This window comes from Atlantibacter hermannii, assembly GCF_009907385.1.
GTDB classification, from domain to species: Bacteria; Pseudomonadota; Gammaproteobacteria; order Enterobacterales; family Enterobacteriaceae; genus Atlantibacter; species Atlantibacter hermannii_A.
Genome location: NZ_JAAATR010000042.1, coordinates 287716 through 344369, shown reverse-complemented (window position 1 = coordinate 344369; position 56654 = coordinate 287716). Strand labels below are relative to the sequence as shown.

54 protein-coding genes, 5 tRNA genes and 2 pseudogenes (2 of these 61 only partly in view) are annotated in these 56654 nt (G+C 55.9%); 32 read left to right on the top strand and 29 right to left on the bottom strand.

The annotated features are described in order from the left end of the window. On the top strand, positions 1 to 495 hold the 3' portion of the coding sequence (gene maeB / locus GV764_RS13400) for an NADP-dependent oxaloacetate-decarboxylating malate dehydrogenase (RefSeq protein ID WP_161660575.1). The gene continues 1785 nt to the left of window position 1, outside the view; the window shows 495 of its 2280 coding nt (coding positions 1786–2280); its start codon lies beyond the left edge, outside the window; the stop codon is at positions 493 to 495. Positions 496 to 540: 45 nt separating this feature from the next. On the opposite strand, the gene hemF is transcribed toward maeB, so the two are convergent. Then, a complete protein-coding gene (gene hemF, locus GV764_RS13395; RefSeq protein ID WP_161660574.1) occupies positions 541 to 1446 on the bottom strand; it encodes an oxygen-dependent coproporphyrinogen oxidase in 906 nt (301 codons plus the stop codon). Between the two features lie 3 nt (positions 1447 to 1449). Continuing rightward, positions 1450 to 2319 (bottom strand): N-acetylmuramoyl-L-alanine amidase AmiA, encoded by an 870-nt coding sequence (amiA, locus tag GV764_RS13390; RefSeq protein WP_161660573.1) that lies wholly within the window; start codon positions 2317 to 2319, stop codon positions 1450 to 1452. 216 nt (positions 2320 to 2535) lie between these two features. Here amiA and GV764_RS13385 point away from each other — a divergent pair, with 216 nt between their 5' ends. Continuing rightward, the gene (locus GV764_RS13385) at positions 2536 to 2961 is read left to right on the top strand and encodes a GNAT family acetyltransferase (RefSeq protein WP_125295673.1); all 426 of its coding nucleotides are present in this window, start codon (positions 2536 to 2538) and stop codon (positions 2959 to 2961) included. Positions 2962 to 2988: 27 nt separating this feature from the next. Here GV764_RS13385 and GV764_RS13380 read toward each other — a convergent pair whose 3' ends face one another. Beyond that, positions 2989 to 3408, bottom strand: coding sequence for a YgiW/YdeI family stress tolerance OB fold protein (locus tag GV764_RS13380; RefSeq protein ID WP_161660572.1), 420 nt, complete (start codon positions 3406 to 3408; stop codon positions 2989 to 2991). Between the two features lie 98 nt (positions 3409 to 3506). On the opposite strand from GV764_RS13380, the gene GV764_RS13375 reads away from it, so the two are divergent. The 9 genes from GV764_RS13375 to pdxK all read left to right on the top strand — a co-directional run bounded on the left by GV764_RS13375 (position 3507) and on the right by pdxK (position 11398). After that, a complete protein-coding gene (locus GV764_RS13375; RefSeq protein WP_161660571.1) occupies positions 3507 to 3944 on the top strand; it encodes a DUF2919 domain-containing protein in 438 nt (145 codons plus the stop codon). Positions 3945 to 4006: 62 nt separating this feature from the next. Beyond that, positions 4007 to 4579, top strand: coding sequence for an RpoE-regulated lipoprotein (locus GV764_RS13370; RefSeq protein WP_161660570.1), 573 nt, complete (start codon positions 4007 to 4009; stop codon positions 4577 to 4579). Positions 4580 to 4679: 100 nt separating this feature from the next. Further along, positions 4680 to 5579: a Dyp-type peroxidase gene (locus tag GV764_RS13365; protein ID WP_161660569.1), complete on the top strand. Its 900-nt coding sequence runs from the start codon at positions 4680 to 4682 to the stop codon at positions 5577 to 5579. Between the two features lie 143 nt (positions 5580 to 5722). Beyond that, positions 5723 to 6736, top strand: coding sequence for a sulfate ABC transporter substrate-binding protein (locus tag GV764_RS13360; protein WP_161660568.1), 1014 nt, complete (start codon positions 5723 to 5725; stop codon positions 6734 to 6736). Beyond that, positions 6736 to 7569, top strand: coding sequence for a sulfate/thiosulfate ABC transporter permease CysT (gene cysT, locus GV764_RS13355; protein ID WP_125295661.1), 834 nt, complete (start codon positions 6736 to 6738; stop codon positions 7567 to 7569). Before GV764_RS13360 ends, cysT begins: the two co-directional genes overlap by 1 nt. Then, the gene (gene cysW / locus GV764_RS13350; RefSeq protein ID WP_161660567.1) at positions 7569 to 8444 is read left to right on the top strand and encodes a sulfate/thiosulfate ABC transporter permease CysW; all 876 of its coding nucleotides are present in this window, start codon (positions 7569 to 7571) and stop codon (positions 8442 to 8444) included. The genes cysT and cysW overlap by 1 nt, the downstream gene beginning before the upstream one ends. Next, entirely contained in the window at positions 8434 to 9519 is a 1086-nt protein-coding gene (cysA, locus tag GV764_RS13345; protein ID WP_161660566.1) for a sulfate/thiosulfate ABC transporter ATP-binding protein CysA, read from the top strand. The genes cysW and cysA overlap by 11 nt, the downstream gene beginning before the upstream one ends. Positions 9520 to 9588: 69 nt before the next feature. Beyond that, a complete protein-coding gene (cysM, locus tag GV764_RS13340; protein WP_161660565.1) occupies positions 9589 to 10500 on the top strand; it encodes a cysteine synthase CysM in 912 nt (303 codons plus the stop codon). 52 nt (positions 10501 to 10552) lie between these two features. Continuing rightward, entirely contained in the window at positions 10553 to 11398 is an 846-nt protein-coding gene (gene pdxK / locus GV764_RS13335; RefSeq protein WP_161660564.1) for a pyridoxine/pyridoxal/pyridoxamine kinase, read from the top strand. A gap of 53 nt (positions 11399 to 11451) precedes the next feature. Here pdxK and crr read toward each other — a convergent pair whose 3' ends face one another. The 5 genes from crr to cysZ form a co-directional block, all read right to left on the bottom strand. After that, a complete protein-coding gene (gene crr / locus GV764_RS13330) occupies positions 11452 to 11955 on the bottom strand; it encodes a PTS glucose transporter subunit IIA (RefSeq protein ID WP_002463576.1) in 504 nt (167 codons plus the stop codon). Between the two features lie 43 nt (positions 11956 to 11998). Beyond that, positions 11999 to 13726 (bottom strand): phosphoenolpyruvate-protein phosphotransferase PtsI, encoded by a 1728-nt coding sequence (gene ptsI, locus GV764_RS13325; protein WP_161660563.1) that lies wholly within the window; start codon positions 13724 to 13726, stop codon positions 11999 to 12001. A gap of 43 nt (positions 13727 to 13769) precedes the next feature. Continuing rightward, positions 13770 to 14027 carry a phosphocarrier protein Hpr gene (gene ptsH / locus GV764_RS13320; RefSeq protein WP_002463574.1) on the bottom strand — a complete coding sequence of 86 codons (258 nt, stop codon included), beginning with the start codon at positions 14025 to 14027 and terminating at the stop codon, positions 13770 to 13772. Positions 14028 to 14407: 380 nt separating this feature from the next. Continuing rightward, entirely contained in the window at positions 14408 to 15379 is a 972-nt protein-coding gene (cysK, locus tag GV764_RS13315) for a cysteine synthase A (protein WP_161660562.1), read from the bottom strand. Positions 15380 to 15541: 162 nt separating this feature from the next. Continuing rightward, positions 15542 to 16303, bottom strand: a complete 762-nt coding sequence (cysZ, locus tag GV764_RS13310; protein ID WP_161660561.1) for a sulfate transporter CysZ — start codon at positions 16301 to 16303, stop codon at positions 15542 to 15544. Between the two features lie 228 nt (positions 16304 to 16531). Here cysZ and zipA point away from each other — a divergent pair, with 228 nt between their 5' ends. The 3 genes from zipA to GV764_RS13295 all read left to right on the top strand — a co-directional run bounded on the left by zipA (position 16532) and on the right by GV764_RS13295 (position 19801). After that, positions 16532 to 17500, top strand: a complete 969-nt coding sequence (gene zipA, locus GV764_RS13305) for a cell division protein ZipA (protein ID WP_161660560.1) — start codon at positions 16532 to 16534, stop codon at positions 17498 to 17500. Between the two features lie 68 nt (positions 17501 to 17568). After that, positions 17569 to 19587: an NAD-dependent DNA ligase LigA gene (ligA, locus tag GV764_RS13300; protein WP_161660559.1), complete on the top strand. Its 2019-nt coding sequence runs from the start codon at positions 17569 to 17571 to the stop codon at positions 19585 to 19587. Position 19588: 1 nt separating this feature from the next. Then, on the top strand, positions 19589 to 19801 hold the full coding sequence (locus GV764_RS13295) for a DUF3820 family protein (RefSeq protein ID WP_161660603.1): 213 nt from the start codon (positions 19589 to 19591) through the stop codon (positions 19799 to 19801). Positions 19802 to 19803: 2 nt separating this feature from the next. On the opposite strand, the gene GV764_RS13290 is transcribed toward GV764_RS13295, so the two are convergent. Next, positions 19804 to 20802, bottom strand: a complete 999-nt coding sequence (locus GV764_RS13290) for a bile acid:sodium symporter family protein (protein ID WP_161660558.1) — start codon at positions 20800 to 20802, stop codon at positions 19804 to 19806. 86 nt (positions 20803 to 20888) lie between these two features. Here GV764_RS13290 and GV764_RS13285 point away from each other — a divergent pair, with 86 nt between their 5' ends. Further along, positions 20889 to 21830: a LysR family transcriptional regulator gene (locus tag GV764_RS13285; protein WP_161660557.1), complete on the top strand. Its 942-nt coding sequence runs from the start codon at positions 20889 to 20891 to the stop codon at positions 21828 to 21830. Here GV764_RS13285 and GV764_RS13280 read toward each other — a convergent pair. Further along, complete coding sequence (locus tag GV764_RS13280) at positions 21821 to 22153, bottom strand: FlxA-like family protein (protein WP_161660556.1); 333 nt, start codon at positions 22151 to 22153, stop codon at positions 21821 to 21823. The two genes, GV764_RS13285 and GV764_RS13280, sit on opposite strands and share 10 nt — an antisense overlap. 173 nt (positions 22154 to 22326) lie before the next feature. Between GV764_RS13280 and GV764_RS13275 the strand changes: the two are divergent. Beyond that, positions 22327 to 22722: pseudogene (locus GV764_RS13275) on the top strand (phosphorylase family protein); the annotation flags it as partial. On the opposite strand, the pseudogene GV764_RS13270 reads toward GV764_RS13275, so the two are convergent. Next, positions 22722 to 24935, bottom strand: a pseudogene (locus tag GV764_RS13270) (DUF6531 domain-containing protein); the annotation flags it as partial. The pseudogenes GV764_RS13275 and GV764_RS13270 overlap by 1 nt on opposite strands. A 566-nt stretch (positions 24936 to 25501) precedes the next feature. Here GV764_RS13270 and GV764_RS13265 point away from each other — a divergent pair. Continuing rightward, positions 25502 to 25963 (top strand): hypothetical protein, encoded by a 462-nt coding sequence (locus GV764_RS13265; protein WP_161660555.1) that lies wholly within the window; start codon positions 25502 to 25504, stop codon positions 25961 to 25963. Continuing rightward, the gene (locus GV764_RS13260; RefSeq protein ID WP_161660554.1) at positions 25960 to 26127 is read left to right on the top strand and encodes a helix-turn-helix domain-containing protein; all 168 of its coding nucleotides are present in this window, start codon (positions 25960 to 25962) and stop codon (positions 26125 to 26127) included. Before GV764_RS13265 ends, GV764_RS13260 begins: the two co-directional genes overlap by 4 nt. Before the next feature lie 198 nt (positions 26128 to 26325). Here the strand turns inward: GV764_RS13260 and GV764_RS13255 are convergent. The 3 genes from GV764_RS13255 to GV764_RS13245 form a co-directional block, all read right to left on the bottom strand. Next, positions 26326 to 26401, bottom strand: a tRNA-Lys gene (locus GV764_RS13255). 4 nt (positions 26402 to 26405) lie between these two features. Further along, a tRNA-Val gene (locus tag GV764_RS13250) sits at positions 26406 to 26480 on the bottom strand. A gap of 41 nt (positions 26481 to 26521) precedes the next feature. Further along, positions 26522 to 26597 (bottom strand) — tRNA-Val (locus tag GV764_RS13245). A gap of 259 nt (positions 26598 to 26856) precedes the next feature. Here GV764_RS13245 and gltX point away from each other — a divergent pair. Next, entirely contained in the window at positions 26857 to 28272 is a 1416-nt protein-coding gene (gene gltX / locus GV764_RS13240) for a glutamate--tRNA ligase (protein WP_161660553.1), read from the top strand. Positions 28273 to 28322: 50 nt separating this feature from the next. Here gltX and GV764_RS13235 read toward each other — a convergent pair whose 3' ends face one another. Beyond that, positions 28323 to 28709, bottom strand: coding sequence for a YfeC-like transcriptional regulator (locus tag GV764_RS13235; protein ID WP_236651874.1), 387 nt, complete (start codon positions 28707 to 28709; stop codon positions 28323 to 28325). Positions 28710 to 28712: 3 nt separating this feature from the next. Then, positions 28713 to 29075 carry a YfeC-like transcriptional regulator gene (locus GV764_RS13230; RefSeq protein WP_161660552.1) on the bottom strand — a complete coding sequence of 121 codons (363 nt, stop codon included), beginning with the start codon at positions 29073 to 29075 and terminating at the stop codon, positions 28713 to 28715. Positions 29076 to 29293: 218 nt separating this feature from the next. Between GV764_RS13230 and GV764_RS13225 the strand changes: the two genes are divergently transcribed. Both GV764_RS13225 and GV764_RS13220 read left to right on the top strand, forming a co-directional pair. Then, positions 29294 to 29369, top strand: a tRNA-Ala gene (locus GV764_RS13225). Between the two features lie 230 nt (positions 29370 to 29599). Further along, a complete protein-coding gene (locus GV764_RS13220) occupies positions 29600 to 31783 on the top strand; it encodes an EAL domain-containing protein (RefSeq protein WP_161660551.1) in 2184 nt (727 codons plus the stop codon). 49 nt (positions 31784 to 31832) lie between these two features. On the opposite strand, the gene GV764_RS13215 is transcribed toward GV764_RS13220, so the two are convergent. Then, the gene (locus GV764_RS13215; RefSeq protein WP_161660550.1) at positions 31833 to 33032 is read right to left on the bottom strand and encodes a NupC/NupG family nucleoside CNT transporter; all 1200 of its coding nucleotides are present in this window, start codon (positions 33030 to 33032) and stop codon (positions 31833 to 31835) included. A 350-nt stretch (positions 33033 to 33382) separates the two neighbouring features. On the opposite strand from GV764_RS13215, the gene GV764_RS13210 reads away from it, so the two are divergent. Beyond that, positions 33383 to 34621 carry an Nramp family divalent metal transporter gene (locus GV764_RS13210; RefSeq protein WP_161660549.1) on the top strand — a complete coding sequence of 413 codons (1239 nt, stop codon included), beginning with the start codon at positions 33383 to 33385 and terminating at the stop codon, positions 34619 to 34621. Between the two features lie 93 nt (positions 34622 to 34714). Next, a complete protein-coding gene (locus GV764_RS13205) occupies positions 34715 to 36262 on the top strand; it encodes a BglG family transcription antiterminator (protein WP_161660548.1) in 1548 nt (515 codons plus the stop codon). Here the strand turns inward: GV764_RS13205 and nagA are convergent. The 5 genes from nagA to mgrA form a co-directional block, all read right to left on the bottom strand. Beyond that, positions 36255 to 37466: an N-acetylglucosamine-6-phosphate deacetylase gene (nagA, locus tag GV764_RS13200; protein WP_161660547.1), complete on the bottom strand. Its 1212-nt coding sequence runs from the start codon at positions 37464 to 37466 to the stop codon at positions 36255 to 36257. The genes GV764_RS13205 and nagA overlap by 8 nt on opposite strands. Continuing rightward, positions 37456 to 38811 (bottom strand): class-II fumarase/aspartase family protein, encoded by a 1356-nt coding sequence (locus GV764_RS13195; RefSeq protein ID WP_161660546.1) that lies wholly within the window; start codon positions 38809 to 38811, stop codon positions 37456 to 37458. Before GV764_RS13195 ends, nagA begins: the two co-directional genes overlap by 11 nt. An 11-nt stretch (positions 38812 to 38822) precedes the next feature. After that, positions 38823 to 40382, bottom strand: coding sequence for a PTS transporter subunit EIIC (locus GV764_RS13190; RefSeq protein WP_161660545.1), 1560 nt, complete (start codon positions 40380 to 40382; stop codon positions 38823 to 38825). A 187-nt stretch (positions 40383 to 40569) separates the two neighbouring features. Then, positions 40570 to 40896: a DUF2502 domain-containing protein gene (locus tag GV764_RS13185; RefSeq protein WP_161660544.1), complete on the bottom strand. Its 327-nt coding sequence runs from the start codon at positions 40894 to 40896 to the stop codon at positions 40570 to 40572. A 144-nt stretch (positions 40897 to 41040) separates the two neighbouring features. After that, positions 41041 to 42030: an L-glyceraldehyde 3-phosphate reductase gene (mgrA, locus tag GV764_RS13180; RefSeq protein WP_161660543.1), complete on the bottom strand. Its 990-nt coding sequence runs from the start codon at positions 42028 to 42030 to the stop codon at positions 41041 to 41043. Positions 42031 to 42214: 184 nt separating this feature from the next. Here mgrA and GV764_RS13175 point away from each other — a divergent pair, with 184 nt between their 5' ends. After that, a complete protein-coding gene (locus GV764_RS13175) occupies positions 42215 to 43876 on the top strand; it encodes a thiamine pyrophosphate-binding protein (RefSeq protein ID WP_161660542.1) in 1662 nt (553 codons plus the stop codon). Here GV764_RS13175 and GV764_RS13170 read toward each other — a convergent pair. Next, complete coding sequence (locus GV764_RS13170; protein WP_161660541.1) at positions 43873 to 45105, bottom strand: ion channel protein; 1233 nt, start codon at positions 45103 to 45105, stop codon at positions 43873 to 43875. The genes GV764_RS13175 and GV764_RS13170 overlap by 4 nt on opposite strands. Positions 45106 to 45309: 204 nt before the next feature. Here GV764_RS13170 and glk point away from each other — a divergent pair, with 204 nt between their 5' ends. Continuing rightward, positions 45310 to 46275, top strand: coding sequence for a glucokinase (gene glk / locus GV764_RS13165; RefSeq protein ID WP_161660540.1), 966 nt, complete (start codon positions 45310 to 45312; stop codon positions 46273 to 46275). Between the two features lie 25 nt (positions 46276 to 46300). Here the strand turns inward: glk and GV764_RS13160 are convergent, their stop codons facing one another. The 3 genes from GV764_RS13160 to GV764_RS13150 all read right to left on the bottom strand — a co-directional run bounded on the left by GV764_RS13160 (position 46301) and on the right by GV764_RS13150 (position 50059). Beyond that, positions 46301 to 47032, bottom strand: a complete 732-nt coding sequence (locus GV764_RS13160; RefSeq protein ID WP_161660539.1) for a LytR/AlgR family response regulator transcription factor — start codon at positions 47030 to 47032, stop codon at positions 46301 to 46303. Between the two features lie 9 nt (positions 47033 to 47041). Further along, positions 47042 to 48739, bottom strand: a complete 1698-nt coding sequence (locus tag GV764_RS13155) for a LytS/YhcK type 5TM receptor domain-containing protein (protein ID WP_161660538.1) — start codon at positions 48737 to 48739, stop codon at positions 47042 to 47044. A gap of 81 nt (positions 48740 to 48820) precedes the next feature. After that, positions 48821 to 50059 carry a DUF1479 domain-containing protein gene (locus tag GV764_RS13150; protein WP_201743170.1) on the bottom strand — a complete coding sequence of 413 codons (1239 nt, stop codon included), beginning with the start codon at positions 50057 to 50059 and terminating at the stop codon, positions 48821 to 48823. A gap of 243 nt (positions 50060 to 50302) precedes the next feature. Between GV764_RS13150 and alaC the strand changes: the two genes are divergently transcribed. Then, on the top strand, positions 50303 to 51541 hold the full coding sequence (gene alaC, locus GV764_RS13145; RefSeq protein WP_161660537.1) for an alanine transaminase: 1239 nt from the start codon (positions 50303 to 50305) through the stop codon (positions 51539 to 51541). Positions 51542 to 51596: 55 nt separating this feature from the next. Here alaC and ypdK read toward each other — a convergent pair whose 3' ends face one another. From ypdK to GV764_RS13130, 3 genes are all read right to left on the bottom strand, one after another. Then, on the bottom strand, positions 51597 to 51686 hold the full coding sequence (gene ypdK / locus GV764_RS22410) for a membrane protein YpdK (protein WP_201743169.1): 90 nt from the start codon (positions 51684 to 51686) through the stop codon (positions 51597 to 51599). A gap of 299 nt (positions 51687 to 51985) precedes the next feature. Beyond that, positions 51986 to 52060: transfer RNA gene (locus tag GV764_RS13135), tRNA-Arg, on the bottom strand. A 73-nt stretch (positions 52061 to 52133) separates the two neighbouring features. Beyond that, a complete protein-coding gene (locus GV764_RS13130; RefSeq protein WP_161660536.1) occupies positions 52134 to 53093 on the bottom strand; it encodes a formate/nitrite transporter family protein in 960 nt (319 codons plus the stop codon). A gap of 199 nt (positions 53094 to 53292) precedes the next feature. Here GV764_RS13130 and ccmA point away from each other — a divergent pair, with 199 nt between their 5' ends. The 6 genes in view from ccmA to GV764_RS13100 are tightly spaced (at most 46 nt apart) and all read left to right on the top strand, a layout consistent with a single transcriptional unit that may run on beyond the window. Beyond that, positions 53293 to 53910 (top strand): cytochrome c biogenesis heme-transporting ATPase CcmA, encoded by a 618-nt coding sequence (gene ccmA / locus GV764_RS13125; protein ID WP_161660535.1) that lies wholly within the window; start codon positions 53293 to 53295, stop codon positions 53908 to 53910. Further along, positions 53907 to 54566: a heme exporter protein CcmB gene (ccmB, locus tag GV764_RS13120; protein ID WP_125291483.1), complete on the top strand. Its 660-nt coding sequence runs from the start codon at positions 53907 to 53909 to the stop codon at positions 54564 to 54566. Before ccmA ends, ccmB begins: the two co-directional genes overlap by 4 nt. Before the next feature lie 46 nt (positions 54567 to 54612). Continuing rightward, positions 54613 to 55353, top strand: coding sequence for a heme ABC transporter permease (locus GV764_RS13115; RefSeq protein ID WP_161660534.1), 741 nt, complete (start codon positions 54613 to 54615; stop codon positions 55351 to 55353). After that, entirely contained in the window at positions 55350 to 55568 is a 219-nt protein-coding gene (gene ccmD / locus GV764_RS13110) for a heme exporter protein CcmD (protein WP_125291485.1), read from the top strand. The genes GV764_RS13115 and ccmD overlap by 4 nt, the downstream gene beginning before the upstream one ends. After that, positions 55565 to 56044 carry a cytochrome c maturation protein CcmE gene (gene ccmE, locus GV764_RS13105; protein ID WP_161660533.1) on the top strand — a complete coding sequence of 160 codons (480 nt, stop codon included), beginning with the start codon at positions 55565 to 55567 and terminating at the stop codon, positions 56042 to 56044. The genes ccmD and ccmE overlap by 4 nt, the downstream gene beginning before the upstream one ends. Continuing rightward, positions 56041 to 56654 carry the 5' portion of a heme lyase CcmF/NrfE family subunit gene (locus tag GV764_RS13100; RefSeq protein WP_161660532.1) on the top strand. It continues 1336 nt past the right edge of the window, so 614 of the gene's 1950 nt are visible here — the first part of the coding sequence; its start codon is at positions 56041 to 56043; the stop codon falls past the right edge of the window. The genes ccmE and GV764_RS13100 overlap by 4 nt, the downstream gene beginning before the upstream one ends.

Sequence of the window (56654 nt, the reverse complement as noted above, 5' to 3'; positions counted from 1 at the left end):
ACCGATACCTACGTCAACGACGATCCGACGCCGGAACAGCTGGCGGAAATCGCCATCATGGCGGCGGAAACCGTGCGTCGTTTTGGTATTGAACCGAAAGTGGCGCTGCTGTCGCATTCTAACTTTGGTTCCTCCAACTCTCCGGCGGCCACCAAAATGCGCCAAACTCTGGATCTGGTACGCGAACGCGCCCCGGACCTGATGATTGACGGCGAAATGCACGGCGATGCGGCGCTGATTGAAAGCATCCGTAACGAACGTATGCCGGACAGCCCGCTGAAAGGCTCTGCCAACATTCTGGTGATGCCGAACGTGGAAGCGGCGCGGATCAGCTACAACCTGCTGCGCGTCTCCAGTTCAGAAGGCGTAACCGTCGGGCCGGTGCTGATGGGCGTGGCGAAACCGGTACACGTATTAACGCAGATCGCGTCGGTGCGTCGTATCGTCAATATGGTAGCGCTGGCGGTTGTTGAAGCGCAGACCAATCCGCTGTAATCCTGCGTTGCAATGAAAATCAGACGCCGCGGCGTCTGATTTTTTTTATGGCTTCAGCCACTCTTTGACCTGAATAAACTCGCTAAGCGCCGCCTCAGGGCTGCCCGTCTCGGGCTGGAAATTGTATTCCCAGCGCACCAGCGGCGGCATCGACATCAATATCGATTCGGTGCGCCCGCCGGTTTGCAGTCCAAACAGCGTGCCGCGATCCCACACCAGATTAAATTCCACATAGCGGCCCCGGCGATAGAGCTGGAAATCGCGCTCGCGCTCGCCCCAGGCCAGCGCTTTACGGCGCTCGACGATGGGCAGGTACGCATCCAGATAGCCCTGGCCTACCGCCTGAATAAAGGCGAAGCAGCGCGTAAAATCCGGGGTGTTGAGATCGTCGAAGAACAGACCGCCGATGCCGCGCGGCTCGTTGCGGTGCTTCAGGAAGAAATAGTCATCACACCATTTCTTGTAGCGCGGGTAAACGTCCTCGCCGAACGGCGCGCACAGATCCCGCGCGGTACGGTGCCAGTGCACCGCATCCTCTTCAAAGCCGTAACAGGGCGTTAAATCGAACCCGCCGCCAAACCACCACACCGGCTCGGCATCGGGCTTGGTGGCGATAAAAAACCGCACGTTGGCATGGCTGGTGGGGACATAAGGATTACGCGGATGCACCACCAGCGAAACGCCCATCGCTTCGAAGCTGCGCCCCGCCAGTTCCGGGCGGTGCGCGGTGGCGGAAGCGGGCAGGGCATCGCCGTAAACGTGGGAAAAGTTAACCCCCGCCTGCTCGAACACGCCGCCGTCGCGCAATACCCGGCTGCGCCCGCCGCCGCCCGCGTCGCGCTGCCAGTTATCTTCGATAAAGTCTGCGCCGTCGATGGCGCTGAGCTGCTGGCAAATCCGATCCTGCAAACCCAGCAAAAACTGTTTAACCGCTGAAATATCCGGCGTCATGGCTTAGCCTCGTCTGGAGTGGGCTTTGTGATTATCAAACCAGTTAAAATAGCTGATCACCCCGCTGGCGATGGCGTTGGCGATTTTCTGGCGAAACGCCTGGGTGCCCAGCAGCCGTTCCTCTTCAGGGTTGGTGATAAACGAGGTTTCCACCAGCACCGACGGCACCGACGGGGATTTCAGCACCACAAACGCCGCCTGCTCGGTGGAGCGGCTGTGCAAACGATGCACTGGCTTAATCTGGCGCAAAATATGCGATCCCAGCGTCAGGCTGTTTTTGATGGTGTCGGTTTGCACCAGATCGAACAGCACCTGCTGCAAATACTGGTCTTTTTGCTTCACCTTGCTGCCTGCGACATCATCCGCGGCGTTCTCGCGCTCGGAGAGGTATTTCGCCATGGCGCTACTGGCTCCGCGATTCGACAGGGCAAATACCGATGCCCCCGCTGCCGATGGATTAGTGAAGCCGTCGGCGTGGATCGACATAAACAGGTCTGCGCCGTGCTTATGGGCGATTTCCACCCGATCGTACAGGGGAATGAAGGTGTCGCCGCTGCGGGTCAGCCGGGCGTCGATCCCTTTGCTCTTGAGAATATTGCGCACGTTTTTGGCAATCGCCAACACGACATGCTTTTCTTTTGAGCCGTTAGCGCCAATCGCGCCGGTGTCGATCCCGCCGTGGCCCGGATCGAGCACCACGACGCGGCGCGCGCCGGATTTTTTCTTCTTCGCCGGGGTATGTCCGTTGGAGGTTTTCAGCGCTTTGCTCTCTTCCCGGGCAAAGGCTTTGTTCACACCTGAAAGGGTCAGGGCGGCGAGGCCAGTCAACAGCATCTGGCGTCGGGTGAGTTTGGTAAATTTTATCGTGCTCATGCGGCCTGAATGTCGGTTAGAACAAAAGAATAGAGTTATAGCTTACCGTGGTTATCCGCACGACCTTCTATGATAAGAAAAGTTTTACGGCTCGTTTCAGACAACGACGGGGGCGTTATTATGCCATTAACCGTGAAGTTTTGGTCCGGGATATTGGCTATTGATGCCGTTAACGCCATAATCACGTTTTTTATTCCATAAATAATGGGGAATACCATGGAGATACGCGTTTTTCGCCAGGACGATTTCGAGGAAGTGATCACCCTGTGGGAACGTTGCGACTTGCTTCGCCCCTGGAACGACCCGGAAATGGATATCGAGCGCAAAATCAATCACGACGTATCGCTGTTCCTGGTGGCAGAAGTGGCCGGGGAGATCGTCGGTACGGTAATGGGCGGCTATGATGGACATCGCGGCTCCGCGTATTATCTCGGCGTGCATCCTGAATTCCGCGGGCGCGGTATCGCCAATGCGCTGCTCAGCCGTCTGGAAAAGAAACTGATCGCGCGCGGTTGCCCGAAGCTTCAACTGCTCATCCGTGAAGAAAATGATGTGGTGCTCGGCATGTACGAACGTCTCGGCTACGAGCACCAGGATGTATTAAGCCTGGGTAAGCGGCTTATCGAAGACGAAGAGTATTAAAAACCCGCCGCGTGGCGGGTTTGTTGTTTAACCCTTAGTCACTTTTTTCACGTCGATTTCTACCGAGTTCCAGTCTTTATCCACTTCACCTTCGATACGCACTTTGTCGTTCGGGGTGATGGAGACGCCGCCCCAGTTATCGTCGTCGATATCGACATTCACGGTGCCAGTGCTGTCGCGGAATTCATACAGCTCTTTACCGACCTTACGAACGATATTGCCTTCCAGCACCACCCATGCGTCATCACGCAGGCCTTTGGCCTGTTCCACGGTGGTGGTGGCGGCGTCCGGGCCGACGAAACCGCCTTTTTGGGTGTTTTGCGTGGTCGGAGTGTTTTGGGTTTTGGTGGCGTCTGGCCCGCTAAATCCACCAGACTGCTGGGCGAACGCGGTCACGCTGAACAACAAACCTGCCGCGATGGAAGCGGCAACAAAGGTTTTTTTCATATCAATCTCCATTTGTGATGAGGCAGAGAATTTTGTCTTAAACGCAATGCCAGTGACATAATTCTCGCTCAGATGTCTCATCTGTCCAGGACCTATACATGTTTTTACCAAACGATTATGACCCGCACGGGCGATTGAAATTGCCGGTTTTTTTCTGGCTGGTGTTACTGTTACAGGCCAGAACCTGGGTGCTGTTTGTGGCGGCGGGCGCATCCCGCGAACAGGGCGAGGCGCTGATGAGGCTGTTTTATCCCGACAGCGAGACGTTCTGGCTGGGGCTGCTACCGGGCATTCCGGCGGTGCTGGCGTTTCTGCTGAGCGGCAGGCGAGAGCGCTGGCCGAAACTCTGGACGGCGTGGCGCTGGATATTGATTGCGGCCCAGTGTGGGCTGTTAATCTGGCAGATCGCCATGGCGGTGAGCGAAGCGGCGTTAAGCGGCGTCACCCTGGCGCTGATGGTGCTGGATGGCGTGGCATTGGTCTGGCTGCTGACCAATCCGCGCTTAAAAGCCTGTTTTTCACCTTCTGATGCGTAAACCGGGCACTTTTCGGCCCGGCGACACTCCAAGGTGGGTTGTTTTTTAAAAAGGAATCGCGAATGAAATTGCGTCTGCTGGTGTGTGCGGCACCGTTTCTGCTTGCCGGGTGTTCAACCCTGTCCGGAATGAACTGGGGAGCGATGAACCCCGTCAACTGGTTTAGCTCTTCTGTTGAGGTCTCTGAAAATGGCGTCGGGGACATTACCGCCAGCACGGCGATGGACGAGAAAGCCATTGCCGATGGGCTTAACGGCGACTACCGCCTACGCAGCGGGATGAAAACCGCTAACGGCAATATTGAGCGCTATTACGAAGCCCTGAAAGGCGACACGCTGGCCATGGTGATCAACGGTGAAAAGGGCACCGTGAGCCGTATTGACGTGCTGGATCCGGACGTGGAAACCGCCAGCGGGGTGAAAGTCGGCACGGAATTCAGTTCCCTGTACAGCAAAGCCTACGGCGCGTGCCAGAAGGGCAGCGGCGATGACGCCAGCGCCGTTGAGTGTCAGGCACCGGATAGCCAGCACATCACCTATCTGTTTACAGGCGAGTGGCGTGGGCCGGAAGGATTAATGCCGTCTGATGATGCGTTAAAAAGCTGGAAACTCAGCAAAATCGTCTGGCGTCGCTAAGCGCGGCGATCTTGCGCCCGGGCAAGGCGCGGCGCGAAAAATCAGGTAAAATGCCGGACATCTCTGGTCACGTTCTGTGGCCTCGTTTTCAGGAGGAGAGATGTCTCAGGTTCAAAGTGGCATTCTGCCCGAACATTGCCGCGCCGCAATTTGGATAGAAGCAAACGTATCCGAAAATTTCGATGCGGTGCGCGCAGGCTGTAAAACCTTTAACAGCAAACTGGCCGAGCTGCAGGCGGCCTTCCCGGATGCCCATTTAGGCGCGGTGATCGCTTTCGGGCACGACGTCTGGCGCGATATCAGCGGCGGCGTGGGCGGCGAAGAGTTGAAAAACTTCGCGCCGCTGGGCAAGGGCCTGGCCCCCGCCACGCAGCACGATTTGCTGATCCATATTTTGTCTCTGCGCCACGACGTGAATTTTTCCGTGGCACAGGCGGCCATCGCTGCCTTTGGCGACGCGATGACTGTGGTGGAAGAAACCCACGGTTTCCGTTGGGTGGAAGACCGCGATCTCAGCGGCTTTGTTGACGGCACCGAAAACCCGGCCGGGGATGACGTGCGCCGCAGCGTGGCGGTGATTAACGACGGCGTGGACGCGGGCGGCAGCTATGTGTTTGTACAGCGCTGGGAGCACAATCTCAAACAGCTGAACCGGATGAGCGTGCCGGATCAGGAGATGATGATTGGCCGCACCAAACAGGACAATGAAGAGATCGACGGCGATGAACGCCCCGTGACCTCGCATCTGACCCGCGTCGATCTTAAAGAGAACGGCAGGGGGCTGAAAATTGTCCGCCAGAGCCTGCCTTACGGCACCGCCAGCGGCACCCACGGCCTTTACTTCTGCGCCTACTGCGCCACGCTGCATAATATCGAACAGCAGTTGCTGAGCATGTTCGGCGACCTGGACGGCAAACGCGACGCCATGCTGCGCTTCACCAAACCGGTCACCGGCGGCTATTACTTCGCGCCCTCGCTGGACCGCCTCAACAGTTTGTAAAATCTGCACAGCGCGGTTTTCTGCCGCGCTTATTCTCTTTTCGACTTCCAAATCACCAAACGGTATATAAAAGCGTTACTGCTTTATCACTCGTTATAAATAAACTGAGGCCAGGATCGTCATCACATTTATAAGGGTGCGTAATGGCCGTTAAATCAGCGAAAAAAATTTGCAGTGCGCTTGCAGTCCTGGTGTTAGCTGGCCCTGCGCAGGCGACTGAATTACTGAACAGTTCTTACGATGTCTCTCGCGAGCTGTTTGCCGCGCTTAACACGCCGTTTGAGGCGCAGTGGGCGCAGGAAAACAACGGCGATAAGCTGACCATCAAACAATCTCACGCCGGTTCGTCAAAACAGGCGCTGGCGATTTTGCAGGGCTTAAAAGCAGACGTTGTAACTTATAACCAGGTCACCGACGTGCAGATCCTGCATGACAAAGGCAACCTGATCCCGGCGGACTGGCAGAGCCGTTTGCCGAACAACAGCTCGCCGTTCTACTCCACCATGGCGTTCCTGGTGCGTAAGGGCAACCCTAAAAACATTCACGACTGGAATGACCTGGTGCGTTCCGACGTGAAGCTGATTTTCCCGAATCCGAAAACCTCCGGCAACGCGCGTTACACTTATCTCGCGGCCTGGGGCGCTGCCGATAAAGCCGACGGCGGCGATAAAGCCAAAACCACTCAGTTTATGACCCAGTTCCTGAAAAACGTTGAAGTGTTCGATACCGGCGGTCGCGGCGCAACCACCACCTTCGTTGAGCGCGGCCTGGGCGATGTGCTGATTAGCTTTGAGTCGGAAGTGAACAACATCCGCAATCAGTACGCCAAAGAAGGCTTCGAAGTGGTCGTGCCGAAAGTCAACGTGCTGGCCGAATTCCCGGTGGCCTGGGTGGATAAAAACGTCAAAGCCAACGGCACTGAGAAAGCGGCGAAGGATTACCTGAACTACCTCTACAGCCCGCAAGCGCAGACCATCATCACCGACTATTACTACCGCGTGAATAACCCGGACGTGATGGCGAAGATGAAAGATAAATTCCCGCAGACCGAACTGTTCCGCGTGGAAGACCAGTTTGGTAGCTGGCCGGACGTGATGAAAACCCATTTCAACAGCGGCGGCGAGCTGGACAAGCTGTTAGCGGCGGGGCGTAAGTAATGTTCGCAGTCTCTACCCGCCGGGTGCTGCCGGGCTTCACGTTAAGCCTGGGCACCAGCCTGCTGTTTGTTTGCCTGATTTTGTTATTGCCGTTAAGCGCGTTAGTGATGCAGCTGTCCCAGATGAGCTGGGCGCAATACTGGGAGGTGGTGACCAACCCGCAGGTGGTCGCCGCCTATAAAGTTACTCTCCTGTCGGCGGGCGTGGCCTCCATCTTCAATGGCGTGTTCGGCCTGCTGATGGCGTGGATTTTGACCCGCTACCGTTTTCCCGGACGCACCATTCTGGATGCGCTGATGGATTTGCCGTTTGCGCTGCCCACCGCCGTGGCGGGTTTGACCCTGGCGTCGCTGTTTTCGGTCAACGGTTTTTACGGTGAGTGGCTGGCGATGCTGGATATCAAAGTCACCTATACCTGGCTGGGTATCGCGGTGGCGATGGCGTTTACCAGTATCCCGTTTGTAGTGCGCACCGTGCAGCCGGTGCTGGAAGAGTTGGGTCCCGAATACGAAGAAGCGGCGGAAACCCTCGGTGCCAGCCGCTGGCAGAGTTTTACCCGCGTGGTATTGCCGGAGCTCTCTCCGGCGCTGATGGCGGGCGTGGCGTTGTCGTTTACCCGTAGCCTGGGCGAGTTTGGCGCGGTGATTTTTATCGCCGGCAACATCGCCTGGAAAACGGAAGTCACGTCGCTGATGATTTTTGTGCGTTTGCAGGAGTTTGATTACCCGGCCGCCAGCGCTATCGCCTCGGTGATCCTGGCCGCTTCGTTGCTGCTGCTGTTTGCTATCAACACATTGCAAAGTCGCTTTGGCCGACGCGTGGTAGGTCACTAATGGCGCAGGTTACAGAATTGAAAAGCTACGGTAAGCCCGGCATTAACTGGGGGAAATGGTTCCTGATTGGCACCGGCGTGCTGATCAGCGCGCTGATCCTGGTGGTGCCGATGGTGTATATCTTCGTCCAGGCATTCAGCAAAGGGCTGATGCCGGTGCTGCAAAACCTGGCCGATCCGGACATGTTGCACGCTATCTGGCTGACGGTATTAATCGCGTTAATCACCGTGCCGGTTAACCTGGTGTTCGGCACGCTGCTGGCATGGCTGGTGACCCGCTTTAACTTTCCAGGCCGCCAGTTGCTGTTGACTCTGCTGGATATCCCGTTTGCGGTCTCTCCGGTGGTGGCCGGTCTGGTGTATTTGCTGTTTTACGGCTCGAACGGCCCGCTCGGCGGCTGGCTGGGTGATAACGACCTCCAGGTGATGTTCGCCTGGCCGGGCATGGTGCTGGTGACCATTTTCGTCACCTGTCCGTTTGTGGTGCGCGAGCTGGTGCCGGTGATGCTCAGCCAGGGCAGCAACGAAGACGAAGCCGCTATTTTGCTGGGCGCGTCGGGCTGGCAGATGTTCCGCCGGGTTACGCTGCCGAACATCCGCTGGGCGCTGCTTTACGGCGTGGTGCTGACCAACGCCCGCGCCATCGGCGAGTTTGGCGCGGTATCGGTGGTTTCCGGCTCCATTCGCGGTGAGACCCTGTCGCTGCCGCTACAAATCGAATTACTTGAGCAGGATTACAACACGGTCGGCGCCTATACTGCTGCCGCGCTGCTGACCTTGATGGCAATTTTGACCCTGTTTTTAAAGAGTGCGTTGCAATGGCGTTTGCATCATCAGGAAAAACGCCAGCAACAGGAGAGCAATCATGAGCATTGAGATTTCCAGAATTAAAAAATCGTTTGGCCGCACGCAGGTGCTTAATGATATTTCTCTGGATATCCCCTCCGGCCAGATGGTGGCGCTGCTGGGGCCGAGCGGCTCCGGCAAAACCACGCTGCTGCGGATTATCGCGGGCCTGGAGCACCAGTCCAGCGGGCATATTCGCTTCCACGGCACCGACGTCAGCCGGTTGCATGCCCGCGACCGTAAAGTGGGTTTTGTATTCCAGCACTACGCGCTGTTCCGCCATATGACGGTGTTCGACAACATCGCCTTTGGCCTGAGCGTGTTGCCGAAGCGCGAGCGTCCCAGCGCCAGCGCCATCAGGCAGAAGGTGACCCAACTGCTGGAGATGGTGCAGCTCGCCCATCTGGCGGACCGCTTTCCGGCCCAGCTTTCCGGCGGCCAGAAACAGCGTGTCGCTCTGGCGCGCGCGCTGGCCGTTGAACCGCAAATTCTGCTGCTCGATGAACCCTTCGGCGCGCTCGACGCCCAGGTGCGTAAAGAGCTGCGGCGCTGGCTGCGTCAGCTGCATGAAGAGCTGAAATTCACCAGCGTCTTCGTGACTCACGATCAGGAAGAGGCCATGGAAGTGGCAGACCGCGTGGTGGTGATGAGCCAGGGCCATATCGAACAGGCGGATGCGCCGGAGCGCGTCTGGCGCGAGCCGGAAACCCGCTTCGTACTGGAGTTTCTCGGCGAAGTGAACCGCCTGCACGGCACCATTCGCGGCAGCCAGTTCCACGTCGGCGCGCACCGCTGGCCGCTGGGCTACGCGCCTGCGCACCAGGGGCCGGTCGATCTGTTCCTGCGCCCGTGGGAAGTGGACGTCAGCCGCCGCACCAGCCTGGAATCGCCGTTGCCGGTACAGGTGCTGGAAGTGAGCCCGCGCGGCCACTATATGCAATTGGTGGTACAGCCGCTCGGCTGGTATGACGAAACCTTAACCGTTGTTTTACGGGAAGATTATGTCCCGCATCGCGGCGAGCGCCTGTTTGTTGGCCTGCAACATGCCCGTTTGTATAACGGCAATGAGAAAATTGAGAGTATTGCCCTGGCCGAATCCGCCTGATAGTTTGTTGCGATCGACGATGTGAAAGCGGCTTCGCAGCCGCTTTTTTTATGCTCTGGAAAGACTGACGTGAATACATTAGAACACACTATCGGCAATACGCCGCTGGTCAAATTGCAGCGTTTGGGGCCGGATAACGGCAGTGAAATTTGGCTAAAGCTGGAAGGCAATAACCCGGCGGGTTCGGTAAAAGATCGCGCGGCGCTGTCGATGGTCGTCGAAGCGGAAAAGCGCGGCGACATCAAACCCGGCGATACGTTAATCGAAGCCACCAGCGGCAACACCGGCATCGCGCTGGCGATGATTGCGGCGCTGAAAGGCTACCGTATGAAGTTGCTGATGCCGGACAACATGAGTATGGAGCGCCGCGCGGCGATGCGCGCCTATGGGGCGGATCTGGTGCTGGTCACCAAAGAGCAGGGTATGGAAGGGGCGCGCGATCTGGCCCAGGCGATGGCGGACCGTGGTGAAGGCTATATCCTCGACCAGTTTAACAATCCCGATAACCCCCTTGCGCATTACCGCACCACCGGCCCGGAAATCTGGCGTCAGACCAGTGCGCGCATCAGCCATTTCGTCTCCAGCATGGGGACTACCGGCACCATTACCGGCGTCAGTCGTTTTCTGCGCGAGCAGGCGAAACCCGTGACCATTGTTGGCCTGCAGCCGGAAGAGGGCAGCAGCATTCCGGGCATTCGACGTTGGCCGGAAGAATATATGCCGGGGATTTATCATGCCGACCTGGTCGATGTGGTGCTGGATATTCATCAACGAGAAGCAGAAAATACCATGCGCGAGTTAGCCAGCCGCGAAGGTATCTTCTGCGGCGTGAGTTCCGGCGGAGCCGTGGCTGGCGCTTTGCGGGTGGCGCGTGAAAATCCAGGCGCAATTGTTGTAGCGATTATCTGCGATCGCGGCGACCGTTATCTCTCGACCGGCGTATTTGGTGAAGAGAGCTACGCGCAGGGAGCGGGCATTTAAGCCGCTCTCCGTTCGCGGATAGCATGCCCTGATGACCAGGGAAGGATAAAAGATGACCGCAATCTTATTTGGCGACGGGCAGCGGGCGCTGCGCACGGATATTATCTCCGTCCAGTCGCAGGTGGTGTACGGCAGCGTGGGCAACAGTATCGCGATCCCTACGCTGCAACAGGCAGGCTTTCGGGCCATGGCCGTGCCGACAGTATTGCTCAGCAATACGCCCCATTACCCCAGCCTTTACGGCGGAGCCATTCCCGACGACTGGTTTAAAGGCTATCTCACCGGGCTGCTGGAACGTGACGCGGTGCGGCATGTGAAGGGAATTATCACCGGCTACCTCGGCAGCGTAGGGCAGGCAAATATCCTCGCAGACTGGCTGGCGCGGGTACGTGAGCGCTATCCGCATCTGTGGGTGATTATCGATCCGGTGATGGGCGATACCGACAGCGGGATTTATGTGAAGCAGGAACTGCCGCAGGCTTATAGCGAGCGGTTACTGCCGCTGGCGACCGGCATTACGCCTAACGCCTTCGAACTGGAGCGTCTGACAGGGCGCGCCAGCCTGACACTCGCACAGGCGGTAGACGCTGCCAGAACGTTGCTTAACGGCCATACGCAATGGGTAGCGGTAACCAGCGCGCCAGGCGACGATGTGCCGCCTGATCGCATGCAGGTCGCTCTGGTAACGGCTGACACTGTTGAAGTGGTTGTGCATCCGCGCGTTAATGCGGAGCTGAAAGGAACAGGCGATCTGTTCTGTTCGGCGCTGGCAGGCAAGCTGCTGCAAGGGGCAACTCTGGCTGAAGCGGTAAAAGGCGCAAGCGAGCGGGTTGTCGACGTGATGCGTCACACGCTGGCGTTAGGGTTTGATGAACTGGCGTTGCCGGAACATCCCTGAGATATCGGGATAAAAAAATGGCGCCTTTCGGCGCCATTTTTACTCAAGCAGCATTACTTCTTGATGCGGATAACCGGGGTTTCACCCACGGTCACGCTACCCGTCAGCTTAATCAGCTCTTTGATCTCGTCCATATTGGAGATCACAACCGGCGTCAGCGTAGATTTAGCTTTCTCTTCCAGCAGCGGCAGATCGAATTCGATAACCGGATCGCCAACTTTCACGCGTTGACCTTCTTCAGCGATACGCTTGAAGCCTTCGCCTTTCAGCTCTACGGTATCGATACCGAAGTGAACGAAAAGCTCAATGCCGCTATCGGATTCGATAGAGAAGGCGTGGTTGGTTTCGAAGATTTTACCGATGGTGCCGTCAACCGGTGCAACCATTTTGTTACCGGTTGGTTTGATAGCGATGCCATCACCAACGATTTTTTCCGCGAACACTACATCCGGCACGTCTTCAATATTAACGATTTCGCCAGACAGTGGAGCAACGATCTCAATGGTTCCGGTGTCGCTATTGCCTTTGTCACCGAACAGTTTACTAAATAACCCCATTAGCCTTCTCTCCTAAGCAGTAATTTGGGCCGCATCTCGTGGATTAGCAGATTGTTTTTTCTTCAATGAACTTGTTAACCAGCGTCATTAACTCGTCCGTTGTCGGTTGAGCAAGAGCCTGCTCTGCTAACACCTTCGCATCTTCGTAATTCGTATTACGAATTATCTTCTTGATACGCGGGATAGAAATGGCACTCATACTGAATTCATCCAGACCCATCCCCAACAACAGAAGTGTAGCACGTTCGTCGCCTGCAAGCTCACCACACATTCCGGTCCATTTACCTTCTGCATGAGATGCATCAATCACTTGCTTAATTAGAGTCAGTACAGACGGCGACATCGGCTGGTAAAGATGTGAAATCATATCATTACCGCGATCAACTGCCAGGGTGTACTGTGTTAAATCGTTCGTTCCGATACTAAAGAAATCGACTTCTTTGGCTAAATGACGCGCAATTGTCGCCGCTGCCGGTGTTTCCACCATCACGCCAACTTCAATAGATTCGTCAAAAGCTTTACCTTCATCGCGCAGTTCCTGTTTGAAGGTCTCGATGGCTTTTTTCAGCACGCGGACTTCTTCAACGGAAATGATCATCGGGAACATAATGCGCAGTTTTCCGAAAGCGGAGGCTCGCAGGATCGCACGCAGCTGATCGCGCAGGATCTCTTTGCGGTCCATGGCGATACGCACCGCACGCCAGCCCAGGAACGGGTTTTCTTCTTTCGGGAAATTCATGTACGGCAGTTCTTTATCGCCGCCAATGTCCATGGTACGTACGATGACCGCCTGAGAACCGCAGGCTTCCGCCACGGCTTTATATGCAGCGAACTGCTCTTCTTCAGTCGGCAGCGCGTCGCGATCCATAAACAGGAATTCGGTACGGTACAGGCCCACGCCTTCCGCGCCGTTGCGCTCAGCGCCAGCGACGTCGCGCACGGTGCCGATGTTGGCGCACACTTCAACCTGATGGCCGTCAAGGGTAATGGCCGGCAGGTCTTTCAGTTTTGCCAGTTCTGCTTTTTCTTCAGCAACCTGGGTCTGAATATTGCGCAGGGTTTCGATCTCTTCATCGCTCGGGTTGACGTAAACTTTGTTGTTTACCGCGTCGAGGATCAGATAGTCGCCGTTTTTCACCTGGGATGTGATGCTGCCGGTACCCACAATGGCAGGCAGTTCCAGAGAACGCGCCATGATGGAGGTGTGGGACGTGCGGCCACCGATATCGGTGATGAAACCCAGCACCTTTTTCAGGTTCAGCTGTGCGGTTTCGGACGGCGTCAGATCGACGGCAACCAGGATCACTTCATCCTGAATTGCGCTTAAATCAATAATGGCGAGGCCAAGAATATTACGCAGCAGGCGCTTACCGATATCGCGTACGTCAGCCGCACGCTCTTTCAGGTATTCGTCATCGAGTTCTTCCAGCGCAGTCGCCTGGCCTTCGATAACGTCATAAGCTGCCGCGTCGGCAGTGATGAGCTTGTCCTTAATCAGGGCTATGATTTCCTGCTCTAGCTCCTCATCTTCCAGCAACATGATGTGGCCTTCGAAGATGGCTTCCTTTTCCTCACCGAAAGTTTCGCCGGCTTTGACTTTGATCGCTTCTAACTGCGTAGAGGCCTTGGCGCGCCCACTCAGGAAACGCTCAACTTCCTGATCAACCTTATCGGCAGAAATCTTTTTCCGGTCGATGACAATCTCATCTTCTTTCAGCAGCAGTGCTTTGCCGAAAGCGATACCCGGGGATGCTAAAATGCCTGAAATCATAACCCTACCTTACTTGTGACTGATATTAATAAGAACCCGGAACTTACTCGAGTTCAGCCATCAGTTTTACCAGATGCTCAACTGCTTTCTGCTCATCTTCGCCTTCGGCAGAGATGCTAACCACAGTACCCTGAGTCAAACCCAGAGTTTGCAGCTTAAACAGGCTTTTTGCGCTGGCGCTTTTGCCGTTGGAGGTCACAGTGATATCAGACGTGAAGCCTTTCGCTTCTTTAACAAACTGAGCAGCAGGGCGGGTATGCAGGCCGTTCGGAGCGGTAATGGTAACTTCTTGCTGGAACATTATATTTCCCCAACTTATAGGTTTAGTGTTGTGGAACTAAAGTCTAGCCTGGCGGCCACACTTTAGCCTTAAAGTTGCACCGGCGTTCAAGGCAACGCGGCACAGAATGCCAGAACTGCGAAATCGCACGGCGCTATTACGCGACCCGCGTTTCGCTCGTCATCAATCATTATGCAGCGAATAACAAAGCTTAACCAAATCATTAAATCGATTCAGCCAATACTAATCCAATAATGATTAATTTCACGCATCGAAATAAATTGATGCTTAAATACCAGAGCCAGCGGGATGAGGCAATGCCAGGAGCGGTGAAAGTTTGAAGCAGGGCACAAAAAAGCACCCCAAAAGGTGCTTTTTTATTCAAATTTAACAATCTGGCATCATTGTTGCAGTTCTTTCTCAGTGAAGAGATCGGCGAACAATGCGGTGCTCAGATAACGCTCACCTGAAGAGGGAAGGATAACCACAATATTCTTGTTGGTAAAGGCTTCGTCTTCCTGAAGTTTGAGCGCGGCCGCAACCGCAGCGCCGGAAGAGATGCCCGCCAGGATGCCTTCTTCTTCCATCAGGCGACGGGCGGTAGAGATAGCCTCATCGTTGGTGATCGCCACGACTTTGTCGATCAGTTTCAGATCCAGGTTGCCCGGAATAAAGCCAGCGCCGATACCCTGGATTTTATGCGGGCCGGGTTTCAGCTCTTCACCCGCCAGCGCCTGAGCGATAACCGGAGAATCGGTGGGCTCAACCGCCACAGTGATCAGTTCAGATTTGCCTTTGGTGTTCTTGATATAACGGCTCACGCCGGTCAGCGTACCGCCAGTACCCACGCCGGAGATAAATACATCTACCTGGCCATCGGTATCTTCCCAGATTTCCGGGCCGGTGGTTTTTTCGTGGATTTCCGGGTTAGCCGGGTTGCTGAATTGCTGAAGCAGCAGATATTTCGCCGGATCGCTGGCGACAATTTCTTCTGCTTTCTGGATTGCGCCCTTCATGCCTTTTGCGCCTTCGGTCAGCACCAGGTTCGCGCCCAGCGCTTTCAGCAGCTTGCGGCGTTCGATGCTCATGGTTTCCGGCATGGTCAGGGTGAGTTTATAACCGCGCGCGGCGGCGACATAGGCCAGCGCAATACCGGTGTTGCCGCTGGTGGGTTCAACCAGTTCCACGCCCGGTTTCAGTACGCCGCGTTTTTCGGCATCCCAAATCATATTGGCACCGATACGGCATTTGACGCTGAAGCTTGGGTTGCGTGATTCTACCTTCGCCAGAATGCGTCCGTTACCGATACGGTTCAGTCGAACCAGCGGCGTATGACCGATAGTCAGCGAGTTATCTTCAAAAATCTTACTCATGGCCTGTCCTTAACTGTATGAAATTTGGGAAACAGAGTTAGCATACGCACTTCCCCACCAGGGGGAAGTAAGTAATTCGCATATCTATATGCTGATGAGAAATAATGATGACCACTTTGGAATAAGAGACGGCATAAGCCGTCTCGTTTCCGTTCCCGGCTTTTACTGCCACAGGGCATGTTGGCGACGATAGCTGTCCACCCACATGGCGGTAGCGCCGCACACTGCCACCGGCATAATCACCAGATTTAAAAACGGAATCAGCGTAAACAGGCTCACCAGCGCGCCGAACTGCATATTGGTAAATTTGCGTTCGCGCAGGGCGATACGCATCGTTTTAAACGGGACTTTGTGGTTATCGAAAGGATAGTCGCAATACTGGATCGCCAGCATCCAGGCGCTAAATAAAAACCACAGCACTGGCGCGACGGTCTGGCCGATGCCGGGAATAAAATAGAGCAGCAGCAGGACCACGGCGCGCGGCAGATACCAGGCCAGCTTTTGCCACTCGCGTTTCATAATGCGCGGTACGTCTTTGAGGACGCCAATAACCCCGGTGTCCGGTGGGGTAGCGCCGGTTAAGCGCGCTTCCAGCTGTTCTGCCAGCAGGCCGTTAAACGGCGCGGCAATCCAGTTTGCCAGGGTTGAGAAGAAATAACCGAAGATCAGCAGCACGGAAATCACCACCAGCGGCCAAATCACATAGCTCAGCCATTGCAGCCAGTCCGGCACGTGGGACATCAGTGCGGGGATCCAGACGTCAAACTGGGAAAACAGCCACCAGAACGCGCCGCCCATCAGCACGATATTGATCAATAATGGCAGGATAACGAACCGGCGAATGCCTGGCAGCGTGACCAGTTTCCAGCCCTGAGAAAAATAATACAGACCGCTACGCGGCGTGCCGCCGGATTGTGAAACCATATCGAGGCTTACTCCTTTAATATCAGCCAGGGTCAACGCAGGCTATCTTAACCGAGCCCGGAAATATCGCCAGTTCGGAAATGGTCGAAAAACCAGCAAAAAACACGTTTTATTTCATCTTTATGCGGAGAAAAACGTGCGCGGACTTGCACTTGAGCAGATGGGCAAATACTCTTAGTGAGTAAATGTTTGCCGCAGTGGCAAGGTGTTAGAACAACAGAGAATATAATGATGCAGGATTTGCGTCTGATATTAATCATTGTTGGCGCAATCGCCATAATAGCCTTACTGGTGCACGGCCTGTGGACCAGCCGTAAGGAACGCTCTTCTGTGTTCCGCGATCGTCCGATTAAGCGGATGAAATCGAGGCGTGATGACGATTCTGATGATGATGGCGACGACATGGAAGACGAAGGGGTCGGCGAAGTGCGTGTACGCCGCGTTGCGCCCGATCATGACAGCGTCTCCCGGGAACCTGAGCCGCCTCGCCAACCGGAAGTGCCGCAGCATAACTACCAGCCTCCTTATGCGTCCTCGCAGCCGCGCCAGCCTGTGGCCCGTCCTCAGGAACCCGAGCAACGCGCGCCGGTGCCACAGCAACCTGTTCAGCAGCAACCTGTTCAACAGGCGCCTGTCGCTCCGCAGCCTGCGCCGACTCAACCCGTGGTAAGAGCGCCGGAACCGCAGCAACCGCAGCCCGTTGCTCCTGCGCCTCAGCCTGAACCTGTCGCGCAACCTGAACCTGCGCCCGCGCCGGCATCTGAAAAACCGCGCCTGAAAGAGACCGTCATTGTGATGAACGTGTCGGCTCATGCCGGGAGTCAGTTGAACGGCGATGTGCTGCTCAACAGCATCCAGCAGGCCGGCTTTACCTTCGGCGAAATGAATATTTTCCATCGTCACCTGAGCCCGGACGGCAGCGGACCGGTACTGTTCAGCCTGGCGAATATGGTGAAGCCGGGGTCGTTCGATCCAGAAAATATGCATACTTTCGCGACGCCTGGCGTCACCATCTTTATGCAGGTGCCTTCCTACGGTGACGAGATCCAGAACTTCAAGCTGATGCTGCAATCTGCACAACACATTGCCGATGAAGTGGGCGGCGTGGTGCTGGACGATCAGCGTCGCATGATGACGCCGCAAAAACTGCGTGAATATCAGGATCGAATCCGCGAAGTCAAAGACGCTAACGCATAACCTGCGTGCGGTGAACAACATTTTCTAAGCCCCCGCATCGTCGGGGGTTTTTTCATTGGTGGTGTGATATGGACTCGATAGAACAAAAACTGACTGAACTTAGAACCACGCTTCGCCATCATGAATATTTGTACCATGTGATGGATGCGCCTGAAGTTCCGGACGCCGAATATGACCGGTTGATGAATGAATTGCGCGCGCTGGAAGCCGACAACCCGACGCTGATTACCCCGGATTCCCCGACCCAGCGCGTGGGCGCCGCGCCGCTGACGGCGTTTACCCAAATCCGCCACGAAGTGCCGATGCTGTCGCTGGATAACGTCTTCGATGAGAGCAGCTTTCTGGCCTTCAATAAACGCGTGCAGGATCGGTTAAAAAGCAGCGATGCGCTGACTTACTGCTGTGAACTCAAGCTCGACGGCCTGGCGGTGAGCCTGCTGTATGAAAACGGTTTGCTGGTCCGCGCCGCCACTCGTGGCGACGGCACCACCGGGGAAGATATTACCTCCAATATTCGTACCGTGCGGGCGATCCCGCTGAAACTGCGCGGCGATGATATTCCGGCGCGTCTGGAAGTGCGCGGCGAGGTGTTTCTGCCCCAGGCCGGATTTGAAAAGATTAACGAAGAAGCCCGGCGCACCGGCGGCAAAGTGTTTGCCAACCCGCGCAATGCGGCGGCGGGGTCGTTGCGCCAGCTCGATCCGCGTATTACGGCGAAGCGCCCGCTGACCTTCAACTGCTATGGCATCGGTATTCTGGAAGGCGGCGAACTGCCGACCAGCCATTATCAGCGCCTGCAACAATTTGCTAAATGGGGTCTGCCGATTAGCCATCGCACCCGCATTTGCCAGACCCCGGAAGAGGTGCTGGCGTTTTATCATCAGGTTGAAGCCGATCGTCCGCAGCTGGGGTTTGATATCGACGGCGTGGTGATCAAAGTGGATTCGCTGGCGCTGCAGGAGCAGCTCGGCTTTGTGGCGCGCGCGCCGCGCTGGGCGGTGGCCTTCAAATTCCCCGCTCAGGAGCAGATGACCTTTGTGCGCGATGTGGAGTTCCAGGTCGGCCGCACCGGGGCCATCACACCGGTGGCTCGTCTGGAGCCGGTACAGGTGGCAGGCGTACTGGTCAGTAACGCCACGCTGCATAACGCTGATGAGATTGAACGTCTGGGGCTGCGCATCGGTGATAAAGTGGTGATCCGTCGCGCCGGCGACGTGATCCCCCAGGTGGTCAACGTGGTGCTCTCCGAGCGTCCGGACGAAACCCGGGGAGTCGACTTCCCGACGCACTGCCCGGTTTGCGGTTCTGATGTTGAACGCGTAGAGGGCGAGGCCGTGGCGCGCTGCACCGGCGGTTTGATTTGTGGTGCGCAGCGTAAAGAATCCCTGAAGCACTTTGTGTCACGTCGGGCGATGGACGTCGACGGCATGGGCGATAAGATTATCGATCAGCTGGTGGAGAAAGAGTACGTTCATACGCCTGCAGACCTGTTCCGGTTAACCGCCGGGAAGCTGACCGGTCTGGATCGCATGGGGCCGAAGTCGGCGCAGAACGTGGTCGATGCCCTTGAGAAAGCTAAAACCACCACCTTTGCGCGCTTCCTGTACGCGCTGGGCATTCGTGAAGTGGGCGAAGCCACGGCGGCAGGGCTGGCCTCCTATTTTGGCAATCTGGATGCGCTGACGAAGGCGAGCATCGAAGAGCTGCAAAAAGTCCCGGATGTCGGGATTGTGGTAGCGACGCACGTCTTCAATTTCTTCGAAGAAGAGAGCAACCGCGAAGTGATCCGCCAACTGGTGGAGGATATCGGCATTAGCTGGCCTGAACCGCTGGTGATTAAGGCGGAAGAGATCGACAGCCCGTTCGCCGGGAAAACCGTGGTGCTAACCGGCTCACTCAGCCAGCTGTCGCGCGATGATGCCAAAGCGCGGCTGACCGCGCTCGGCGCAAAAGTGGCGGGCAGCGTGTCGAAAAAGACCGATCTGGTGATTGCCGGTGAAGCGGCGGGCTCGAAACTGGCGAAGGCGCAGGAACTGGGGATCGCCGTGATCGACGAAGATGAAATGATGCGTCTTTTGGGTGAATAACATGGAAAAAGAGCAGCTTATCGCCATCGCCAACACTGAAATGCCGTTTGGGAAATACAAAGGCCGCAAGCTGATTGATTTACCTGAAGAGTATCTGCTGTGGTTCGCCCGTAAGGATGAATTCCCTGCCGGGCGTCTGGGCGAGCTGATGGCGATAACAATGCTGATTAAAACCGAGGGGCTGACCCATCTGGTTCAGCCCCTGAAGAAATAGCCTCAGACTTTAGCGGCGCGGGCATTTTCCTGCGCCTGCAATTGTTCCGTCTGGTGCTTATACCGCCGCGCCAGCACCGCGCAGACCATCAGCTGGATCTGGTGGAAAATCATCAGCGGCAGCACCATCATGCCAATCACCGACGTCGGGAACAGGATATTGGCCATCGGTATCCCGTTCGCCAGGCTTTTCTTCGAGCCGCAGAACACAATGGTGATCTCATCGGCTTTGCTGAAGCCGCATTTGCGCGCCACCAGCACGTTCACGCCAATCACAATCGCCAGCAGCACCAGGCTGACAACCACGATAAACACCAGTGAACCCAGACCAACCTGATGCCAGATGCCATTGACCACGGCTTCGCTGAAGGCGGTATACACCACCAGCAGAATAGACGTCTGGTCGGTGTTCGAGATCAGTTTTTTGTGCCGCGCCACCCAACCGCCAATCCATGGGCGCGACAAATGGCCCAGCACGAACGGGAGCAGCAGTTGCAGCATAATCTTGCCGACCTGCTCCAGACTGCCTTCCGCGCCGTGCATATTCATTACCAGGCCAACCAGCAGCGGCGACAGGAAAATCCCCAGCAGACTTGATGCCGAGGCGGAGCAGACCGCAGCCGCAACGTTGCCGCCTGCCAGAGAGGTAAAGGCGATGGCTGACTGTACGGTCGCGGGCAAAATACACAGATAGAGGAAACCGGTATACAGCTCCTGGCTGACGTTAACCGGTGCCCACCAGGCGAAAAGTACGCCGAGTACCGGGAAGAGAATGAAGGTGCTGCACATCACCCAAAGATGTAACCGCCAGTGGCTGCCGCCCGCGATGATTGCTTCACGCGACAGCTTGGCGCCGTGCATAAAAAAGAGCAAGGCGATGGCCGCCGTGGTAAGTCCTTCAAAAAACGGAACGAACCCGTCGCGAGCCGGGAAGAACGACGCCAGTAATACCACAGTAATCAGCGTCAGGGTGAACGGATCGAGGATACGCAAAAGTTTCATAATCTCTCCTGAGTCGAAGCGTTATTTTGCGTTTTTCATTTTGAGAAATAAAATTGATTTATTGCATCCATTCATGAAGGAAATGTATGAATGTTTCATTGCGCCAGTTGCGCATATTTGTCACCGTCGCGCAGGCCAAAAGTTTTAGCCGGGCGGGCGACATCATTGGGTTAAGCCAATCGGCCATCAGCCACAGTGTCAAAGAACTGGAGCGCCAGTGTGGGGTGAGACTGCTGGATCGCACGACTCGTGAAGTGGTTATGACCGAGGCCGGCTATCAACTGGCGGCGCGGCTGGAGCGACAGCTGGATGAACTGAACAGCACGTTGCGCGATGCCGGGCGGGTAGGGCAGCAGCTATCAGGCACGGTGCGGGTAGCGGCCAGCCAGACTATTTCCGCCCATCTCATTCCCCAGTGCATTGCGCAATGCAATCGCGATTATCCGGAGATCGATTTTGTGCTGCATGACAGGCCGCAGCAGTGGGTTCTGGAGAGTATTCGCCAGGGAGAAGTGGATTTTGGCATTGTGATCGATCCCGGCCCGGTCAGCGATTTGCAGTGCGAAGCGGTATTGTCGGAGCCGTTTTTATTGTTATGCCGCGAGGATCACCCTTTTAGCCAGCAGCAACATGTCCCATGGCAGGCGCTGCACGATCAACCGCTGGTGTTGCAGGACTATGCGTCGGGCAGCCGTCCGCTCATCGATGCGGCGCTCCGGCGGCAAAATATTGCCGCCAATATTGTCCAGGAGATAGGCCATCCGGCCACGCTGTTTCCCATGGTGGAGGCGGGGATAGGGATTAGCGTATTGCCCGCACTGGCTCTGCCTTTGCCGCAGGGGTGCCATCTGGTCGTCAGGTCGCTTACGCCAGTGATTGAACGGCGATTAATGCTGGTGCAGCGTAAGAAAAGATCGCTTTCCGGGGCAGCACAGGCCATTTGGGAGGTGGTACGCGCACAGGCCCATTTTCTGACCCAGGCACGTATCCACGATCCGTTGTTTAACGTGCCGGACGATCAAACATAAACATCTATTTGACGATCGCTGGCCAGGGCATTAACGCTCGCAGCACTGCGTTGATTTTCCTGCTTCTTCTGGGCTTCTTCTACCTGTTGGCGCTGTAGCTGCGCCAGCTGAGCCTGCAGCATTTTTATCTGTGTCTGAATCAGCTCTTTCTGCTTTTGTTTCTGTTCGGTGCTGCCGCTGCTGCTGACAATATCCTTTAACTGTTGGGTCAGTTTAGTGATTTGTTGGGTAAGACGGGTAATTTGCGCTGCAAGGCTGTTGCCCTGGGGGGCGCTACTTCCGCCGCCGGTGGGTATTGCAGTGGTTGTTGTTAGGATTGTCATCCGGTCCTCCTTTTCTTGCCTGTACGACGTTATCGGCCTGCGGCTTCAAAACTTGAATGACCCACCGGGATAATTGATACCGAAACGCTATTGATGGGGCGGGCAAAGTGTATTGGTTTATAACGCAGGTCTGTCGTTATAACTCAGAGACACTTTACTCTGAAGGAAGCGTTATGACCGCGACTCTGTTTTCTCACCCTGATGCCTGCGCTGAAATTATTCGCGCCCATAAACCCAACTTTACTCCCCGCGTGGCGTTCATTCTTGGTTCTGGACTGGGGGCGTTGGCTGACCAGATCGTCGATGCAGTTGCCATCTCGTACCAGAAACTGCCTGGTTTCCCTGTCAGCGGCGTGCAGGGCCATGCCGGAGAACTGGTATTAGGCCAGCTGGCGGGGGTAAACGTTGCCTGTATGAAAGGCCGCGGCCATTTCTATGAAGGGCGCGGGATGACCATCATGACCGATGCGATCCGCACGTTCAAACTTCTGGGATGCGAACTGCTGTTTTGCACCAACGCGGCGGGGTCGCTGCGTCCTGCGGTTGGCGCGGGCCAACTGGTGGCGCTATTGTCATACCCGTAAAGCACCGCCACCCGGCGGCCTTCGCTCAGGTGACTGATGCCCGTCAGCCAGCCACGTTCATCATACTGCCACTGCTCCGCCGGTTCGCCGCCCACGGTACGCTGCTTCAGGCGGTCGGCCTCGTCATACAGCCACTGCGTAATAAGACCGGCGTCCTCGCTGCGCGCCAGCAGGCCGGTAAGAGCGTAATGATAACGCGCCGTCCTGCCGTCAAAACCGGTTTCCTGCACCAGCCGGTCCAGCGGGTCGTATTCCCGCGTGGTCGTTGCGCCGTTTTCGTTGACCAGGGTAATGATGCGCCCGGCGGCGTCGTATTCAGCCCGGCGCGTCAGCCCGCCCTCCGTCACGCTTACCGCACGGCCCCGCGCGTCATATTCCGTGGTACTGCGGCGGCCGTCGGGGTGAATCACGGCGGTCAAATCGCCCGCGTCATTATATTCATATTCCGTTTCGCGTCCCTGCGCATCCCGGCGACCGGTGAGCCTGCCGCGGCTGTCGTAACGCAGGTAAATGCTCAGCCCTTCCTCGCGGTGAATGGCGGTTGTCTGTCCGTAGCGGTCATATTCATAGCGGGTTTCATAGCCGGAGCAGTCCGTAAACGCCAGCAACTGGCCGTAGCGGCTCCAGCGCATCTGTTTTCGGCTGCCCGTCGCATCCAGCAGCGCGGCCGGCAGTTCACTGTGTGGATTGTCATAAAAATACTGCGTGATTTCACCGCTGCGGGATATTTCCTGCGTCAGTCGCCCCGTGTCGTCGTATTTGCGGCTGATGCGCAGCCCGTCCGGGAAGATAACGGCGGAAAGCTGCTGGTCAGCATAATCAAAACGGGTTTCCCTGCCGTCCGGGGTAAGGGTCGCCGTCACCAGACCGTCCACCACGCCGCGGCGGTACTCTGTTATCCGGCCTGCCGCATCCGTGTGCGCTGTCAGTCTGCCCTGGTAATCGTATTTATCGTGGATAACCGTGCCGTCTGCCTGCTCGTGTCTCACCACCCGTTTCAGGCTGTTTTCACCTTCCAGGTACAACACCTCGCGGCGACCCAGACTGTCGGTGATGGTGACCTGTGATTTCTCACAGACAAAGCGGTAGCTTAAGCCTTCCGGGTTGACCTGCTCTGTCACATAGCCCTGTCCGTTGTAGCGATAGCGGCTCTTCGGCCTTCCCGCGTAACGGTGGGCCACCATCCGCCCCGGATGCTGCGGGTCGTAGGCAAAGCTGCGCACCTGCGTGCCGCTGCGGTCGAATACCGCCGCCAGCTCGCCGCGCGGGGTATACCCATAGCGCGCCAGCGGCAGGGCGGGCAGTTCCTCCGGGTATTCGGGGTCGTGGTCCAGCCACACCGCCGCCAGCCGGATACCGTTATCCGCACCGTAGTCCGTGCGGGGGAGCGTGGCGGGAAATGCGGGAGCAGAGGCGTGCGCAGCGGCGTCCTCTGCGCGCTGCGCCTGGGTGGTCAGCACCAGCCGGAAACGTCTGCCTGCGCCATCGGTTACGGCGGTAATTTCACCCGTCAGTTCACCGGATGCCTCGCGGTGAAACGCCAGCACGCGCCCGTACATATCCGCCAGGCCGGTCAGCACCCGGTATGGCGGCGGCGGGGGCGGCAATACCTCATCCACCTCCGGCACCCGCTCCGGCCAGCCCAGCAGCCACCACGGCCCCTGCGGGCTGTTCGTGGCCAGGTAAAGATGCGGGTTGCAGCGGATGGCTTCCGGCAGCGTGGCCCATAATTTATCCAGCCGGTGAAAGTTCAGTTCTGCCGCGCCGCCGCGCACCAGGAAGAGTCCTTCCGTTCTGCTGTGTCCCACTTCGCCCGGCGACAGCAGCTCAAAATAGATACTGCGTCCGCCGTTATCGTTGAGGATGAGTTCACTGTCGCGTAGCTGTAAGCGGATATCGGCGGGCGTTTTCCAGCCGGGGCCGAACACGCCCACCGGGGCGGGGGTTTTTGTGCAGTAACTGCTGTAGGAACGGCTGACCATATACGCCAGCGGCCCGGGCAGCGCCACGTCCACCTCGCCGGGCAGCACCTTCGCGCCGAGCAGGGGGTTGACCGGCTCGCCGGTGGTCATGCCGCCCGGACACACCGAACACGCCACACCGGTTGGCGCGCCAATTCTCACCCCTGCCGAGCCCTGAACTATCGGGCCGCCTTTCGCTGTCGCATCGCCCTGTCGTGCCGCAGGTTTTCCGCTCATGTCCGTTTTCTCCGGTTTATCCTTCCGTGAGTTTTCTGGCAGGGCAGGCAGATAACGGCAGCCCGGACAGGTGATACAGAAAACAGGGAAAAGAGTAATGCTGTTGATCTGCGTCCATTAGATAACTTTTTATTATGGAAATTTATGACCTGGATCGCGCCGGAGATTATTTTTATCGAACTTCCTGATAAGGAAAATCTTATATATCATGAAGATATTGGAGGTGTGGCAATAATTAAAATTAAATATAACCGAAACTGATTATTATTTTATTTAACGCATTGCGGGCATATTTATCAGGCTGATTTCTGCAGAATGCCTTGTCCGGCAGAGGGGATAGCGGTATCGCTTACATGTACCTGCAAAATCAGGTATCGGGATTGAACGCGTGAAATACTTCATCAACGACATAATGCGCGTCTGCGCTTTTTTATGTCGTGCGTCCGGCTGCATCTCAATGGGGTGCCGGCATCGATGAGGCCGGTAAGGTCAACCTTGTCCGGCTCCGCCACCCGTACAGACCTCTCCGGTGGGGGTTATAAACATCACTCACCGGAGGCTGCATTATGGCTACAACCCTCACTCTGACCCACCGTTACTTTCCTTTTCCTTCAGCGCCCGGCACTGATTTCACCGTCCTCGCCACCCACTGCGACAAACTCGCCCTCGCGCTGGCGGAGTGCGATGATCCGGCGCTGCGCATGGCATTCTGCGGACGGCTGGCTGGCGCGCTCGCGCTGCTGAGGCCGGGATTACTCGATCCGATCCCGCCGCACCTGATGGACAGCCTGACCGTGGACACGCTGCCCGCGACGTTTCCCTGCTTTGCACCCGACGCAAACACGCTTTGTGATTACTGCCAGACGCTGGCGCAGGTTTTGCTGTGCCGGACGTATCCACCGGAGGCGGAAGAGCAGCTTAACGGGTTGTTGTCCGAACTGGTGGAATACTTTGCTGCTGAAATCAACGCTCCGCGCTGGGTACGCACTGCTGACGGCGTAAAGCTGATTGATGAGATTACGGCATGATACAACCGGGCTGGCATCCTGCCGATATTATCGCCGCGCTGAGAAAACGCGGCACCTCGCTGGTGGCGCTCTCCCGCGAGGCGGGGCTGGCCTCCGCCAGGCTGGCAAACACGCTGCACCGCCACTGGCCGAAAGGGGAAAGGTTGAATATTCTGTTTTCTTAAGTATTTTTTAGCCAAAAACTGAAAATGGGCCTACGACATTTCCACCGTCAGCGGCGTAGGCCCATTGACAGGCCCATTTGCGCTGGCTTCCCCAACATTCGGAGAGACACATACAGACGAAAAAAAACCGTATACCTTTGACAGTAATACGGTTTCTTTACTTCCCCGGATGTCCTGAAACACCCCAGGAATGAATGTTGGTGGGTCGTGCAGGATTCGAACCTGCGACCAATTGATTAAAAGTCAACTGCTCTACCAACTGAGCTAACGACCCGAAATGGTGGGTGATGACGGGCCCAAACCCCCACCCCCTCCGGGTAAAGGAGATGCTCTACCAACTGAGCTAATCACCCATTTCGGTACTACCGGGTACTTCGCAATACGTTGTTCGATATGGTGGGTGATGACGGGCTCGAACCGCCGACCCCCTCCGTGTAAAGGAGATGCTCTACCAACTGAGCTAATCACCCCCGCTGTGTGGAGTCGCATTATAGGGAGAGTTGAAAATGAGTCAACGCATTTTCTTAAGTTTTTAATCGCTCGTCTTAAATTTAGACAATACGATCGATTATTCCCCGTTGGCGCTTGATTTGCCATCAGTTTATCCCTTTCACACTGAACAACAGGGTTCAACATTGAGGAATCGGGCGACGGTGGTAGAATATTGCCCACTTAGCATTCCCAGGCATTTGCCGTTTTCCGGCACCTTTACAAACGTAAGGCCAATTAATGAAAATCAAAACCCGCTTCGCACCGAGCCCAACCGGCTATCTGCACGTTGGTGGCGCTCGTACTGCTCTTTATTCCTGGCTTTTTGCTCGCAACCTTGGCGGTGAATTTGTCCTGCGCATTGAAGATACCGATCTGGAGCGTTCGACGCCGGAAGCCATCGAAGCCATTATGGACGGTATGAACTGGCTGAGCCTGCAGTGGGACGAGGGCCCGTACTATCAGACTAAGCGCTTCGATCGCTATAACGCGGTGATTGATGAGATGCTTGAAGCGGGCACGGCGTATAAATGCTATTGCTCCAGAGAACGCCTTGAAGCATTGCGTGAAGAGCAGATGGCAAAGGGCGAAAAGCCGCGTTACGACGGGCGCTGCCGCCACGGTCATAAACATCATGCCGACGATGAGCCGTGCGTGGTGCGTTTTGCCAACCCGCAGGAAGGGTCGGTGATTTTTGACGATCAAATCCGCGGCCCGATTGAATTCAGCAACCAGGAGCTGGACGATCTGATTATCCGCCGTACTGACGGTTCTCCGACCTACAACTTCTGCGTTGTAGTGGATGACTGGGATATGGAAATCACCCACGTCATCCGTGGCGAAGACCATATCAACAACACGCCGCGCCAGATCAACATCCTGAAAGCGCTGAACGCGCCGGTGCCGCTTTATGCTCACGTGTCGATGATCAACGGCGACGACGGTAAAAAACTCTCCAAACGCCACGGTGCGGTGAGCGTAATGCAATACCGCGATGACGGCTATCTGCCGGAAGCGCTGCTGAACTATCTGGTACGTCTGGGCTGGTCCCACGGCGATCAGGAAATTTTCAGCCGTGAAGAGATGATCAAACTGTTCGATCTGCATGCGGTGAGCAAATCCGCCAGCGCTTTCAACACTGAAAAACTGCAGTGGCTGAACCATCATTACATCAACACCCTGGCTCCAGAGTACGTGGCTACTCACTTACAGTGGCATATCGAGCAGGAAAATATCGATACCCGCAACGGGCCTGAGCTGGCGGCACTGGTCACGCTGCTGGGCGAGCGCTGCAAAACGCTGAAAGAGATGGCCGCAACCTGCCGCTATTTCTATGAAGACTTCGCGGAATTTGACGCAGACGCAGCGAAGAAACACCTGCGCCCGGTGGCGCGTCAGCCGTTGGAAGTGGTGCGCGATAAATTAGCCGCTATCACCAGCTGGACGGCGGAAAACGTGCATGAGGCCATTCAGGCAACGGCAGATGAACTGGAAGTCGGCATGGGCAAAGTGGGTATGCCGCTGCGTGTGGCAGTAACCGGGGCAGGGCAGTCGCCAGGCCTGGACGTTACCGTACACGCTATTGGTAAGACCCGCTCGGTAGAGCGCATCAATAAAGCGCTGGCGTTTATTGCCGGGCGTGAAAGCCAGCAGTAACGCTGCTGTTAACGAATAAAGCCGGTTAATACCGGCTTTATTTTTGGCTGTTATTCATCTTTGATGCCAAGCCGTTTCAACAGCCCACTGATACCTTCACGCAATATTAATGCTGAAAGCTGCTGGCGCTCATAAGGCGTCATGGCCTGAGCGACCTGACGTAACTGGTTTTCCAGTTGTGCGGCATCATCGCCGTAAGCGGTAACGGGCTCCGCCAGATGGTAGCTTTCCGCTCTGGACTGCATTTTCCGCGTACCGGAGACGTATTCCCGTACCCGATCGTCGACGATAATCAAATGCGCTTTCCCGCCCTTAACGCCTTTCAACGGAACGGTTTGCCATTGCTGGTCGGTTACCCAGCGATTAATCGTTTGCGCTTTATAGCCTGTTAATTCGGCAAGTTCTGCCGGGGTCATCCTTGGTTTAAATATCATCATAGGCTAGTCATCATGACGAATGCTGAGGCGTTGCAACATTCCGGAAATGCCTTCTCTCAGAAGCAGAGAGGTCATTTGTTTTTGTTCGGACGGCGTCATTTCTTTCAGTGAATTGATCAGCAAATTTTCGAGCGGCGTTTCAGCCTGCGGGGCGACATAAGATGCGTGAGGTTCAGTGGCGCGCTGTGCGCTGCGTATAAAATGCCGGACTTGTTCATTAATGTGGATCAATCTTGCTTTACCGCCCTGCACCCCGGGTTTGGGTGAGGTTTCCCACCCCTCTTTGCGCACCCATTTATTAATGGTTTGCCTGCTGTAACCCGTTAGCAATGCCAATTCTTCTGGCGTCATTCGTTCCTTGAGCATGATTACTCCAGTGATTTATAAGGTTATTAGCTGTTCATCTTATAGCACTATTTTACTGGAAACTGTGACGTGAATAACTAGCGAGTTCAGGAAAGTGCGAGACGGATGCCAGGTTGCTGGCTTTTTCAGCGGTTGAATCTAATCAGTGAATTTCGCGTTGACAGTACTGGGTGGAATTCATATTATTCGGGCCGTCAACACGACAACGATTTTGCGTAGGGGCTATAGCTCAGCTGGGAGAGCGCTTGCATGGCATGCAAGAGGTCAGCGGTTCGATCCCGCTTAGCTCCACCACCTTTCAAACCCTCGCTTCGGCGGGGGTTTTTCGTTTTTCCGTCTGGCTTTTCCGCTCTTCACCCCCTTACGCGCTGTAATTTTAATTATGTCATTTTGTAGTAATTCGTTAATCCCTTGTTTATCCAGGGGAGATTACTCTTCTCATAACTTGCGTCGAATAAAGGTTAACCATATTATTAGCGCTACTTATTTCACGTGCCAAATTAACAAGTAAATTATATATATCCATGTTAAACAGAATTAATATAAAGCGGTTTTTTGTAGCATTGGTGTTATGTCTTTTACTGGTGCCGATGGCGCGTTATATTTCCCCCAAAGCCGTCATTGATGGGCAAGCGCTTTATCTCGCCTATTTACCCTTGAGCGTTATGGTAGCGATGCCGCTACTATTTGGCCGCCATGCCATTGCCCCGCTGATTATTGTGCTGGCCTCTTCCTATTCCCACCGTTACAACGTTAGCGCGTTCCAGCTCAGCGCGTTTCTGTTTTGCTTTATGGCGCCATTTATCCTCTGCGGTGCGATTTGTCAGGCCTTTCTGGGCCGTCGCTGGCGCTATAACCTGACGGGCAAAGGCGTCGGTCACCGTATTCTCTGGATGGGTTTTGCCGCACCGCTGATCAGTAAAATGTTGCGCTATGTTCTTGGTCACTATATGACCTTTCCAGCCGCCATTGAGCCTTTTTTTGGCCATAGCTCGACCATGTTCAACATCGTGGATGCGCAGAACACTGTGGCGGCGGCGTTAGTTTTCAGCGGCATGTTTTATTACCCGCTGAGAATGCTGTTAAGCCGGGCCTTTGCGCGCGCATTTTTCCGGCGCTGCATTGTTCCGGTTCTTTCACGCAGGCGGCGGATTTTTACCTTCTGCTGGCTGGTGGTGGTGGTGGCCTTACTGATGATTTGTTGCGGCCCCTACGAGACTGACTGGATATCCGGATATCTGGTGCCAATTGTGTTTGTGCTATTCACGATTGGCGTATTTAAAATCGGCCCCCGTTTAATCAGCATATTATGGTCGATCTCCGCCTGGATGCTGCTGAGCTGGAACGAAAGCTTTTTATACGGTAACTCGGCCTATTCACTGGCTTTTGTATTGTCAGTTTTTATTGCGTTTACCGTGTCGGTATTGTTTATGACGGTAATATTTCAGCGCAACGAAAGAATGAAGCGCCAATATTTCACGCTGTCGCAAATTGATCCTTTAACGCGCATGCCGAATTTGCGCGCCCTTGAAAAGGTGATTGAGCGGGAACGTACCGGCGCGCTTTGCTGCCTGCGGCTCAACAATATGGACTTCCTGAGCCGTCATTACGGCCTGATGATGCGCGTCCACGTAAAGCAATTAATTTCCAACATCCTGAAGCCCTGGCTACAACATGGCGAAATGGTGTTTCAGTTGCCTGGCAGTGATTTGCTGATATTCCTGAAAGGGCCGGAACCTGAAGCGCGTTTACGCCATATGGTCGATCTGTTGGGCAGCAAGCGTATTCCATGGAACAGCGTGCAGCTGGATATTGATTACGGTGCCACCTGGTCGATTATTCATTACCACGAAGATGAATTGTATCGGGTGATCAGCCAACTGAGTTACCTGGCGGAGCAGGTCACGGTGGATGAGCCGGTATTACCGCTTAATCAAAACAGTAAAGTAACCATTTCTGGGGAAACTACCGAGCGAATCACCTTGCTCAGACAGGTGAAACAGGTGCTGGAAGAGGAAAAAATTGAACTCTACGCTCAGCCGATTGTGGATGCGCAGGGAAGGGGATATCACGAAATCCTGGCGCGGATGCATTGTGATGATATCTTCCTCACGCCCGACAAATTTATTCCCGTGGTGGCACACTTTAACCTGAGCGTTCGCTTTGATATGCAGGTGATGAAAGCCTTACTGAAGTATCTTCGCCTGCATCTGGTAAATGGCCCCTGTCCGCGCTTTTCCGTCAATTTAATGCCGCTAACCTTGATGCAAAAAGGCGCAGCCAGGCAGATCATTACGTTGTTTGAAGAGTATGACGTGCCGGTAAGCTGGGTCATTATTGAAGTGACCGAAGAGCAGGCGTTTTCTGACTCGGAAACCACCACCCAGAATATTACCCTGTTGCGTGAAAGCGGGTTCCGTATCGCAATTGATGATTTTGGCACCGGCTATGCCAACTTCGAGCGCCTGAAACGCCTGCAGGCGGATATCATTAAAATCGACGGCTGCTTTATCAAAGATATTCTCACCGATTCGCTGGATAACATGATCGTGAAATCGATCTGCGAACTGGCAAAAGCCAAATCCTTATCGGTCGTGGCGGAGTATGTGGAAACCGAAGCGCAGCGCCAGCTGCTGTTGGATTTAGGGGTTAACTACCTGCAAGGCTATTTGACCGGCAGGCCGGTACCGCTTAACACCTTATCGTAACCATAAAAAAACCCGCTTCTCGAAGCGGGTTTTTTGTTTCCGGCAAACCTTACGGCAGCATCAGCGCCGCGATGGATGCAGACAGTACGCTTACCAGCGTAGAGCCGTATACCAGTTTCAGACCAAAGCGGGATACCACGTTTCCTTGCTCTTCGTTCAGGCCCTTAATCGCACCGGCGATGATACCGATAGACGAGAAGTTAGCGAACGATACCAGGAAGATGGACAGAATGCCTTCCGCACGCGCAGACAGCGGGGTCGCAGACTGGGCGATTTTCTGCAGATCCAGCATCGCTACAAATTCGTTAGAAACCAGTTTGGTCGCCATGATACTGCCAACCTGCAACGCTTCGCTTGCCGGTACGCCCATCACCCAGGCAATTGGATAGAACACGTAACCCAGGATGCCCTGGAAGGAGATACCCAGCACCGCAGCGAACAGCGCGTTCAGACCGGCAATCAGCGCGATAAAGCCGATCAGCATTGCCGCAACGATTACCGCTACTTTAAAACCGGCCAGGATATATTCACCCAGCATTTCGAAGAAGCTCTGACCTTCATGCAGAGTGGACATCTGCAGGTTTTCATCTTCTTGCTCAACGCGGTACGGGTTAATCAGCGACAGTACGATAAAGGTGCTGAACATGTTGAGCACCAGCGCCGCCACCACATATTGGGGTTGCAGCATGGTCATATACGCGCCGACGATGGACATGGAGACGGTAGACATCGCCGTGGCCGCCATGGTGTACATGCGGTTACGGGACATTTTGCCGAGAATATCTTTATAAGCGATAAAGTTTTCCGACTGGCCCAGGATCAGCGAACTCACGGCGTTGAAGGATTCCAGTTTACCCATACCGTTGACTTTGGAAAGCACGGTACCGATAGCGCGGATCACAATCGGCAGCACGCGAATATGCTGCAGAATACCGATCAGCGCGGAAATGAACACGATAGGGCAGAGAACCTGTAGGAAGAAGAAGGCCAGACCCTGATCGTTCATGCCGCCAAAGACGAAGTTTGTCCCTTCGCGTGCAAAGCCGAGCAGTTTATCGAACATGCCTGCGAAGGCTTTCACGAATCCGAGGCCAACCTCAGAGTTCAGGAAGAACCAGGCAAGAATCACTTCTATCACTAATAATTGAATTACAAAGCGGATACGAATTTCTTTGCGGTTACGGCTGACCAGCAAAGCAAGCAGCGCAACAACGGCGAGCGCCAGAACAAAGTGCAGAACGCGGGACATGTGTGCTCCGAATATGAGGCAGGTTTAATTTCCTTGCACATTCTATGCAACGAGACGTAATAAAACGAGATCTAACGCTCACTATAGTAAGGTCTTGTGACGAACCGCAAAAATAGTGATCCACCAGACATTTCTGATATGTTACGTAAAGAACTGAAAGGTTACGTTCTCCGTCTATACTTTTAACACTTCGTGACGCTTCGCAGCAAAACGCGGCGTTACGCACTCTGCTCTTCCGGCATCGTTTTTAGCTATCAAAGTCATCGTTAGCTCCCCACGTGAATGAACTTGATAATCATTCTCATTTTGTTAGCATGAAACATAGCAAAGGCTATATTTTGAGGCAAAAAATGACCAGCAGTCGCGTTGATAACAGTAATGGCCGTACGGCGCGTAAACTCAGGCTGGCGTTAATGGGGCCCGCGTTTATCGCGGCGATCGGCTATATCGATCCCGGTAACTTCGCCACCAATATCCAGGCGGGCGCCAGCTTTGGCTATCAACTGTTGTGGGTAGTCGTGTGGGCTAACCTGATGGCGATGCTGATTCAGGTGCTGTCCGCCAAGCTGGGCATCGCCACCGGCAAAAACCTCGCCGAACAGATCCGCGACCACTATCCACGTCCGCTGGTGTGGTTTTACTGGATCCAGGCGGAAATTATCGCCATGGCGACCGATCTTGCCGAATTTATCGGCGCGGCGATTGGCTTTAAGCTGATCCTCGGCGTTTCCCTGTTACAGGGCGCGATACTCACCGGCGTGGCGACGTTTCTGATCCTGATGCTGCAAAGCCGCGGCCAGAAGCCGCTGGAAAGGGTGATTGGCGGCCTGCTGCTGTTTGTTGCCGTCGCCTATATTGTTGAGCTGATTTTTTCCCGGCCGGAGTTTGCCGAACTGGGTAAGGGGATGATTATCCCCAGTCTGCCGACGTCGGAAGCCGTGTTCCTCGCCGCAGGCGTGCTGGGTGCCACCATAATGCCGCACGTGATCTACCTGCATTCGTCGCTTACCCAGAATTTACATGACGGCTCGCGAGCCGAACGCTATTCCGCGACCAAATGGGATGTGGCGATTGCCATGACCATCGCCGGTTTTGTCAATCTGGCGATGATGGCGACGGCGGCGGCAGCGTTTCATTTCTCCGGCCATACCGGGGTCGCCGATCTCGACCAGGCGTATTTAACCCTCGAACCCTTATTAAGCCACGCGGCGGCGACGATTTTCGGCCTTAGCCTGGTGGCGGCGGGCCTGTCATCCACCGTGGTGGGGACGCTCGCCGGCCAGGTGGTGATGCAGGGTTTCGTGCGCTTTCATATTCCGCTGTGGGTGCGCCGCAGCATCACCATGGCACCGTCGTTTATCGTGATCCTGATGGGACTCGATCCGACACGTATTCTGGTGATGAGCCAGGTGCTGCTGAGCTTTGGTATCGCGCTGGCGCTCGTGCCGCTGCTGCGTTTTACCAGCGACGCCAAACTCATGGGCTCGCTGGTTAACACGCCACGGGTACGGATTATCGGCTGGGGGATTGTGGTGCTGGTGGTGGCGCTCAACCTGTGGCTGCTGATCGGCACGCTGTTTGGCCTGTAAACCCGACCGTGACAGGCCATCTGTCACGGTTTTTCCGATTATCATCCGGTAAACTGGCCTATTCCTCTTCACGCCAATGGCTCAGCATTTTCCATGAATGGATTTGATCTGGTTTTCGTTAAATATGTGCAGGAACACAGTCCGGTTGCGACAGGCGATGTGACCCAGCGGTTCGGCAAAACGCTTTCGACGTTAAAGCGCACCATGAAAGAGATTAATGCGCTGTTGCCAGAACAATTTCACCTGCACATCGATAATCAGCTGATTACCACCGCCATGGGTTATGGCGAATATATTGAGCTGCTGGAGAAAATAAAGTTCAACCGCTATATCACCAGCCCGGAAGAGCGTACCCGCGATTTATTTGTTGCGCTGTGTCTGAACGACGTGGTGAATAAAAGCGAGTATTACCCGCGTTTTTTCGTCAGTGCCAGCACCTTAAAAAATGACGCCCCGGTGTTAAACCAGTTTTTACAGGATAAACAGCTCACCCTGCAAAGCATCCACCGTAAAGGCTCGGCGCTGTTCGGCGACGAAATCGCGCTGCGTATCGCGGTATGCCTGACCATCTTAAAAACCGTGGAAATTGGCGAAGGTCACCGGTTAATCACCCATAAAGCCAACGATCCGGTAAACCGCTCGGTGGCGGCGCGTTTTCTCAGCCAGTGTGCCGAAGAGATTGCCGCTGCCGCACGGATTTATACGCAACGCATCGAACCGACACTGCGTCTTGGCTATAACGGCAAAAAATATTTTCTGGTTTATCTGAGCCTGGCGATGCACCGCTTGAAGCGCGGCCACCAGATTACCGATATCTCGGCGCTGGATTTTATCGCCACGGTGCCGTTTGGCGTGTTTGAGTCGCAAAATGAAAACCGCTTTCTCGACCTGCTGGTCTCGTCACTCAGCGCCACCTGGCGGACCTTCACGCTTTATGACCGGCCGCTTGTCGAGGCAGTGGGGCAATTTATCGATCGTATCGAACCTGCGCTGGTGACGACGATTCACAACCGGCAGGCGTATTTTGCCGAGCTGTACCAGTTTATTTGCTCGGCGATCATTCAGAATAAATTTCACCTGTGGTTTGAAGATAAAAAATTGCACGGCGTGCGCGCCAGCTATCCGCAGTTGTGGGAAAGTGTGAAGCAGGCGCTGGCATCAATGGAACAGCATTACGCGATCCAGTTTTCCGGCGTACATCTGGCGACGCTGTTGCTGATCGTCAAAAAATACGAGCTGCAAAACCGGCTGATTAGCGAGCCTCGCAAGCGGATTATTATCGTGACCAACTCGTCAGAAAGTAAAACTGGCTATTTTAAAGAAGTGCTTCACGCCTGGTTTCATATTGATATCGTCGCCTGCGTGAATATTAATGAACTGCACCAGTTGAAAACCATCCCCTTTGATTTGCTGATCACCTTCACCAATAAAATATCCAGCTATCTGAAGTATTATCAGCTGGATTATATCAAGGTGAATTTCCATCTTACGCAGGACGATATCACCCTGCTGCGCCAGCAGGGGCTGTCGCGGGCAAAGAAAAAAATCCCGGCAGCGCAGTTTGCTCAACAGGCCGCCGGGATGAATGAACAACAACTGCGCGCGTTTTTAGCGCAAAACTACCCGGGCATTTTTATTTAACGCCGTCGAGCGGCTGCTTAACGCCGCGACACCACACGGCGTTAAGATTTAACGCCTCGTCCAGTACCAGAAAATCGGCGTCTTTACCCGCTTCAAGGCTGCCTTTGCGGTCAGAGACGCCCGCCAGCTGCGCCGGATTCAGGCAGGCAATCTGCGCAGCGGAAACCAGACCGTTTTCCAGCCGATCCACCACCGCTTTAATCGAATCGAGAAAACTCATCTCCAGCTGACGCACGCCGTGCCAGTCATCCGGCGCAATGCTGCGCGTCGCCCCGTCCTTGCCGCTGATCTGCAATTTCCCGGCGGCAATCCTGAAAGTTTCCTGGCGCAAATAGTGGTGAAATTCATACCCCTCCGGGAAATCCACATAGCCGAGGCAATCGCTCATCATCACCAGCCGCCGGTCGCCCTTGATGCGATACAAAATATCGAACACCTCCGGGCGCAGGGTAATGCCGGTCTGCTTCGCCACTTCTGCATACAGGTCGCGATAGTACATCACGGCGCCGACCACGCCGGGCTCCCGGTGATGCAAACCGCGCATGGCGCTAAATGCATGGGTTACGTGGGTGAGTCCCGCTTCGATGGCAGCGGTCATCTGGTCGAAGGTGGCGTCGGTGTGGCCCGCCGAGGCGGTGATCCCCTGGCTGTGCAGGTAGCGGATCAGCGCCAGCGCGCCGTCCAGCTCCGGTGCCAGCGTCATCAGGCGAATATGCCCGTTCGCCAGCCGGTTAAAATGCTGGAACCCGGCAACAGAAGGCGGTTGCAGGCTGTCTTTGCGCTGCATCCCCAGGTACTTTTCGTTGATATAAGGGCCTTCCATATGGATGCCCACGGCTTCCGCGCCGTCGCCCGGCGGTGCGGTTTCAATATACTGCGCCGCCGCCTGCAAAGAACGCTCAAGAAAATCCTGCGGCATGGTGGCGCTGGTGGCCAGATACGCCGTGACGCCCGCCTGAATCAAATCCCGGCTCATGGCCTGCACAGATTCGCGGGTGCCTTTCCAGGCGAAGGAGCCGCGCCCCCAGCCGTGAACGTGGATATCCACAAAGCCGGGCATGAGATAGCTGTCGCCGTAATCCGTCACCGCGCCGCGATAGTCGTCAGTCAGCGCGGCGATTTTACCGTTTTCAACTACCAGCACGCCGCTCCGCAAACCCTCGGGCGTCACGATCTGCGTCGAGCGAAAGGCGTTAATCGTCATCGATTTCACTCCTGACCCGCTGCGCCATCTCCTGCGCGATCTGCGCGCACAGCCCGGTGTAGCAGGCCGGATCGAGCAGCGTTTCAATTTCTTCGTCATTGAAACTGGCGCGGATCACCGGCTGTTCGCGCAGCACCTGCCCGTATTCGATGCCTTCATGGGTGCTGCGCATCGCCATTTCATACACCAGCTCGTGTGCCGGATCTTTGCCCAGCCGTTCCACCAGCGCCATCATGATTTTCTCGCTGTTGATCAACCCGTGGGTGATACCGACGTTCTGCTTCATGCGCGCTGGATTGATCACCAGCGTACGGCTTAACTCTTCCGCGCGCATCACGATTTCCGCCATCAGCTCCATGCTCTCCTGTAAATTGGCGTCGAAGATGAAATAAGCGGAGCTGTCGGCCTCGAACGGGCGCGGGCAGACGTACAGCGACGACGTCAGCACCGAGTAGAGTTTTTGCGCGTTGGCGATAATCCCTTTCGCCAGCTTCGGGTTCACTTTTTGCGGCATGGTGCTGCTGCCGACGGTGCCTTTTTTAAACGCTTCCGAGACTTCGCCGTACTCTTCACCCGAGGTCAGATACACTTCTTCGGCCATTTTTTGCAGCGTCGTCGCCAACAAACACAGGTTGCTGATGAACTCGGTGCGGTACACCTGGGCGCTGCGCGACGGCACCCGCATCGCATGCATCCCCAGATGCCGCGCTACGCTCTCCTGCACCTGGCGTCCGGTTTCGCCGGTGGCGTGAAACGCCCCCACCGCGCCGCCCATCATCACGGTAAATACGCGGCTTTCCGCCTGCTTCATGCGCTCGCGGCTGTTCAACAGCTCATCGATCCACACCGCAACTTTATAGCCCCAGGTGATCGGCAGGGCGTGCTTGCCGTGGGTGCGTCCGGCCATCAGCGTATGTTTATGCTGTTCCGCCATGCGCGCCAGGTTGCGCAGGATGTCATCCACAAACCCATTGATGATTTGCTGGCACTGCCACGCCAGATGCAGCTGCGCGGTCTGCTGAATGTTTTGGGTCGTCACGCCGTAGTGCACGTATTTGCCGCTTTCCGGCGAGCAGGCTTTGACCAGCACTTTGATGGTCGGCACAAAGCCGTGGCCGATTTCCCGCAGCAGGCGCTCCATCTCCTGCAAATCGATGCGCGAAAGGTGGCAGTTTTCGGCAATGTTTTGCGCCGCCGCCTCCGGGATCATGCCCGCTTGCGCCTGAGCCAGCGCCAGCGCGGCCTCCACGTCCAGCCAGGACTGGACGCGCGCGTCCTGGCTAAACAGCGCTTTCATGCCGCGGTCGTCAATGGTTTTGCTTTTTGAATCGTACAGGGCTCGCATTATGCTTCCTCTTATTTGTGACCGGCTAAGGCGTCGTCAACGGCGTTACGGACAAACTCGACGTGTGGGCCGAACACCACGTGAATATGGTTGCTGGAGGGGATAAAAGTCCCCATCGACCCGGCGTCTTTGAGAATGCCCATATCGAGTTTTTTCTGATCGTTTAAATCAATGCGCAGGCGCGACACACAGTTTTCTACGCGTTTGATATTGGTTTTACCGCCCAGCCCTTCAATCACCAGTTCGGCGACTTTGTCGTACTCTTTGTTATTCAGCAGCGTACTGTCGGCAATATCCGATTCGCGCCCCGGCGTTTTAATATCGAATTTGCCGATGGCGTAGCGGAACACGAAATAGAACACCACGAAGTTGGCGATGCCTAACAGGATCAGGTTCAGCCAGCGGGTGTGTTCATACATCAGGCCGAAAATACCGAAGTCGAAAATCGTGCCGCGAATATAGCCAACGGAAATATCCAGCAACTGGAGCGGTATCGCCATCAGGCCGCACAGCAGGGCATAAACGATAAACAGCTTCGGCGCGATAAACAGGAACGAAAATTCCAGCGGCTCGGTAATATTCCCCAGCACGGCGGTCAGCACTACCGTCAGGATCATCCCTTTGGCAAACTTTTTATTCTTAAAGTAGGCCATGTGATACATCGCCAGGCCAATTGCCGGGACGCGGAACAGGGTAGTCAGCATTTGGGTTGAGGCCAGATAGCTGGTCAGCGTCGGCATATATTGATCCCATGCCGGATGGTTCGGCCCCAGCTCGAACAGGATTTTATTAATAGCAGGTAAAATGCCGACGTAGGTTTGCCCGTCAATGAAATAAGTACCGCCTGCTTCAGTGAAACGCACCGTTGAACTGAGTACATGATGCAGGCCGAAGGGAATCAATAACCGGTTAAGGGTCATATAAATCCCGGCCCCGATATTGGGTGCCATCAAAATGGTGGAAATACTTTTCATCCCGGCGGTAAACAGATCCCAGATAAACGGAATAATGAGCCCGACGGGGATCGCAAAGGCGATGGCTAATATCGCCACCGATTTCTTGCCGCTAAAGAACGCAAACGCCAGCGGCAATTGCAGCCGGTAATAGCGGTCGGTGACTTTGGCGGCAAGCAGCCCGGCGATTATCCCGCCGACGGCCTCAATCTTTAAGGTTTGCACCCCGAGCACCATGCCCTGTCCGACCAGGGCCAAATCGCCTTTCGCCAGCTGTCCGGTTAATTTCAGATGCACGTGCATGGAAATTAACAGCGTTAAATAGGCGATGACCGAGGCAAATACCGCGATACCTTTCTCTTTTTTTGACATCCCGTACGCCACGCCCATGGCGAACAGCAACGGGATATTCTGGAATACCACGCTGCTGATTAATCCCAGCGAAGAGAGCACCGCCTTGAAACCGGCATTCCCCAGGAAGGGCAGTTTTTCAATCATGTAATTTTGGCCCAGCGCGCTGCTGATGCCCATCACCATTCCCACCGGCGCTAATACGGCGATAGGTAACAGTAACGAGCGGCCGAACGTCTGTATTTCGTTTTTAAAATTCGCGTTCATGACAATATCCCCGATAAGACATCGTATTATCAAACACGGTTGGGGGAGGTGTTCTCAAGGTCAAATAATGACTGAAGCAGAGCGCAATAATTGCCCGTAAGAAATTGCAGGGGCGATCACAGTGTGAGGTTGACGAACATAAACCGACGATCAAAAAAGGAGCCCGAAAGCTCCTTTTGAAAATGCATTAATGACGATGATGATGTTTACCGCGCCCGCGATGGTCATCCCGATCGCGCCAGCCTTCACGGTAGCCGCGCTCGTAGGCGTTGCGGTCTTTATACCAGCCGCGATGGTAGCCATTATCGTGTTTACGCCAGTAGCCGCCGCGACGCTCATAATGGCTGTGCCAGTAATCGCGATCGCGCCAGCGACCGCCGTCCCAGTAGTTACCGTAATTATCACGATCGCCAATTTGTAATTTTATTGAGGGTAACAGGGTGATTTCGCCTGCCGTAGCCATCATTGGCGCACCCGCCAACAGAACGGCTGCAAGCAACAGTGACCTGAACATAGTCTTCTCCTTCACGATCGGGGCCGTGGCCGGCCTGTTACAGCAATATTACGGGGTGGTAAAGCCCCGCATCTTCGCCACAACTCCTAATTCATTTCAGATAGCACAAAATGCTAAAAAGACCCATTACCCGTTGATTTGCCGTCAGGACAGGATGGCGTCAATCGCCGCGCACTCTTCAGCGCTAAACTGGCGGTTTGCCAGCATCCCTACGGCATCCTCAATCTGGCTGGTTTTACTGGCGCCGATTAACACCGATGTAACTTTATCGTCACGTAATACCCAGGCCAGCGCCATTTGCGACAGCTTCTGACCGCGCTGCTGCGCCAGTTCATTTAGCTTACGCACCTTCGCCAGTTTCTCGTCGGTAAGCTGATCCGGATTCAGGAAACGGCTGCCGCTGGCGGCACGCGAATCTGACGGAATGCCGTTCAGGTAGCGGTCGGTCAACTGCCCGCCCGCCAGCGGTGAAAACGCGATGCTGCCGACGCCTTTTTCCTGCAACACGTCCAGTAATTCCGCTTCCACCCAGCGCTCAAACATGGAGTATTTCGGCTGGTGGATTAAGCATGGCGTGCCGAGATCGTTGAGGATATCAATCGCCTCACGCGCCAGTGCGGCGGGGTAGTTCGACAGCCCCACGTACAGCGCTTTTCCCTGACGCACAAGATGATCCAGTGCGCGCAGGGTTTCCTGAAGCGGCGTTTCCGGGTCCGGGCGGTGATGATAGAAGATATCCACGTAGTCCAGCCCCATGCGCTTCAGGCTCTGGTCGAGGCTGGCTATCAGATACTTGCGCGAACCCCAGTCGCCATAAGGCCCGTCCCACATGGTGTAGCCCGCTTTGCTGGAGATAATCAGCTCATCGCGATAAGGCAGAAAGTCTTGTTTAAAAATTCGCCCGAAATTGTGTTCGGCGGAACCCGGCGGCGGCCCGTAGTTATTGGCGAGATCAAAATGGGTGATGCCAAGGTCAAACGCCCGGCGCAACAGCTGGCGGCTGTTATCCACCAGCGTGGCGTCGCCAAAGTTATGCCAAAGCCCCAGAGAAACGGCGGGAAGTTTTAGCCCGCTTCGTCCGCAGCGGCGAAATTCCATCGTTTGATAGCGTGCGGGATCTGCCTGATAAACCATGCGTGTAGCCTCATCAGTAAGGAAATTTTCTGCGTGTATACGTTTACACAAAATTAGCGCCTTTGCACCCTACACCGCATCGCGCTGTAAATCTCGCGTGCCACGCACTTTTCGATCGGATACCTGGACAGGGATCGCAGTTCCTTAATACTTCAATCAGGCTCCTGATAAAAAGGAATGTTCCATGGCTCAGCGTTATCGTGTGGCGGATTATCTACTGGACCGGCTGTCGCAAAGTGGAATCACCCATCTTTTCGGCGTACCGGGCGACTATAACCTGCAGTTTCTCGATAATGTCATCGCGCACCCGGACGTGGCCTGGGTGGGATGCGCCAATGAACTTAACGCCGCCTATGCTGCCGATGGCTACGCCCGCTGCAAAGGGGCGGGAGCCTTATTAACCACCTTTGGCGTGGGCGAACTCAGCGCCCTTAACGGCGTGGCGGGCAGCTACGCCGAACATGTGCCGGTGCTGCATATCGTCGGCGCGCCCGCCTCAGGCGCGCAGCAGCGCGGTGAACTGATGCATCACACGGTGGGCGACGGCGACTTTCGCCATTTTGTGCGTATCGCCAGCGAGCTATGCGCCGCCCATGCGGTACTCACGGCGGACAACGCCTGCAAAGAAATTGACCGGGTGATCCGCGAGATGCAATCCGCTTCACGTCCCGGTTACCTGATGCTGCCCGCGGACGTGGCAAAAATGCCTGCCATCCGTCCTGAAAGCGCTCTCATGCAGGCGACACACAGCGCCGATCCCGCCTTGCTGGAGGCATTTCGCCAGGCGGTCCAGCAACGGCTCTCCGGCGTTAAGCACATCGCGCTGCTGGCGGATTATCTGGCGCAGCGTTTTGGCCTGAAGCCCGCCCTGCAACAGTGGGTGCGCGTGATCCCGCTGGCGCACAGCTCCTTGCTGATGGGCAAAGGGATTTTTAACGAAGGCGGCGCAGGCTTTACCGGCACCTACAGCGGTGCCGCCACCGCTCAGGCACAGCGCGAGGCGATTGAAGGAAGCGATGTCGTCATCTGCGTCGGCGTGAAATTTACCGATACCACCACCGCCGGATTCAGCCAGCATCTCACCCGCGAGCAAACCATTGAGGTGATGCCCGACGGCGCACGTATTGGCGAGCGCAGGTTCAGCGGCCTGCCGATGGCGGAAGCGGTGAACATACTGTACCGGGAAGTGCGCCAGATCCAGCATCAACTGACGTTGCCGGACATCAAACCGGCTCCGCTGCCGGAGGGCGATGCCGGGCTGGACCAGCACGCGTTCTGGCTGGCGATTCAGGCCTGGCTGCGTCCCGGGGATATTGTGGCGGTCGATCAGGGCACCGCCGCGTTTGGCGCGGCAACCCTGACGCTGCCGGACGATGTGACATTTATCGTCCAGCCGCTGTGGGGCTCGATAGGCTACGCGCTGGCGGCAGCGTTCGGCGCGCAAACCGCCTGCCCGACGCGGCGGCTGGTACTGATCACCGGCGACGGCGCGGCGCAGTTAACCATTCAGGAACTGGGCTCGATGCTGCGGGACGATTTGCGCCCGGTGGTTATCGTGCTGAATAACGACGGCTACACGGTGGAGCGGGCGATCCATGGCGCAGAGCAGCGCTATAACGATATCGCCCCGTGGAACTGGACAGCGCTGCCCCACGCGCTGGATATACATCGCAAAGCCGAATGCTGGCAGGTCAGCGAAACCGTGCAGCTGCAGGACGTGCTGGCGCGGCTGGCGCATCCGGCTCGGCTGTCGTTGGTGGAAGTGATGCTGCCGAAACAGGATCTCCCGGAACTGCTGACCGCCGTCACCCAATCACTTGGCGCGCGCAACGGCGGGCAGGCTTAGTCTTTCGGCCCCGCCATCATTAACGGCTTCCCGGCCAGCAGCAGCCAGGCCGGGAGCATCACGATGCACAACAGCGGCAGCAACTGGGTATCCGGCACGATCACCGCCGCCATAAACAGGCTCAGCCAGCCGTCGCGCGTCACCACCAGTACCATGCCCAATACCGCGCACGAGACCGTCACCGCCGCCGGGACGGCATCAACGTGCGCATGGAGCATCAGTCCCAGCGCCACGCCGACAAATACCGCCGGGAAAATACGCCCGCCGCGAAAACCGCAGGCGGCGGCGATCACCAGCGCCGCGAGTTTGATCATCGCAAACAGGAAATAGTCATACACCGTCCAGGTCTGGCCGAACGCCAGCTGCTGCATCTCGTCGACGCCTTTAAACAGCGTTTGCGGCCCGCCCAGCGCGCCCAGCAGCCCGAGCACAAAACCGCCCGCGCCCAGGATCAGCACCGGGTTTTTCAGTCTGTGCATCACCGCATGCAGGCGCGGCAGACACCACACCGCCACCATGCCCAGCGCAATAGCGATAGCCGCCACCACCGCGCCGCTGAAAATATCCGTCAGATGGAGCTGCGAATAATGGGCGATGGGCAGCGAAAAATTTGGATGGACAAACAGCCCGGTCGTTACGCCGCCTGCCGCCGCCGCCATCAGCGGGGCGAACAGCTTGTCCCATAGCGGCACGTCGTTAGTGCTGTTGAAGGTTTGGGAGAAGATCAGCGCCGCCGCCACGGGTGTGCCGAACATCGCGCCGATGGTGCCTGCCGCCGCCAGAATCGTCCAGTCAAGCGAGTTAACCCGTGGAAACAGCTTACCGCCCAGCACCACCGCCAGCGCGACGTTGATCGCCATAATCGGGTGCTCCGGCCCCAGGCTGACCCCGCCTGCCAGACCAAGGATCATCGCCAGTGCCAGTCCGGGCAGGGCGCGGCTTTCTACCGGGGTACTGATCAGCGGTTCGCTGGCCGGATCCGGGCCCCCGTGGCCCGGAAAGTAGCGGATCACCAGACCCACCGCGATACCTGTCAGCGTCAGCATGGTGATAATCCAGCCGGGCGCGAACACGGAAACGCCGAACGTCGTGGGCAGTGTTTGCCACAGAAAGGTCTGTAAAATCCCCGCGACCCGCATCATAAACAGTAAAATTAAACTGCTGGCAATGCCGATCAACAATGCCGGCAACGCGAGCATCAACATGGTTCTGGCGCGGGGATGAAGCATCGGATAATCCTTATGAATGAAAAGGCTGGCGCTTTAATGACCATCAGATTACTGTGCTGATTGCAAAGGTGCTGAAACGGTAAACGTAATCTGTGACACGCCTCAATAATCCCAGGTCATCAGCATAAAGGACATTGTGGTGATGATGCCTTGTATTTAGAGTGTGCCGAAGACTTATTTTGACTTTAGCGGAGCTGTTGAATAATGACCAAATTTGCATTGGTGGGAGATGTAGGCGGCACCAACGCACGCTTAGCGCTCTGTAACCTTGAAACCGGCGCCATCGAGCGCGCAAAAACCTATTCCGGGCTGGATTACCCCACGCTTGAAGCGGTGGTACGGGTCTATCTGACCGAGCATGACGCAACGGTTACCGAAGGCTGCATCGCCATTGCTTGCCCCATCACCGGCGACTGGGTGGCGATGACTAACCATACCTGGGCGTTTTCTACCGAAGAGATGCGCAACAACCTCGGCTTCGATCATCTGGAAATCATCAATGATTTCACCGCCGTTTCCATGGCGATCCCGATGCTGAAAAAAGATCACCTGATCCAGTTCGGCGGCGGCGAGCCGGTAGAAGGCAAACCTATTGCCGTTTATGGCGCGGGCACTGGCCTTGGCGTGTCGCATCTGGTGCATGTCGATAAGCGCTGGATCAGCCTGCCGGGCGAAGGCGGCCATGTGGACTTCGCGCCCAACAGCGAAGAAGAGGGCATTATTCTTGAAGAATTACGCGCGGAAATCGGCCACGTTTCAGCCGAACGCGTATTGTCCGGGCCGGGTCTGGTGAATCTCTATCGCGCGATTGTGAAAGCCGATGGCCGGTTGCCGGAAAATCTCCAGCCGAAGGATGTTACTGAGCGGGCGCTCGACGATGCCTGCATCGACTGCCGTCGCGCGCTGTCGCTGTTTTGCGTGATTATGGGGCGCTTCGGCGGCAACCTGGCGCTGAACCTGGCGACCTTCGGCGGCGTTTACATCGCCGGTGGGATTGTGCCGCGCTTCCTGGATTTCTTCCGCGCGTCGGGCTTCCGCGGCGGTTTTGAAGACAAAGGCCGTTTCAGGGCTTACGTGCAGGATATTCCGGTGTATCTGATCGTCCACGATCAGCCTGGCCTGCTGGGCGCTGGCGCGCATTTACGCCAGATCCTCGGACAGGTTCTCTGACAAAAAGCGCCGCAAGGCGCTTTTTTTACAGCCGCATTAACTGGCGAAACTCTTTTACCCGGCTGCGGCTGACCGGTACCTGGAAATCCAGATCCCGCAGCCGCAGAATGTAAGTATTGTTAAACCACGGCTCTATCTCGCGGATTTTATTGAGATTCACGCAGTACGAGCGGTGGCAGCGGAAGAAATGCCCCTCCGGCAACCGGCTGAAAAACTCGGTGATATTCATCGGCATCACGTAGGCCTCGCGTTTGGTATACACGAAGGTCATTTTTTCGTGGGCTTCGGCATAGTAGATGTCGTTGATGTCGGTGACGATGATCCGCTCGTCTTTGATCAAATTGATGGTGGCGTTTTCCCGGCTGGTCGGCGCAGCGCTGTGCGGGCTGGCCTGCTGCTGACCGGCGGCCTCCAGCTTTTGCAGCATACTGATGATGCGCGACTCCTGCCAGGGTTTGAGAATGTAGTCAAACGCCTCCAGTTCAAACGCCTCCACGGCATGCTCTTTCCACGCGGTAATAAACACGATGAACGGTTTATTGGCGAACTTACTGATATTTTGCGCCAGCAGCACGCCGTCCAGCGATGGAATGTTGATATCAAGAAAAATGGCGTCAACGGTGTGGTGCTGGAGATACTTCAGCACGTCCAGACCGTCGTCGAAGGTGCCGACAATCTCGATTTTGCTGTGATGATTAATCAGCCAGCTCAGTTCCTGTTGGGCCAGGATTTCATCTTCCACGATGATCGCTTTCATCGCTCCTCCTCAGGAAAATTGCGCGGCGACGGCAGGGCGCGCCAGCGGCTGGTTGGGCACGTAGAAGGCGATTTCGGTGCCGGGGGTAAGCTGGCGGATTTGCAGCCCTTCGCCGTACAGCAGTTTCACCCGATGATGCACGTTCAGCAGGCCGATTTTATTGCCCGGCATCTCGTCCGCCTCGACCCGCGCCACCACGTCAGGATCGATGCCGTGCCCGGTATCGCGCACCGCGATACGCACCCGGCTGCCGGACTCAGTGACGCTAATGGTCACCACGCCTTTGCCCTTACAGGGCTGGATGCCGTGGACGATGGCGTTTTCCACCAGCGGCTGGATCAGCAGGCTCGGCACCACGCAGTTTACCTCTTCATCAATGTCGTAAATCACCGTGAGCTTATCGCCGAAACGCGCCTGCTCAATGGCGATGTAATCTTTAATCTGGTACAGCTCTTTTTTGATATCAATCAGCTCGTCATCTTTTAATTCAATGTTGTAGCGCAGGTAGCGCGAGAGATTGAAAATCAGCTGGCGCGCGGTGTCCGGATTAAGCCGGATAGATGACGAAATCGCGTTCAGCGCATTAAACAGAAAATGCGGGTTGATTTTGCTTTGCAACGCGCGCAGCTCCGCTTTATCCGCCATCTCGCGCAGCTGCTCGGCGCGTGAGACTTCCAGCTGCGTAGAGATGATCTGCGACAGGCCCACCGCCATCTCCTGGAGCGATGAGGTGATCTGGTGCGCATGGCAGTAATAAATCTTCAGGGTGCCGGTTACGATGCCTTTCTCCCACAGCGGGATCACCAGCATCGAGTGTATTTCCGGGGTACGATGGGCTTCATCATTGTTTTTGATGATGATCTTCCCGTCGTTAATCGCCTGACGGGTCGTGGGGCTGATGCCGTCGTCGTTTTGCTGATAGTTGTGTTCGCCCACGCCCACGTAGGCCAGCACATTGTCGGTATTGGTGATGGCCACCGCGTCGGCATGGATGTCGCGGCGGATAATCTGGCACACCTGGCGCAGCGCATCGCTGTTAACGTGGCGGAACAGCGGCAGGGTTTTGTTGGCGATATCCAGCGCCAGCTTGGCCTGGCGCGCGGCGCTGGCCTCTTTTTCCCCTTCTACGCTCTGCACCAGCAGAACGATAAAGCCAATCGACACGGTGCCTAATATCATCGGGATGCCGATTTTTGACACGATATCCAGGCCCAGCTCAGTGGAGGGCGCCCATGCGACGACCAGGATCATCGTCAGGGTTTCGCACACCATGCCGCCGACGATCCCAACGCGCCAGCGCTGGGCTTTCGGCACCCGCATGTGGATCCAGCCGGAAAGAAAGCCGGCGATGATGCTGGTGATCAAACAGGGGATCGAGGTAATACCGCCGATATCGATCAGGTAACGGTGCACGCCCGCAATCGCGCCGGTAATGATGCCCACCCACGGGCCGAACAGGATGCCGCCTGCCATCACCGCAATAATGCGCACGTTAACCAGCGACCCCTCAACCGGGACGCCGGACCAGGTGCTGAACAGCGCAAACATCGAAAAGATAGCGGTGACCGCCAGCAGTTCACGCGGCGTATGGGCGCTTTTATGCAGCAGTTCACGGAACAACCGGATGCGGATCAGGAAGAACAGGCAGATCAGCATCAGCGCGGCGCGGTCAAAAACCGCCAGAAGCATGTTAAAAATTTCGTGCACGGAGGGAACTCAGATGGCAAGCAGAGGGACTATGATAGAAAACCTGGCGCCTGATGAACAGACGCCAGAGGCAATCAGTGGTTAGCCCTGTAGCTGTTCCTTACCGGCCGGGGTGAGATCGGCTTCGGTGGCGCGGCCATCGAAATCGACCTCAAAATCGTCGGCGGCAAAGTCCGGCGGCGATCTACCTTCCACAAATGCCGGCCACTGACGCTTCAGATAGGCGGCGTTTTTCTCGCACCACGGCGCGGCGGCGATATACATCACGTTGCTGTCGAACTCGCCGTTATGCTCGTTTTCCACCGCATGGATCACATCGCAGTGCCAGAAAACCGTGTCGCCCGGCTCCATATCAGGAATTGAGGATATCCCGGTTAATAAAAGGGGATGCCAGGTTTGGTTAATGGAAAGCGCCCGGCCTGGTTTCGCTTCGCACAGCGAATCGTCCAGTACGTCGTCCTGCAAGGCGCGCAGTAAAATATACGCCATGGCGTTGGCCACCGGCAGCAGGGTTAAGGTGCCGGCGTGCTTGCGCTGCTCGGAGAGCGCGGTCCAGCCCTGGAAGGTGCGGAACATCGAGCACACCGCGGGGGAGGGGATTTCACGCGCTTCTGTACGGCCTTCGGCATCAAACGGATTGTAGCGCTGCCACTCGCCGCTGAATACGTGACGGTAAACGTGACGGAAATTCTCATCCAGCCAGCGCTCTACCGAACCGCCGTCCACGTGCGGAGAGAGACCTAACGAGCCGGAGCGCGGCGGACGACGACGGGTGCGATCGGCATAGCTCACTACCCGGTTCGGGTCGAAATGCTGTTTGCCGTGGCTTTCGGTCTGCCAGAGATTATTGAGAAACACCTGCGCCGCTTTCATACGCGCGTCCTGACGGGCCTCCACCTGCGGCTTCGACCAGTAGATGCCGTAAATCTGCGGCTTACTGTCGGCAAGGGTGCCGAAATAGTTGTCTTCCGCCGCGTTCTTTAGCTTCTCGACAAAGTTGTTGCGTTCCAGATAGTTGCCGACTTCATCATTCCAGGCGCGGGCGGTCTGTTCCGCGAACACGCCTTTAATCACGCAGCAACCGCGCTGGCGGACAAGCGCTTTCTGCCGATCGGAAATGCGGCCAGCGAGAATGTCATCGGCATGGATCTGCGGTACCGGGTTTTCACCACGCGCCTGTTCTGCGCGGATCGCGTCGATCTGGCGTGAAATATCGGCCTCCAGTTCCTGGAATATCTGCTGATAGTGCGGAAGATCGCGACGAAGTTGCTGTTTTATCTCGCGAATAGCGGTGGGGAGATCGTCAATGTGTAGGGGCATGATGTTAACTCCGGCTGAAGAGAATTGATGGTTATTGTTTTGTTGCGACAGAGTTAATATATAGCCTGATAATCGAATAAAACAGGGATTAGTTTCAAATGAAGTTTCCGGTTTTTTCCTCCGCAATTATTTTTTTTAAAGCCTCTCGACAGAACAAAATTTTTCAGGCTATTTTCTTTACAGGCCACATCAGTGGCAGCGTCGCTCGGACGGTCCGGGCGCTTACGTAACTTCGAGGAATCTATGGCTGACTTCAGTCCCAAACGCCGTTTTGCGCGTATCGATCGTCTTCCCCCGTACGTTTTTAACATCACCGCTGAACTGAAAATGGCTGCGCGTCGGCGCGGCGAAGATATTATCGATTTCAGTATGGGCAACCCCGATGGCGCGACCCCGCCGCATATTGTCGAGAAACTCTGCACCGTGGCCCAGCGCCCCGATACGCACGGTTATTCCACCTCGCGCGGCATCCCGCGTTTGCGCCGGGCGATTTCTCGCTGGTATCAGGATCGCTATCAGGTAGATATTGACCCGGAAAGCGAAGCCATCGTGACGATCGGTTCCAAAGAGGGACTGGCGCATTTGATGCTGGCGACGCTGGATCACGGCGATACGGTGCTGGTGCCGAACCCCAGTTACCCTATCCACATTTACGGCGCGGTGATTGCCGGCGCGCAGGTGCGCTCGGTGCCGTTAGTGGAGGGCGTCGACTTCTTTAACGAACTGGAACGCGCCATTCGTGAAAGCTATCCGAAACCGAAAATGATGATCCTCGGCTTCCCGTCGAACCCGACATCACAATGCGTAGAGCTGGAGTTCTTCGAAAAAGTGGTGGCGCTGGCGAAACGCTATGACGTACTGGTCGTGCATGATTTGGCCTATGCGGATATCGTCTACGATGGCTGGAAAGCGCCGTCTATCATGCAGGTGCCTGGCGCGCGCGATGTGGCGGTAGAGTTTTTTACTCTGTCAAAAAGCTACAACATGGCGGGCTGGCGCATCGGTTTTATGGTGGGCAACCAGGAACTGGTCAGCGCCCTGGCGCGGATTAAAAGCTATCACGATTACGGCACGTTTACCCCGTTACAGGTGGCGGCCATCGCGGCGCTGGAAGGCGATCAGCAATGCGTGCGCGATATTGCCGAACAGTACAAACGCCGCCGCGATGTGCTGGTGAAAGGGCTGCACGAAGCGGGCTGGATGGTGGAAATGCCAAAAGCCTCAATGTACGTATGGGCCAAAATCCCTGAGCCCTACGCGGCGATGGGCTCGCTGGAATTCGCCAAGAAACTGCTGCAGGACGCTAAAGTGTGCGTATCACCGGGCATTGGCTTCGGTGATTACGGCGACACCCATGTGCGTTTCGCCCTGATTGAAAACCGTGACCGTATCCGTCAGGCGGTGAGGGGCATCAAAGCAATGTTCCGCGCCGACGGGCTGCTGCCGGTATCGAATAAAACCCCGCTGGAAAATCAGCCCTAAAAACGACAACAGGAGCCAAAAGGCTCCTGTATTTTTGATCGGCTCAGGCTGCAGACTAAATCATCAGCGCAAAAGTGCCGGCCCAGAGTACGACCATTACTGAAACGCCCATAAATAAATATTTCACGTCACTCGCTCCGCGCATCGCTCGACACGCCAAAATTAACGTCAGGTCTCATTATAGAAAGGTAAAACCGCACGCATTTCACTTTGGGACAAATCCCTGGTGTGCCTGCCGCTTCGCCTGGATTGGGGGATGTGGGTCACATCCGGGCGCTAATCTACGCTTAATTTTCAGGGTTAACAAGCGGGCAAATACGGAAAAACGCCTTTTTTTCATGCAGGGGTGTATCCGGTGTAACCTTATGTTAAATCAGCAGATTTGCGGATGACTTCAGCAAGCATGAAACGGCAAAGAAGCGGGGCTAAAGAAGAGAGGGTAAATGGTGTCCCCTGCAGGAATCGAACCTGCAACTAGCCCTTAGGAGGGGCTCGTTATATCCATTTAACTAAGGGGACAAGGCGGCGCTAGTATACTCGTTTTTAGTGCTGCGTTAAGGGCTTAGCCGCCTGATTGCTCATTCCGTCGCCATTATTGCTCTGAAGCCTGCTGTTTTTTCTGTTGTCGCTCCTGTTCCTTTTGCCGCGCTTTGGCTTCGGCTTTTTTCTTGTTGCTCATATCATTACGTATTTGCGCATGGCTCATCAGCGCGAAGATAAAGGTGCCGCCGCAGATGTTCCCGGCCAGGGTCGGCAGGGCGAAAGGCCAGACAAACTCGGTCCAGTGGATATCGCCGTTGAACACCAGATACAGAATTTCCACGGTGCCCACCACAATGTGGGTGGTGTCGCACAGGGCAATAAGCCAGGTCATGATGATGATCACCACGATTTTGGCTGGCCCCGCCGAGGGGAACATCCATACCATGGTGGCGATGAGCCAGCCGGAAACAATCGCATTAGCGAACATTTCGCCCGGCGTGTTTTCCATCACTTTCAGGCCGATATTGACGAACGCCTCGCGGGTGGTCTCATCAAAAATCGGCATAAATTCGAAGGCCAGCGCCGCCAGCCCGGTGCCGATCAGGTTACCTGTCAGCACCACGCTCCACAGCCGCAACAGCAGCAAAAAGTTGCTGCCGGTGGGGTTTTGCATCACCGGTAAAACGGCGGTCACGGTGTTCTCGGTGAACAGTTGCTGGCGCGCCATGATGACGATAATAAACCCAAGGGTGTAGCCGAAATTTTCCAGTAAAAAACCGCCCGGTACGCCTTCAAGATGAACGTGAAAAATCCCTTTGCCCAGCAGTGACGCCCCCATGGAAAGCCCGGCAGCGATGGCCGACCACAGCAACGCCATGGCGTCGCGCTCCATCTCCTTCTCCCCGTCCTGGCGGATATGTTCATGGATAGCCATCGCCCGGGAGGGCAGGCGTTCTTCATCCACTTCGATGTCTTTTCCGCTCTTCTTTTCTTCGCTCTCAACTTCCAGCTCTTCACCGGATTCGCCAATTTTTTCATCCTCAATTTTGTCTTCGTTGAGTTTGTCCATGATGCTTTTGCCTCGCAGTGAATGTCCTTTAAGCGTAGCGGTTTTGGGAAAACCAACGGCCATTTCCCGACAATTCGGAGTCTTTTTGATCTGGCAGGCATCATTACTCCTTTTGGGGTAGCATTTCTGCCGTCTGGCATTTAAGGCCTGCAATTACTCTGTGTTATGATTCCTTGCCATTTCAGAAGGAGCTGTCTGGATGCTCGACGTCCTCAATCTCTCATGTATCCGTGATGAACGCGTTTTGTTTCGCGGGCTGTCATTTTCCCTGAATCCGGGTGAAATATTCCAAATCGCTGGCGTCAACGGCGCGGGAAAAACCTCGCTGTTACGCATACTTAGCGGCCTCGCAACGCCGGAAGAGGGCGAGGTGAAATGGCAGGGCGAACTCATCAAACGGGCGCGCGACAGCTTCCATCATCAACTGCTGTGGTTAGGGCATCAGCCAGGTATCAAGGCGGTGCTGACGGCGGATGAAAACCTGCGCTTTTTCCATGCGAATTCGGTGATGAAAGCCCGCTGGGACGCCCTCGCGGCCATCGGCCTGCTGGGCTATGAGGACGTCGCAGTAGGCCAGCTTTCCGCCGGGCAACAGCGCCGTGTCGCGCTGGCGCGGCTGTGGCTGAGCGCCGCAAAATTGTGGATTCTGGATGAGCCGTTTACCGCGCTGGATCCGGCGGGTATCGAAAAGCTGACCTGCCGTCTCGAAGCCCACGCCGCACAGGGCGGCAGCGTGTTGCTGACCACCCATCAGCCGCTGCGTCCGGTAAGCTGCGCCTTCCGCAGGCTGACGCTGCCGCAAGGGGTGGTGTCATGATGTGGCAAGTATTTACCCGAGAAATACATCTGGCCCTGCGCAAAGGGGCGGAGATTGTTAACCCGCTGTGGTTTTTCCTGATTGTTATCACGCTGTTCCCACTGGGCATTGGCCCTGAGCCCCAGTTGCTGGCGCGTATCGCCCCCGGCGTGGTGTGGGTGGCGGCGCTGCTGGCCGCGCTGTTAGGCATGGAACGGCTGTTCCGCGACGACTGGCAGGACGGCTCCCTCGAACAGTTAATGCTGCTGCCGCTGCCTTTGCCTGCCGTGGTGTTAGCGAAAGTAACCGCTCACTGGGTGGTTACCGGCCTGCCGCTGATCGTGCTGTCTCCGCTGGCGGCGATGCTGTTAGGTCTCGACGTGCATACCTGGTGGGTAATGGCCCTGACGCTGATGTTGGGCACGCCGACCCTGAGTTTTCTCGGCGCGGTGGGCGTTGGCCTGACCGTGGGTTTACGTCGCGGCGGCGTGCTGCTGAGCCTGCTGGTGCTGCCGCTCACCATTCCGCTGTTAATTTTCGCGACGGCGGCGATGGACGCCGCTTCAATGGCGTTACCGGTTGAAGGATACATGGCGATTCTGGGCGCGTTCCTGGCGGCGAGCGCCACGCTGTGCCCGTTTGCCACCGCGGCGGCGCTGCGGATCAGTATTCAATAATTGCCCGCAAACGTGGGCGCTAACTTAGCTTTGTGAGCCAATAACTATGTGGAAATTCTTGCATCAGCTTGCGAAACCAGAGCGACTTTATCACCTTTGCGGGCGTCTGGTTCCTCTGTTTGCCATTATCAGCATTGTGATGCTGTTAGTCGGCGTGATTTGGGGATTTGTCTGGGCGCCGGCGGATTATCAGCAGGGGCAAAGTTATCGCATCATGTACATCCACGTCCCGGCGGCCATCTGGTCGATGGGGATTTACGCCTGGATGGCGATTGCTGCGTTTATCGGCCTGGTGTGGCAGATCAAAATGTCCGATCTGGCGGTGGCGGCCATGGCCCCGGTGGGCGCGGTGTATACCTTTATCGCGCTGGTGACCGGCTCCGCCTGGGGCAAGCCGATGTGGGGCACCTGGTGGATTTGGGACGCCCGCTTAACCTCGGAGCTGGTGCTGCTGTTCCTGTACGTTGGGGTGATCGCGCTGTATAACGCTTTCGACGACCGCCGCCTCGCCGGGCGCGCCGCAGGGATCCTGGTGCTGGTGGGCGTGGTTAACCTGCCGATTATTCACTTCTCGGTGGAGTGGTGGAACACCCTGCATCAGGGCTCGACCAACATGCAAAAATCCATCGATCCATCAATGCGTATTCCGCTGCGCTGGTCCATCTTCGGGTTCCTCGGCCTGTTCGTGACCCTGACCTTAATGCGCCTGCGCACCCTGATCCTGATGCAGGATCGCCGTCGTCCCTGGGTTGAAGAGATTGCTAATAAAGGAAGGAGCCTGTCATGAACGTCGCCTTTGGTAGCCTGAGTGAGTTTTTCGCCATGGGCGGTTATGCCTTCTATGTCTGGCTGGCCGTGGCTTTTACCTTTATTCCGCTGGCGTTGCTGGTGGCCCATACCCTGTGGCAGCGCAAAGCGCTGCTGGCGGACGTCCGCCGTCAGCAGGGGCGGGAGCGCCGGATTAAAAATGCCCAACATCCCACACAGGAGGTGACCGGATGAATCCACGTCGTAAAAATCGACTCTGGCTGGCTGTGATGGTGTTAATGGGGATTGGCATCACGATTACGCTCACGCTGTATGCGCTGCGCGCCAATATCGACCTGTTCTATACGCCGGGCGAAATCATCAACGGTAAAAACGAAACCCAGGTGAAGCCGGAGCCGGGCCAGCGTCTGCGCGTCGGCGGCATGGTGATGCCGGGCAGCGTCAAGCGCGATAACCAGACCCTGAAAGTGAGCTTTAAAATCTATGACGCCCGTGGGGTGGTGGATGTCAGCTACGAGGGTATATTGCCGGATCTGTTCCGCGAGGGGCAGGGCGTGGTCGCGCAGGGCGTACTGGAGCCGGGCAACCTGATTGTCGCTAAAGAAGTGCTGGCGAAGCACGACGAAAACTACACGCCGCCGGAAGTGAAAGCGGCAATGGAAGAGAACCATCACCGTCCGGCAGAAGCCTATAAGGATAACCGCTCATGATGCCGGAATTGGGTAATTTCCTGCTGTGCCTGGCGTTAGGGATTTCATTACTGCTTAGCGTTTATCCGCAATGGGGCGCGGTGCGTCAGGATGCGCGGCTAATGGCGCTGGGGCGTCCGCTCTCCTGGGCGCTGTTTATCAGCGTTTTCGCGGCGTTTTTAATTCTGGTTTACGCCTTTGTGGTGAACGACTTCACTATTATGTACGTTGCCAGCAACTCCAACGCCGAGTTGCCGGTGTGGTATCGCGTCGCCGCGACATGGGGGGCGCACGAAGGCTCGCTGCTGCTGTGGGTGCTGCTGATGAGCGCCTGGACCTTCGCGGTGGCGGTGCTGAGCCGCGGGATGCCGCTGGATTCCGTGGCGCGGGTGCTTTCCGTGATGGGCATGGTCAACTTCGGCTTCCTGCTGTTTATCCTGCTGACCTCCGATCCCTTTACCCGCACGCTCCCGGAATATCCTATCGACGGGCGCGATCTTAATCCGCTGTTACAGGATGTCGGGCTGATTTTCCACCCGCCGCTGCTGTATATGGGCTATGTGGGCTTCTCCGTCGCTTTTGCGTTTGCTATCGCGTCGCTGATGGCGGGGCGTCTGGATACCGCCTGGGC

Coding starts and splice junctions, on each gene's coding strand:
- GV764_RS13210 (WP_161660549.1), top strand. CDS start 33,383: ATGACCAGCAGTCGCGTTGATAACAGTAATGGCCGTACGGCGCGTAAA.
- cysW (WP_161660567.1), top strand. CDS start 7,569: ATGGCGCAGGTTACAGAATTGAAAAGCTACGGTAAGCCCGGCATTAAC.
- GV764_RS13380 (WP_161660572.1), bottom strand. CDS start 3,408: ATGAAAAAAACCTTTGTTGCCGCTTCCATCGCGGCAGGTTTGTTGTTC.
- GV764_RS13260 (WP_161660554.1), top strand. CDS start 25,960: ATGATACAACCGGGCTGGCATCCTGCCGATATTATCGCCGCGCTGAGA.
- gltX (WP_161660553.1), top strand. CDS start 26,857: ATGAAAATCAAAACCCGCTTCGCACCGAGCCCAACCGGCTATCTGCAC.
- hemF (WP_161660574.1), bottom strand. CDS start 1,446: ATGACGCCGGATATTTCAGCGGTTAAACAGTTTTTGCTGGGTTTGCAG.
- amiA (WP_161660573.1), bottom strand. CDS start 2,319: ATGAGCACGATAAAATTTACCAAACTCACCCGACGCCAGATGCTGTTG.
- pdxK (WP_161660564.1), top strand. CDS start 10,553: ATGACCGCAATCTTATTTGGCGACGGGCAGCGGGCGCTGCGCACGGAT.
- GV764_RS13170 (WP_161660541.1), bottom strand. CDS start 45,105: ATGCTTCATCCCCGCGCCAGAACCATGTTGATGCTCGCGTTGCCGGCA.
- GV764_RS13150 (WP_201743170.1), bottom strand. CDS start 50,059: ATGCCCCTACACATTGACGATCTCCCCACCGCTATTCGCGAGATAAAA.
- GV764_RS13205 (WP_161660548.1), top strand. CDS start 34,715: ATGAATGGATTTGATCTGGTTTTCGTTAAATATGTGCAGGAACACAGT.
- GV764_RS13130 (WP_161660536.1), bottom strand. CDS start 53,093: ATGGACAAACTCAACGAAGACAAAATTGAGGATGAAAAAATTGGCGAA.
- ypdK (WP_201743169.1), bottom strand. CDS start 51,686: ATGCGCGGAGCGAGTGACGTGAAATATTTATTTATGGGCGTTTCAGTA.
- cysK (WP_161660562.1), bottom strand. CDS start 15,379: ATGAGTAAGATTTTTGAAGATAACTCGCTGACTATCGGTCATACGCCG.
- GV764_RS13290 (WP_161660558.1), bottom strand. CDS start 20,802: ATGAAACTTTTGCGTATCCTCGATCCGTTCACCCTGACGCTGATTACT.
- ptsH (WP_002463574.1), bottom strand. CDS start 14,027: ATGTTCCAGCAAGAAGTTACCATTACCGCTCCGAACGGCCTGCATACC.
- mgrA (WP_161660543.1), bottom strand. CDS start 42,030: ATGGTTTATCAGGCAGATCCCGCACGCTATCAAACGATGGAATTTCGC.
- GV764_RS13265 (WP_161660555.1), top strand. CDS start 25,502: ATGGCTACAACCCTCACTCTGACCCACCGTTACTTTCCTTTTCCTTCA.
- ptsI (WP_161660563.1), bottom strand. CDS start 13,726: ATGATTTCAGGCATTTTAGCATCCCCGGGTATCGCTTTCGGCAAAGCA.
- GV764_RS13365 (WP_161660569.1), top strand. CDS start 4,680: ATGTCTCAGGTTCAAAGTGGCATTCTGCCCGAACATTGCCGCGCCGCA.
- cysZ (WP_161660561.1), bottom strand. CDS start 16,303: ATGGTTTCACAATCCGGCGGCACGCCGCGTAGCGGTCTGTATTATTTT.
- GV764_RS13195 (WP_161660546.1), bottom strand. CDS start 38,811: ATGCGAGCCCTGTACGATTCAAAAAGCAAAACCATTGACGACCGCGGC.
- zipA (WP_161660560.1), top strand. CDS start 16,532: ATGATGCAGGATTTGCGTCTGATATTAATCATTGTTGGCGCAATCGCC.
- ccmD (WP_125291485.1), top strand. CDS start 55,350: ATGAACGTCGCCTTTGGTAGCCTGAGTGAGTTTTTCGCCATGGGCGGT.
- ccmB (WP_125291483.1), top strand. CDS start 53,907: ATGATGTGGCAAGTATTTACCCGAGAAATACATCTGGCCCTGCGCAAA.
- GV764_RS13295 (WP_161660603.1), top strand. CDS start 19,589: ATGGAAAAAGAGCAGCTTATCGCCATCGCCAACACTGAAATGCCGTTT.
- GV764_RS13185 (WP_161660544.1), bottom strand. CDS start 40,896: ATGTTCAGGTCACTGTTGCTTGCAGCCGTTCTGTTGGCGGGTGCGCCA.
- ligA (WP_161660559.1), top strand. CDS start 17,569: ATGGACTCGATAGAACAAAAACTGACTGAACTTAGAACCACGCTTCGC.
- alaC (WP_161660537.1), top strand. CDS start 50,303: ATGGCTGACTTCAGTCCCAAACGCCGTTTTGCGCGTATCGATCGTCTT.
- GV764_RS13370 (WP_161660570.1), top strand. CDS start 4,007: ATGAAATTGCGTCTGCTGGTGTGTGCGGCACCGTTTCTGCTTGCCGGG.
- cysT (WP_125295661.1), top strand. CDS start 6,736: ATGTTCGCAGTCTCTACCCGCCGGGTGCTGCCGGGCTTCACGTTAAGC.
- GV764_RS13360 (WP_161660568.1), top strand. CDS start 5,723: ATGGCCGTTAAATCAGCGAAAAAAATTTGCAGTGCGCTTGCAGTCCTG.
- GV764_RS13285 (WP_161660557.1), top strand. CDS start 20,889: ATGAATGTTTCATTGCGCCAGTTGCGCATATTTGTCACCGTCGCGCAG.
- GV764_RS13385 (WP_125295673.1), top strand. CDS start 2,536: ATGGAGATACGCGTTTTTCGCCAGGACGATTTCGAGGAAGTGATCACC.
- crr (WP_002463576.1), bottom strand. CDS start 11,955: ATGGGGTTATTTAGTAAACTGTTCGGTGACAAAGGCAATAGCGACACC.
- GV764_RS13175 (WP_161660542.1), top strand. CDS start 42,215: ATGGCTCAGCGTTATCGTGTGGCGGATTATCTACTGGACCGGCTGTCG.
- GV764_RS13235 (WP_236651874.1), bottom strand. CDS start 28,709: ATGATGATATTTAAACCAAGGATGACCCCGGCAGAACTTGCCGAATTA.
- GV764_RS13220 (WP_161660551.1), top strand. CDS start 29,600: ATGTTAAACAGAATTAATATAAAGCGGTTTTTTGTAGCATTGGTGTTA.
- GV764_RS13375 (WP_161660571.1), top strand. CDS start 3,507: ATGTTTTTACCAAACGATTATGACCCGCACGGGCGATTGAAATTGCCG.
- GV764_RS13215 (WP_161660550.1), bottom strand. CDS start 33,032: ATGTCCCGCGTTCTGCACTTTGTTCTGGCGCTCGCCGTTGTTGCGCTG.
- GV764_RS13230 (WP_161660552.1), bottom strand. CDS start 29,075: ATGCTCAAGGAACGAATGACGCCAGAAGAATTGGCATTGCTAACGGGT.
- nagA (WP_161660547.1), bottom strand. CDS start 37,466: ATGACGATTAACGCCTTTCGCTCGACGCAGATCGTGACGCCCGAGGGT.
- GV764_RS13115 (WP_161660534.1), top strand. CDS start 54,613: ATGTGGAAATTCTTGCATCAGCTTGCGAAACCAGAGCGACTTTATCAC.
- GV764_RS13280 (WP_161660556.1), bottom strand. CDS start 22,153: ATGACAATCCTAACAACAACCACTGCAATACCCACCGGCGGCGGAAGT.
- GV764_RS13160 (WP_161660539.1), bottom strand. CDS start 47,032: ATGAAAGCGATCATCGTGGAAGATGAAATCCTGGCCCAACAGGAACTG.
- ccmA (WP_161660535.1), top strand. CDS start 53,293: ATGCTCGACGTCCTCAATCTCTCATGTATCCGTGATGAACGCGTTTTG.
- glk (WP_161660540.1), top strand. CDS start 45,310: ATGACCAAATTTGCATTGGTGGGAGATGTAGGCGGCACCAACGCACGC.
- cysA (WP_161660566.1), top strand. CDS start 8,434: ATGAGCATTGAGATTTCCAGAATTAAAAAATCGTTTGGCCGCACGCAG.
- ccmE (WP_161660533.1), top strand. CDS start 55,565: ATGAATCCACGTCGTAAAAATCGACTCTGGCTGGCTGTGATGGTGTTA.
- GV764_RS13190 (WP_161660545.1), bottom strand. CDS start 40,382: ATGAACGCGAATTTTAAAAACGAAATACAGACGTTCGGCCGCTCGTTA.